The organism is Rossellomorea aquimaris (assembly GCF_020172085.1).
Taxonomy (GTDB): Bacteria; Bacillota; Bacilli; order Bacillales; family Bacillaceae_B; genus Rossellomorea; species Rossellomorea aquimaris_E.
Genome location: NZ_JAIVAT010000003.1, coordinates 1,263,649 through 1,321,319, shown reverse-complemented (window position 1 = coordinate 1,321,319; position 57,671 = coordinate 1,263,649). Strand labels below are relative to the sequence as shown.

The following is a 57,671-nucleotide window of genomic DNA, read 5'->3' as shown; positions in this document are numbered from 1 at the left end:
AGGGGCTACCTTCTTAACGGAGAGGCAGGGAGGATCAGATGTCGGCGCCAATGATACTAAGGCTGTTCATAATGGTGGATCTTATCAGCTTTGGGGAGAGAAATACTTCGCCTCCAATTCAGGTATGTGCGGAGTGACTATGGTGCTCGCCCGCATTGAAGGGTCAGGAAATGGAACAAAAGGACTCAGCTTATTCGCTGTTCCATGGAGAAATGAGGATGGTTCACTTAATGGGATTCACATCCGAAGGTTGAAGGATAAATTGGGTGTCCGGGCAGTCCCTTCGGCGGAAGTGGAGTTCAAAGGTGCTGAAGCTTATTTGGTCGGTGCACCAGATAAAGGCATCTATTATATGATGGAAGCCCTTAATCTTTCCCGTATCTGTAATGCTGTCGCCTCTATCGGTATCATGAGGAGAGCTTATCTTGAAGCAAGGAATTATGCCTTTCATCGCGAAGCATTCGGGCAGCCATTAGCTCACTTTCCGATGATCAAAGAATCCCTGACCCGCCTGGCTGCTAAACAGGAAGTGGAGACAAGTGCTGTGTTTCATCTGGTTCAATTATTTGATCGTGTGTCATCTGAACACATTCCCACTTCGGAAAAAGATGCTGTACTAAATCGATTACTCATAGCCATTTTGAAAAAAGAATCGGCAGAACAAGCCATACACTTTTCTCACGAAGCCATCGAAATGCACGGAGGGAATGGTTACATCGAGGATTTCATCCTTCCTCGGCTACTAAGGGATGCTCAGGTGTTAACGGTGTGGGAAGGGACAGCGAATATTTTAGGACTGGAAGTATTAAGATTGATGAATAAACATCAGGCTCATGAGTACTTCTTAGACCAAATGAAAGAAGAGCTGGACGTCTTGCCGATTGAACTCAGTGAGTTAACTGCCCCAGTGAGGGAAGGCATTGTCAAACTGGAGCAACTATTAACACGATTAATCAAAGCTGATGAGGATAAACAAACATATCATGCAAAAAGAATCGCAGACCTTATGGCCAAAATTTTCGAAAGTGTGATTGCTCTTAAAGATGCTCATACACTGGGAGGAGAAAGAAAACATAAGATCGCAGAAGTTTTCATCGAACAAACGTGGAAACAAACGGAATGGCTCGATGAAGAGATGAAATCCGTTCGGTATTTTGACGAGATTGTCGGAATGAATGTACGAATATAAAAAAGAAGTCCCTGGAGCATGGTTGCTTATCCAGGGACTTCTTTTATTTTTCACAACAACAAGGACAATCGCATTCCTTTTTGGTTTTACATGAACAACGTTTGCATGAGCATTCTTTGATTACCAAGAAAGGCACCTCCACACTGTATTAGGTTACTAATCATCATAACCAATGTGGGGGGTTCCATACGCTATACGTGATAATCAATGGAGATGCTAGAAAGCAAGATGTCCAATTGATTATTCAATTAAGCGAAGTATATCAACTCCCCTGAAGGGGGCTCTATTATCTAACTGCAATTCGATTTCCATCTGGTTGTGACAATGCTCCATCATTATGATGAATATAAGCAATAAAGGAATCAAGAGTTAATGGGCCACTCACGACATTCGTTCCTTTTTTAAATGCCGAAAAGCCGTCTCCACCTGTTGCAAGATAGTTCGTAATGGCAACCGAGTAGGTTTCGTCAGGATTAATCGGCGTTCCATCCTGATCAGTCACTGATACGATTTTTTCTCCAGGGGGAGCATCCTTTATCCAAGTGAAATGTAACCCTGAGGGCTGCAAGATCGTTTTGAAATTTCCAGTCCATTGCTGCTCCAGTACGTCTTTAATTTGTGAACCTGTTAGGTTCATCTTGACCAAATGGGTACCAAATGGAAGCATGGTATATAACTGGCCCCACCTCAATTCTCCTTCAGGTATGTCTGCACGGATACCCCCTGGGTTCATAAATCCAAAATCAGCATTCATCGCCTGACGATGAGAATCTGCAATGATACTGCCCAATGTTCTTTCTCCACCTTTATGTTTATGCTTTGTAAAAGCTTCTTCAGAATAACCGACCACTTGATTCAAAAGAGCGCTTTGTTCTTTTCCGTAATTCCTCACCATGTTCTGTATTTCTTTATCCGGCTCAATTCCATCATGGAAGGTTTGGACAATGGTTGCTTTCTTTTCAACAATATCTTTTGTTTCCGGATCAATTTTTAAATCAACATCTGAAAAGGCTGTACCATAAGAGTATGATTCTACGATCAGCTTTCCATCTACGATTGTGTTGGCATATTGGTGGTTGTGGCCACCGAAGATGACGTCGACTTCATCATCAATCAATGGAGCATAATCCACTAATTCGTTAGAAGGCAGGGTCCCGTCCTTTTCCGAAAAAGCTGATACATGGGCGAGAACAACAATCGATTGTACACCTTTTCCTTTTAATTCTTTGACTGTTTCATTAATTGATTCCACTTCATCCTTAAATTCAATACTTTCTATTCCTTCAGGTAAGACGATGTCCTTCGTTTCGGTGGTGACTATGCCTATGAAGCCAATGGGAATACCATTGACTTTCTTAATGACATAAGGGGGAAGTATCGGTTTCCCTGATTTTTTATCAATCACATTTGCTACGGTATAAGGAAATGTTGCTCCACTAAACTCTCCAGTTTTCTGGTGTTTTCCGCCATTAAGCAAGCGTTGCATCTCCTTTACCCCTTCGTCAAATTCATGGTTTCCGACTGTTCCAACATCGAATCCAATTTTATTCATGAACTCTACGGTAGGTTCGTCCTGTTTAAGTGAAGAAATGGGAGCACTGCCACCAACCATATCTCCTGCGTGAACGAGTAATGTTGAGTCATTTTCTTCTTTCATTTTCTTTACATAGGCAGCCAAATATTCCGCTCCGCCGACCTTTTTACCTTCTACAGTCCGATACGTCTCGAGCTGACCATGAAAATCATTCATACCTAAAAGCTGTACAGGAATCATTTGTTCGCCGTCACTGGAAGAAAATGATGATCCGATGAAGTAAATTGTCACAAGTAATACCATTAATATCCATTTCTGATAAGACATTGAATCCCCCCTGAGCTTTTATCCATTTCAAGGTAGCACAGTAATTTTAATGGTTATTTGAGGGGAAGTAAGGATTTTGTAAAGTTCATATTATTCAGGGGTAACACGATAAGAATTCCCAATTGATGGTATACAATTACAAATAATACAAAATAATATCCATTTGTTTACAATGTGAAAATAATAAGGTAATATATGTAATTGTAGGAACGAAAGAAATGGGGAGGAATTGTAGATGAAAAAATTGATGTTACCATTTGTTTTACTATCTATGAGTCTATTTATCGCAGCGTGCAGTAGCGATGAGAGTGGTACAGAAGAAAAAGAAACAAGCACTGAAACAACAGAGGAAAGTGCAAAGTCGGACGAGTTGGGTATGAAATCTGCTCTATTAGACTATCAAATGGAAATCATCGACACGGTGAATGCTAACGATTCAGCTATTTATGCATTTGAGACAGCGAAGGCAAAGGAAGAAGATAAGCCTTCTGCCGAAGAAATTGCCAAGCTTAAAACGGATGCTGAAGCAGCAGCTAAAAAGGTAGCGGAAGACGTCCATGCTCTTGAAGTACCTGCTGAATTAGATTCAAAGAAAGATGAGATCCAGGGAGCACTGGATGACCTGGCAACTTCATATGAAACGAGAGCTGCCAATCTTTCTGATGAAGCAAACGCAGAATACACTGAATCCGATGAACAATTTGCATCATTTGAAGAGAAAATGGCTGCCGTTTACGAAGAAGCAGGATTAAGCAAACCAAGTTTTTCAGCTGACATTGTAGATTAATTGGATGATAATAAAATCAAAAAACAGATTATAAATGATATAGAATTTAGATGATTGACTTTCAAGCCTAGAGGGCCGCAAATGCGGTCTTTTTTTTATGCATTCACAAAAGTTTGCTCGATGAAACTTTGTTATCCTCTTCATATTAAGATTGCTTAACTAAAGAAGGTTGCTATAGACCCACATGGTATGGGGTTGCTATGATATTCACGTACATAAATGGTATGGGGGATAGGATCATGAATCAAGAAAAGTATGATCAGTTAAAATTGGGAGAACGTGGTGCGGTGATCAGCATCGTCGCTTATATACTATTATCGTTGGTGAAGTACCTTATTGGATTATCTTCCCTTTCAGAGGCATTGCGTGCTGATGGGCTGAATAATGCGACAGATATTGTTGCTTCCGTAGCGGTTCTGATCGGACTGAGGTATTCACGTAAGCCTGCAGATGATGATCATCCGTATGGTCATTGGAAAGCTGAAAGCATTGCTTCTTTGGTTGCGTCCTTTATCATGATGGTCGTTGGTATTCAGGTGCTGTATCATGCCATACAATCGATCTTTGATGGGAAAACTCAGTCACCCGACCTTCTTTCAGCATGGATCGGAATTGTTGCCGCTTTTGTCATGTATCTTGTATACAGGTATAACAAAAAATTAGCTGAAAAAATCAATAGTCAATCACTCATGGCGGCAGCTAAGGATAACCTTTCAGATGCCTGGGTGAGCATAGGTACGGTGATTGGAATTATGGGTGCACAATTCTACCTTCCGTGGTTAGACCCCCTTACAGCAGTTCTTGTCGGCCTTTTAATCTGTAAAACCGCATGGAATATTTTCATTGAAGCCTCTCATTACCTGACGGACGGATTCGACGAACAGCTCATTCACTCTTACGAAAAAACGGTTCTGGATCTGCCCGGTGTCAAAGGGGTCAAAGATATACGCGCAAGAAAATATGGAAATAACACGGTTGTCGATGTCGTCATTTTGGTTAGATCTACTCTTGATATTAAACAAGCACACGATATATCCAGTGAGGTAGAGGATGAATTGATGGAGAAGCACTCGGTGTATGATGTGCATGTTCATGTGGAGCCGAATTAATATCATCAGAAATCGAAAGCTGATGTGAAATCAACAGCATTCATCTTTCTGTTTATCATATTTCTCACATAATAGGACCCGTTATGGGTCTTTTTATTTTTAAAATGATCTATGAGATGGGATGAAATAAACAGAATTTTTAAGGATTTGAATGATTCCAATGGATGATAATGGTAAAATAGAAAGAAGGAAAAGAGGAGGGAATGGGTTGATATTACATACAACAATTAAAGGCGATGGCCCCCCAGTGGTTTTCTTACATACTGGCTTACAGACAGGTTTGACAGATTTCCAGCATCAAAGTGATTATTTTCAGAAAAAATACTCTGTCATCCTTCCTGATTTAAGGGGACATGGACAATCTTTATCAGAAGATTTTTCTAACTTTTTCGAAGATTGCGCGGCTGATTTATTTGAAACATTGTCACAGCTAAGATTTAAACAAGTTCATATTATCGGTTGTTCATTAGGAGCCCTAGTGGGGGTAATATTCGCCAATCGATATCCAGACCATATTTTATCCCTGACCATTTCAGGTATCCTGACCGAAAAACCTGAAAACTGGAGTGATTCACACCAAGAGGAAGTAAAGAATCAAGCTATCCTCCTGGAAAACAAAGAGGCAACAGCTTACTTTGACGATATCCATTCATCGGAATGGAGAAAATTTATCGATCTCGCACGAAACGAGGATTGGTATCCTTTCAATGAAACTAGTAAAATACAACAATTTACCTTTCCAACCTTATTCTTGGTTGGGGAAAGTAATTCCTCAGAGACGGATGGTGCCGTTTCAGTAGCCAGACAGAATAACAATGTACACTGTGCCGTCATTCCCTTTGCGGGACATCTGGTTCATATTGAACAAAGTGAGATTTATAGGGTAATGTTGGATCAATTTTTAACCCAGGTGAATGATTGTAAAGAAGATTTACTGACATCCTGAATAGTTCACTTTGTTTTTTTTAGAAGCACAGCAAAATGAATCATATTGAAACTTTCTATCCATCTTTTCGTATAAATAAGAAAGGAGTGATGTACATGACAGGAATCTTATTCATATTATTTGTCCCGGTTTTTATTACCGTTGTCGCTCTTAATCTTAAAAGCTCTTCAAAACGTGACGGTAGAAATGACTATGGGGGCTATGTTGGTTCCTATGATGGGGGCCACGATCATGCAAGCTGCGATAATGGATTTTCCAGTAGTGACTGTGGGGGTGGAGGGGGCGAATAGGACACTTCCCCTGAACCTTTCCGAACGATAACATAGGAGGTGAACGTGATAAAACGGTACTTCATTCAAAATCGTAATCAGCAAATACATATATCAGAGTGGGGAAATCCACAGAATCCCGTGATGATTTGCCTTCACGGCTTGGGTAGTACGAGTCTTAGCTTTACTGAAATTGCATACGAATTAAAGGAAGAATTCAGAATCATCTCTATCGATGCTCCTGGTCATGGGAAAACAACTCCATTTGAACTTAGGGAAGAGTATGAAATGGAGAAAATGGCTGATTGGCTTGATGAAGTGATAAGCCTTCTAAAGGTTCAGTCTTTTTACTTTTTATCTCATTCTTGGGGAAGCCTTGTCTCCCTTTTTTATGCTGCCAAATACCCTGACAAAGTTCAAGACTGTATATTGATTGATGGAGGTTATCAGGGAAAACGCCATTCAAACCAAACCGTAGAAAAAGAAGTCGCATATTATGAACAAGACTTTGATCAGGTTTGGGAAACATGGGAAGAATTCCTCGCTTTAGTCAAAAGCGAAACGTTAAATTGGACCTCAAAGAAGTTGGAAGCCGCGAAAGACTTATCTCTCTACAAAAATCATCGATATTATTGGCACGCCCGTGGAAACACCGCCGCTCATATCATCCGGGCTATGCACAAAGATGAAGCAGAAGATATTTATGAGAAAGTGAGATGCCCTGTCTTATTATTAAGGGCTACTCTCCCAGAAAGCATGGAGCCAGAACGAATGAAAACGGCGAATATATTCAAGGAGAAGATCACGGGTGAAGTGAAAGACATTCCAGGAACAACCCATCTTCTTCATTGGGACAGGCCAGATCTTGTAGTATATGAAATAAGAGAGCGCTGGAAATAGAAATAGAGGAGGACGACGGTATATGATTTTACTGAACCCTATGACAGAAACCGAATATAGTGATTGGATATATGACTCAATCAAAGAGTATGCAGAAGAAAAAACAAAAGCGGGAAATTTCAAAAAGGAAACTTCAATGGATCAGGCAGAAGAGGAGTTTAATCAATTATTACCAATTGGAAGGGAAACGAAAGATCATCATTTGTTCACTTTACGCCATGAAGAAAGCAAGCAAGTTGTAGGGAACTTGTGGATCCATGTAAAGGAAGAACAGAAAGAAATCTTTATCTATGACATAAAGATCCTAGAGAACAAAAGAGGTTCTGGATACGGAAAGGAAGCTTTAAAAGCCCTTGACTCATTTGCAAGTGAGATGGGCATCTCGAAGATTTCTCTTCATGTTTTCGGTCACAATAAAATAGCGATTTCCTTGTATCAAAAATCAGGTTATGAAGTGACAAATGTCTTAATGTCCAAATCACTCTAGCAATAATGCAAAGGGCACCTGTTCATACGGTGCTCTCTTCTACGTCTAGGGGGTTGTCAAATGAAAGAATATCGTTATGAGGACAGTTTTTTCATTGTAGGAAATTCAGGCATCAACATTGTGGTTCTTATTCTATTTCTACTCATTCTATTCCTATTACTAAAGAAAAGAAGGAAGTGAACACCATGAGAACTGTCGTCAATGCTCAAATGGAAGATCTGGAGTCAATGGTCGCCATCGACCATCAAGTCATTGGGAATGATAGCAGACGTGGAGAAATCGAAAAAGCGATCAGGGAAAAACAATGCTTAGTCGTAAAAGATGGGAAGACTATGGGCTTCCTCCTATATTATACACATTTTTTCGGAAACACGTTCATTTCTCTCGTCATCATTTCTCCAGGAGAAAGAAGGAAGGGATATGCGTCTTCTCTTATGAGCCATCTTGAAAAAATTTCGCCTACAACGAAAATTTTTTCTTCTACTAATGAATCAAACATGGAGATGCATCGAGTCTTCCAGAAAAATGGATACATTCGAAGCGGGGTTATTGATAACATGGATCCAGGCGATCCGGAAGTGATTTATTTTAAACAAAACAATTCCCAAGATGCTGTCACCCTTTGATCATCTCTTTGTCGCATTGTTTTTTGTTATGGGTATCTTTTTAAAATTTTGTCCATGAAAAATTGGATGGATCAAAAGAGAAAGAAAGGAGTAAGATGATGACCATAGTTTTAGCTATTTTCCTTCTGATTTTTTCATTTGACTTTACGAAGTTCAGAAAGCAGAATCAAACGATGATTGAACAGAATGAAAGGATTATTTCACTACTTGAAGATATGAAAAATAGAGAATAAAAGAAAGGCTCGCGTGTTGCGAGCCTTTCTTTATTCAATAGAGATATAATCTTCATCTACGCTTTCTACACCTTGATCGAACGTCAGCTTTGTTTTGAACAGATACCGGACTCCTTCATTAAATGAAGGAATATTTTTTGGTATGCGATAGGTAAATGATAGTTTGTTACGTTCCTCCGCCTGGATGATATCAGATTTTAATACTGTATTGGTATCAATGAGTTTTTCATCCTTCCCATTCTTATCGATCATAACCAAATCACATTCAACTCGTCTCAGCTTTTGTTCAATGATGCCTCCTTCCAAAAAGAAGTAACCATGTAATAGCTCCCCTTGTTTAAAGGACGATTTAGGTAATACAAGATCAATTTTCGCTGAACCTATACCAAAGAGAGACATGTATTTACGCAGAATCATTAGGCATACTCCTTTTTGTTTGAAGTGTATTTTTCATCGATTTTCTTTTCGATTTTGTCCAATTCCTGTTGATTTCTTAAAATTTCTTGTTTGTTTTGTTCTATTAATTGAGAGAGGTTTGACTTACATTTATTCATTGTCCATTACTTCCTTTCAAAGTGAAGTGATAAAGAAAAGACCTTTACCAGTTATGGTAAAGGTCTTTATGGACATATATTAGCCTTCACCCAACTGGTAAAGGTCTCGCTAACAACTTGGTTGTCAATAAAGCCGAGAGTGTGCACTCTGTAATGACGACTTTATTGTTTAAGCTACTCCCCTTTAGGAGAATATTAAATTATGAAACCATCATACTTCACGTCTGTCCGGTTGTCAACGATTTTGACGTCAATCCCTTCAAGGATGTCTACTGCCAGATGAAAAGATTCCCCTCCATGCAGGATTTGATGGTAAGAAGAGAGAAGTAATTGGGAATGCATGCCATGGAAAGGAGATGTTCTCATGTATGAATTGAAAACAAAACAAAATGATAGCAGTGTCATCGAATTTATCGAGGGTGTTGAAAATCCTAAAAAACGCGAAGATGCCTACAGGCTTCTGGATATTTTCAGTGAAACTACCGGCTATGAAGCTAAGATGTGGGGACCGAGTATTATCGGATTCGGTTCTTATCATTATAAATATAAGACCGGTCATGAGGGGGATGCCCCATTAGTGGGCTTCTCACCGAGAAAAGCAAAAATTAGCCTTTATTTTGCAACAGGAGATCCCGACAGAGAAAAACTACTGAATTCATTTGGAAAGCATACATCAGGAAAAGCGTGTGTTTACATCAATAAAGTAGCCGATATAGATGAAACGGTATTAAAGCAATTGATTCTTCAGTCGGTAACCTTTTTACAAGAACTATATCCAAATAAGCAGTAATGTGAAATAAGGAATCAGTCTGGAAACGTGACTAATTCCTTATTTTTTTCATTCAGAAGCGTTTCATTTGTAATCTTAGTAAATATCTTATATTATTAATCTTGAATTAAGACTATTCTAGTTCGAGATAAATAATTTCGAATGATATTTCATCATGAACTGGAGTTGTACAATTTTACATTCAGAAAGGGAAGATTCAACATGACAAAAGTTTTATATATTACCGCTCATCCCCACGATGATACACAATCTTACAGCATGGCTGTAGGGAAGGCGTTTATAGATGCCTATAAAGAAGCAAATCCTGCACATGAGGTTGTAAATGTGGACTTATACAAAGAAAACATCCCTCATATCGATGCTGACGTTTTCAGCGGCTGGGGTAAATTGCAGACCGGTAAGGGATTTGAAGAGCTTTCACAGGATGAACAAGCAAAGGTAGGGCGACTTGGTGAACTATCCGATCAGTTTGTCGAAGCTGATAAATATATTTTTGTGACACCGTTTTGGAATTTCTCATTCCCTCCAGTAATGAAAGCCTATATTGATTCTGTTTCAGTTGCAGGTAAAGCCTTCAAATATACAGAGCAAGGTCCTGTCGGTCTTCTGACGGACAAAAAGGCTCTTCATATTCAAGCACGAGGCGGGATTTACTCTGAGGGGCCGGCTGCCGCGATGGAAATGGGACACCGTTACCTTGAAGTGATGATGCAATTCTACGGCGTTCCTTCGTTCGAAGGCTTATTCGTAGAGGGACATGCAGCCATGCCTGATAAAGCGGAAGAAATTAAAGAAAATGCCATTGCAAGAGCAAAGGATTTAGCACAAACATTCTAATCCAGAAAGAGTCAACATTCGTGTTGGCTCTATTTTTTTATGCTGTGAGATAAAGAGATTTGAAACTTTATCCATTTCTCACACGTAAAGAGATGAGGGAGGTGAAGATGTGAAAGATCAAATGTTTATAGATGTAGAAGTGGAGAAGGATGAGTCACTCTCCGACTTGTTACAAGAGATAGTTACTGAAAAAAGGGAGGAACTCGGTACACATTCAGTGTATGTTCATCAAGTCATCCCTACATACCCGAATGGTTTTACAATCATTCTTGAGATTCACCAATCCGTTTATTAAGGAAAGGGGAGACCCATCGTTTATTTCGATGGATACCTCCCCTAAAAATCCATTATCCATCAGTAGCAACCCTACTGAAACTCTCGTATTAGATCCCCTGCTGTCAATGCCTTCCAATGTAGATATAATAATACGATATATTCAATGTGAGAGAGATATATTAATCAAAAAATGACCCTGGTAGAATACCAGAGTCATCTCTCTATGGAACTTCTCCCTTTACTTATTTACCTTTTAATAAACATTTGTGTCCAATAATGACCGTACGATCCACCTTTCACATATCCCACTCCGATTTCAGTATACGTCGGGGAAAGGATATTTTTTCTGTGGCCTTCGCTATTCATCCACGCTTCGACTACTTCCGCAGGCGTTCTTTGTCCTGCAGCAATGTTTTCACCCGCCGCTTGATAAGAGATACCAAAATCCTGCATCATTTGGAAAGGGGAACCGTATGTCGGGGATGTGTGGCTGAAGTAATTCTTCTCGATCATGTCTTCAGACTTATAACGGGCGACACGGGATAATTCCCAATTCTCTTTCAATGGAGGTAAACCTACTTTAGAACGTTCGACGTTCACTAGTTTCACCACTTCATATGTGTAACTTTGAGCAGTGGCATTGACTCCTGGAATGTTCAAACTTTGACCAGGATAAATCATATTCGGATTACTGATTTGGGGATTTGCTGAAATTAACTCGGATACACCTACCTGATTTTTTACAGCAATTTTCCACATTGTATCTCCGTATGTAACCGTGTAAGTACCTGCAGCGGATACCTTGGAAGAACCGCCATAACCTATGACTAAAGTGACAGACAACAATAAGATAGATAAAAGTTTTAAAGTTTTCATAGTTCTATTGAAATATAATTCTGTGAATTTTAAAACAGGTAGTTGTTACCACCACGACAGAAAACCTATCAAATCGGCACATAGTAAATATTTCTAGGCTTTCAGGCGGTTACTTTATATCGATTTAAACATCCAATTTATGGTTGGTTTTTGATATAATGATAGTTATTAATGCTTAATTTTTAACCATTCACTCTAGTTTTGTTCCTGTTCACTAGATATGAAATTCATTTAAGGAGTGGAATGTATGTCCTGGTTAAATTGGCATGATCTTCTTGCACCTACAAATCCTTATGCTGCATTTTTATTTGGAATCATTGTCACGATTGTCATCGCGCTCAGCATATGGTTTGAAACAAAGAAAAGGCGCACAATTCTCATTGTTTTACTTTCCGGAGTCATGACTACCATCCTGGGAGTCGGGCTCCTGACAGTAATCGGATTTTATCAGGGAGGATGACCATAATATGAAATCTTTATTCCTAGTGATATTGGGTTCCATTTTGGGATGGGGAATTACAGGCTTTCTCACGAACGGATTTGAAACTGATTATCTTTTTATCCTGATCATAGGATTCGTGATCGGACACACCATCGGCCGACGAAATGAAAAAAGAGACTATAATGAATCACTTTAGTGATAAATTCAGTTCTTCTTATTCCTTCCGGCTTATACCCATTAATCGAAAAGGAAGTACGCTCTTATGAAACCTCTCTTACTTCAAAACTATGATGTATTCTTATTTGATTTAGATGATACATTGTTTGATCACTCAGGGGCTTATAAAAGAGGAGTTGATGAAACACTTCAGAATTTCCCCATTTTAGCAGAGATCAATCAGACTGAATTCTTTCATACATTTACAAAGCACAATCATCTATTATGGTCTAAATTTGCATTAAAGGAAATCAATTTTGAAGAATTTTCAATCATGAGGCTTAATAATACCTTGATGGATTTTAACATAACGGCCGACTCTGAACTTTTACACCAGATGGTTAAGGGCTTTCAAACTTCGTATTTACAACAAATCAGCCCCCAACATAAAACAATCCAGTTCTTATCTCGATTATCGAGGGAGATACAGGTAGGGATTGTCACGAATGGAACGGTCTTCAATGTTTACGATAAGATTGAGCGCCTTGCTTTAACGAATATTTTCCCGGAGTCATCGGTCATTGTTTCCGAAAGGATTGGTATATTCAAACCTCATAAAGGGATATTTCAACACTCCCTGGATCTCTTTAAAGTGGAAGCTTCGAGAACACTTTTTATTGGTGACAACTATTTTACTGATATCTCTGGGGCAAACTCCGTTGGAATGGAAACGTTATGGATTAATAGGCACGATTATGTAGCCCCGGGTGAGGTACAACCGGATATAACAGTAAAGGGATTGTTAGATATGGAAGGATTAATCTTTGGAAATGAAAAGAGGGAACCGTATGGTCAGACCACCGGCAATTGAGGCAGCCAAGCAATTTATCGAGGAACACTACTCCAGCTGTCAAGCCGCCATTCTCGCAGGTAGTGTCGTAAGAGGGGAAGAGACATCCACATCGGATCTTGATATCGTCGTCATCGATCATCAACTCCTCTCTGAATACCGTGAATCTCTTATTGTAAATGGATGGCCCATTGAAGTATTCGTGCATAATGAGAACACCATCCGACACTATTTTGAATCAGACTGCAAAAGAGCGCGTCCATCCTTACCGAGAATGGTTTCAGAAGGAATTCCCCTCGTGGATCATCCTCTCTTATCCCCACTCAAAAGTGAGGCGAGAGCCTTATTGAGGGACGGACCTCCAAACTGGTCGGCACAAACCATACAAATGAAGCGATATTTTCTTACGGACGCCCTCGATGATTTAATCGGATCGACAAATAGACCGGAAAGCATTTTCATCGCGGGTACAGTAGCAGAGGCACTTCATGAGTTTGTTCTGAGGACGAACGGACAATGGATCGGCTCTTCAAAATGGATTGTCCGTGCTTTAAACGAGTATGATCCGCACTTTGCCAATGAATTTGTAGAGGCGTTCGAACAATTCTATCGAAGCAATGACAAGCATGCAGTGGTGGGGTTGGTTGATTCTGTACTTGAAGCACATGGCGGTAGATTATTTCATGGATTTTCAATTGGTAAGAAATGAGTCTTAACGTCTTTCGCATATTAAAAAAGCCCTTCTGACGAGAGGGGCTTTCGTTTTATATTATTAAACTGATATCTCAAAATCATCATGATCGACGCTGTTCACACCGTCATCAAAGACAAGTCGTGTTACGAATTTATAAGAGACCGTCTCGCTAGAGGGTGGGAATGAATCAGAAAGTCTGCACGAAAAGTGAATGGTGCGTTGTTCGTTCGCTTTCATCGTTGATGAACTTAATATGGTATTCTGATGAAGAACAGAAGAACGATCAAACGTGTGATTATACTGCAAAAGGTCCGTCTCGATCCTTTTTAATTTCTGTTCGACCCGTCCGCCCTTAAGCTCATATTCTCCCTTGATAACATCCCCTGGGCGAAACTCCTTCTTGTTTAATACCAGATCAATCTTTGTTGCCCCGATACCGAACCTGCACATCAGTTTACTAAACATAACAGCCATTCAACCTCTCATTCATCTAGTTACCAATTCTACGCATAATGGAGAGCTTTGGTTTCATTTTTCTGCACCTATTCTTCGACTATATTCTAAAAGAAAGGTCCCCCTTTGTCTATATTCCTCCTTCGACAATTTTCGCATCACCTTCACGCTACTACTTCTTTGATTTCATCTCCCTTCCATCAGAAGAATCAACATCCAATAGAGTAAATTAAATGGAATTTGTTCCATATAGAGGTAGAATTATAGTCGATATTTCTATAAAATAGGACTAGAAGATTATCATAATTTGGTAAAATACGAGCTTAAAAGGGGTTATTATAATTGAAGGAAAAGAAGAAAAAGAAAAAAACCCATGTCCCATTGAGAATGAATCTGCTGTTTATATCGGTCTTTTTTCTATTTTCAATTCTGATTCTTCGACTTGGAATTGTGCAAATCGTGAAGGGAAACCATTATGAAGCAGAGGTCGCCAGAACAGAAAATGTGAAATCCCATAATGGAACACCTCCGAGAGGAAAGATCTATGACCGTTATCGAAATGTCATTGTGGACAACGTCCCTCTGAATGCCATTACGTACACGAGAACGCAAACGACAAAACCTAAAGATATGCTAAAGGTAGCTGAGACATTAGCTGGTCTGATCGAGATGGACACAGATAAAATTACCGATCGAGACCGTCAGGATTTCTGGCTCCTCACTCATCCCGACAAAGCTGAAAAGCTGGTGTCCAAGGAAGAAATAAAGAAGCTGGAAGATGATGAAGATCTGGCAGAGGATGACAGAAACAAAAAGATTTATAACATGCAGCTTGACAGGATCACCAAGAAGGATATTGAATCATTTACAGAAAAGGAAGAAGAAGTCCTGGCAATATTCCGTGAATTTAATACGGGATATGCACTCAGTCCGCAGATCATCAAGAATAAGGATGTATCAATGGAAGAGATGGCGAGGGTGAGTGAACGTTTAACTGAAATGCCCGGCGTAAATGTCACAACAGACTGGGAAAGGAAGTATGTGAATGATAGTACGCTGCGAACGATCTTGGGAAGAGTGTCCACATCACAACAAGGACTTCCGAGCGAACTTGTAAAAGAATATAAAGCTCAGGGATATGCCTTGAACGATCGGGTTGGAACGAGTTATTTCGAATCAGAGTATGAAAACGTATTAAAGGGACAAAAAGAAGAAATCGAATATATTACGAAAAATGGGAGTGTGCTTGATACGCAGCTCGTAAGCGAAGGTCATAGTGGAAAAGACGTCGTTTTGACCATCGACCTTCAGCTGCAGAAAGAGATTGAGAAAATTGTGGAGGAAGAGCTTAGTAAACAAGCCTCTCAATATTGGGAATCTCCATTCCTGGACCGTGCATTTGTCGTCATGATGGATCCCCACACAGGTGAAATCCTTTCCATGGTCGGAAAGAAGTATGGAAAAGATGCTGACGGAAAGACTGAATTACAGGATTATGCTTTAGGAACATACACTTCAGAATATGGGGTAGGATCGGCGGTTAAGGGTGCTACTGTGTTGACGGGGTATATGAGCGGGGCATTGAATGTTGGGGATGTGCTGTATGATGAACCCCTTAAGATTAAAAGCACTGAAACTAAGAAATCTTGGTTTAGTGGTTCTAGGTATCTGAGTGATATACAAGCACTCGAAATCTCATCCAATGTATACATGTTCAAAACAGCAATTAAAATCGCTGGTGGTGTATACAGAAGAGACCAACCAATTGATATGGATCCAAAAGCCTTTGATACGATGCGAAATTACTATAGTCAGTTTGGACTTGGTGTAAAGACTGGCATCGACTTGCCTGGTGAGGTAGAAGGATTAAAAGGGACAGAAAGAGAACCGGGTAAATTAATGGATTTCGCCATCGGGCAATACGATTTATATACACCCATGCAGCTTGTACAATATGCGTCTACAATCGCTAATGGAGGTTTCAGGATGGAGCCTCATTTAATGAAGGAAATCAGGGAGCCAAGCCAGGAGAGAGAAAAGGTCGGACCATTGATTTATGAAAATGAATCGAAAGTCTTAAATCGAATTGATGCAAGTGAAAGAGAAATTCTACAAGTTCAAAGAGGCTTTTACCAAGTTGCACACGGAAGTAATGGTACAGCAACCATTTTCAAAAGTGCACCATATAATGCTGCAGCAAAATCCGGTACTGCAGAAGCGTTTTACTACAGTCCAGAAGCAAAGAGACAGTATGACACATACAACACTACACTAATCGGGTATGCACCATACGACAACCCAGAAGTAGCTTTCTCAGTGGTACTGCCGTATTCACATCAAGATAAAGATCCATACGTGAACAAAAACATTGCCAAAAGAGCCATGGACAAATACTTCGAGCTCAAAAAACAATATGAAAAAGACGGCTATTTCAACTCCTCAACCGAAGAGAAAGTGCGGAATGCCGATCAACTTGAAAATCAAGAAGAAGAACAGGAAGCAACAGAATAATAATGAAAACGCAGCCTATTTGAAAAAAGGGCTGCGTTTTTTTGCGGAAATTACATTTTTTTGAAACTTTCATCAACGTTCACTCGTATATATAGGAAACAGACTAATTTCCAAAAGATGGGAGTGAAGCAGATGCTTTGGTGGATCATTGGTATTGCTGTTGGATTTGGTGTCATAAGCGGTCTAATTAGACGTAAGTTCTCACAAAATTCTTTCGAGGCGGGAAATCATCATGAACGGCAGCTTCAGGAAGAAGAGCGTGTGAAAGCGGGAAGCTGGTTCAGTGGCGGACAATGATGAAGAAATGTCAGGAGAAGCTTCCTGACATTTTTTTCATTGCACCGAAATAGTCATTCTGGCCAACTTTATTATGGTAAAATAAGTTAATATCCAGAACATATTCAAATTATAGGGGGAATATAGTGATTCAAACTGAGAAAGATATCGTGAACCTAGTGAAAAATGATCCTTCCATGATGCGTATCTTAGAGATTGCCAAAACATTAAATCTTCCGGATTGGTGGATCTGCGCTGGCTTTGTCAGATCAAAGGTGTGGGATACACTTCATGAGTATCCGAAGAGAACGGACTTACCGGATATCGATGTCGTATATTATGATCCCTTTAATATAGATGAACAATTTGAAAAACAAATGGAATCAACACTGAAGAATATCGCTCCGGAAGAACCTTGGTCCGTTAAAAATCAGGCAAGAATGCATATTCTAAATGGCGAGTCGCCTTATCGTTCCACTATCGACGCTGTAGCCCGTTTCCCAGAAACGTCCACCTCGATTGCATTGAAGCTGAATAACGAGAATGAGCTTATGATCGCATGCCCGTGGGGAATAGAGGATTTGATTACCTTAAAGATAAAGCCGACTCCCTTCTTTATCGAAAAAGAATCGTTAGCAGCCATTTATGAGAGTAGGCTAGAAAAAAAGAAGTGGAATCAAAAATGGCCAAGAGTGAGGGTCTATGGAATAAATGGTGAGCTACTGAATGGGAAAGAAAGCTGGAAATCCTTTTCTTGAAAGGAGAACGAATGAAAAAGATTCTTACATATGAGATCTTAATGATACTCGCGTTCACGATGCTATTTCTTATTACTGGAGCGACTTTCGGGTTACTATTCGTGGCAGGTATTGTACAAAGTGTTATATTGTACTTTGCATTCCACGGCTCTTATAAGAAATCAGGAAAGAAACATAATCAGATAGCCTATCGAACCATCTTCTCCGCGTTTCTTCTATTTAGTATATCCTTTGGCATCATTGAAGGAGTAATCATAAAAAATGCCGTTGAATCCCATCAAATAAAGGACCAAGATACGGATGCCGTCATCATTCTTGGTGCGGGATTGAATGGGTATGACCTGTCCAATACATTAAGAGAGAGGTTGGAGAAGGGATTAGAATTGCTTAAGACCCATGAAAATGTACCAGTCATCGTATCTGGTGGACAGGGTCCCGGTGAGGCTATACCCGAAGCAGAAGCAATGGGAGCCTATTTAATAGAGCGGGGTATTCAGAAAAATCGTATTTTATATGATACATCATCGACCACTACATATGAGAATTTACGAAACTCGAGGCTCATTCTTGAAAAAGAGGGATTACTTAATAAGAAGGTCGTCATCGTCACAAGCGATTACCACACCTACCGAGCCGAAAAAATCGGGGAAGAGCTGGCCCTGAACAGTACCGGACTTGGAAGTGAATCCCCTTTATACATAACAGCCAACTATTTCATTAGAGAATACTTCGCAATAGTCAAAATGATTTTAAATGGAGGGACGGACCTCGATCCGTAAGCCATTTTCACCGGCAATACCTTGATATTACACGTTTTATCGCTTAAATAGAAGCATTTTTTGAGGTCCGTCCCTCAAAAGGAAAAGGAGGAAGTTATGTCGATTAGGTTTTGGTCACAGTTAGGTGTTGGGGTAGGGGTATTGGTTTTTGCTACTTTGGTTTCTTGGTATGAGGGGAGTGCTCTACTCGATCAACCATGGGAGTGGAGGTATTCGACTCCAATCAGCGGTATGATTCATGGTGTAGTTGAAGGTCAAGCTGATATTGTCGGCCTTGATTTCTTTGTATACGCTGCGAAATTTTCACCATTTTTTCCAGGCATGATGATCATCAGTACAAGTTATCTGATCGTTCTGATCGGATTCAGGACATTTAATAGATCGGGTATTCGAATATTCTTCACCCTTACTGGAGTGGTGGAGATTGCACTCGGTCTCATCATTTCGACGTCTCCGACTGCAGGTGGAAATCTATTGTGTTGGTTATTCTTATCGATTGGACTGCTGTTGATCGTACTAGCTATTGTCCTTCATTTTCTACCATTTCGCATGAATGATCATTTCACACATCAATAGTCGTGAAGGTTCGTTGCATCCTTTTAATAAAACCGTAACGTTTAACTGTACGGTTTTATTAAAATAAAGTATACTACTCTAGAGGTGATATCTTGGGAAATTATATCGAATAGGCGAGCTATCCAAACTAAGCAACGTTTCAAAGCGGACCATTGATTATTACACGAAGATGGGATTACTGAAATGCGACCGCTCAAACAATAATTATCGATATTATCATGAAGAGACAGTAGACGACTTAAAGCTGATTGAACAGTGTCAGCAGATGAATATGACATTACATGAAATTAAAGATCGAATGATGTTACTGAAATCCAAGCAAGTGGACCGCTCCATTTTGGAAAAACAGGTCGAACATATACGAAATGAAATGAAGCATCTTCATAAGGAACTTCATGAAGTCCTTCAAGCCATGGATACTTTGGGGACAGAGGAACGCAAGCGCATGTTGAAGCAAGTCTCCCCACAGGCATTGACCTTGTTTCAAACCTTAATGGTATTTTCGGGTTAACCCAGCATAATAGATAAGCAACTACAGGAGAGTGACTTTTTTTTGGACGATATACCACTGAATTCATTAGTATTATTAGGAGCATTAGTTCTTTTATCTGCCTTTTTCTCATCGGCGGAAACGGCTTACTCCAGTGTGAACAAGATTAGACTAAAGAATTTCGTAAGTGAAGGAAGAAGAGGAAGCATTAAAGCGCATTATATTGCTGAGAACTTTGACAAAGCCCTGTCTACGATATTAGTTGGAAATAACATCGTAAACATTGCCGCTGCCAGTATTTCAGCCAAGCTTGCAACAGATATTTTCGGAGGAAACACGGGTCTTATCATCAGTACGTTTTTCATGACACTGTTAATTTTGATATTCGGGGAAATCCTTCCGAAATCACTGGCTAAGGAAAACGCTGAGTCCTATTCCCTGACCATATCTGGCGTGCTGTACTTCCTAATAAAAATCCTTACACCGATCAACTTCTTTTTTATCAAATTAAAGGAGCTCGTATCGAAGTTCTTCTCGAAAGATCATGAAATGCCGTCTGTCACGGAGGAAGAATTAAAAGTGATGCTTGATATTAGTGAAGAAGAAGGAGTCATTGATAAAGAAGAGAGGGAGTTGATTCACCGCTCCATGGACTTCGATGAAATCCTTGCAACCGAGGTCCTTACGCCCCGGATTGACGTTAAGGCTGTCGAAGTGAACCAGCCGATTGAAGAAATCAAAGAAATGTTCTTCGAAGAGCGCTTTTCACGTATACCGGTTTATGAGGATCATATAGACAATGTCATCGGAATTCTGTCGGAGAAAGAGTTCTTCACCCACTTGATCAAGTTCGGGGAGGTAAACATACGCGAATTGATCCGTGAACCGATGTTTATCTTTGAATCTGCCAAGATTTCCTCGCTCCTCACCAAGCTTCAAAAGAACAATGTCCATATGGCCGTTGTCGTCGATGAGTTTGGGGGAACGACGGGAATCATTACCCTTGAAGATATTCTTGAAGAAATCGTAGGGGAAATTTGGGATGAACAGGACGAAAAGACACATTCCATGAAGAAAATCAGTGATAAAGAATATCGTTTCGATTCTCAATATCAATTAGACGAATTCACAGAACTTCTTGATGTACCGGAGCCGGAAAGTTCTTATCATACCATTGGAGGCTGGGTGGTCGAAAGTTTCGAAGACCTTCCATCAGAAGGGGACAGCTTTGATTATGAGAATTTAAAGGTGAGTGTAGAAGAAGTGGATAACCGCCGCGTACGTACCATCAAAGTTGAGATATTGGAAGAAAGAACGAGTGATCTGGTTTAATAGGAATGCAATAACAGGCTTAAATGCCTGTTATTTTTTTACCACAGAAAGGAGAAGGAGCATGCTTCAAACAGAAACGAGGGACGCCCTTTTACAGGAACTCGATGCAGTCAATAAATGGGCGGAAGATCAAAAAGGATTGTGGTTCTGGGAGAAAATCGGACGAATTCCATTCTTGATCCTTGATCGAATCACGCCTCGAATGGTACATAAAAAGCTCGGGCAGGCACTGGATGAAATCGGGAGTTATATACAAAAAGGCGGCAGTCATCTGACAAGTGAGAAGGATGTGTTGAAGAAATTCACCAAGAAATCAGGATCTACCTCTCTAACAGCAAGGGATATCGCTGCTCTCCCCCTTTTTCATATGGATGAAGTGAGCGAAGAATTAGTGGGGATTAGAAAAAAAGTGGCGATGACACAGGGAGCCACAACTGGCATCGGCGGATTCCTGACATTAAGTATAGATATCCCATTCATTTTGGGAATATCACTTAAAACCTTACAGGAAATCGCTTTATGCTATGGATATGATCCGAATGATCAGGAGGAGCGGATATTCATCATTAAATGTCTCCAATTCGTTTCTTCTGATATTGTAGGTAAACAAGCGATTCTCTCAGAACTCGAAGACTTCGATGGAAGTGATACGAGAAAAAGAGAGCAAACTCTTTCCCAGATCCAAGGATGGAGGGAAGTAATGATCAGCTTCAGGGACAACTTCGGATGGAAAAAACTCTTCCAGATGATCCCTATAGCAGGAATCCTATTCGGATCCTTCATCAACAAATCCATGATCAAAGACATCGGGGAAACAGGGCGCATGCTTTATCGCAAAAGAAGGATCCTTGCAAAGTTGGAAGAGGGACGGACCTCGAATTAACCTGCTATTTGAATGAAAAATATAGTATTTATGCAGATACTTTCTCCCACATAGGTCAAATTTCGAGGTCCGTCCCTCTGCATAGAAATGGTGTGGAATGTATGTATACGTCGAAGGGGTATTGAAACGTCTGAACAGATTTCACGTGAGTCGGGCAGGTGGCTGCTCTTTTCCAGACGTTCATTTTTTATTGCAAACGAGGAAAAGTAAAAAGGGACCTCCGATTGGAAGTCCCTTTTTGTTTAGTTATTCATCGTCACTCTTATCTTTATTGAACCAAAGTGGGTCATCATTATCCACTTCACCGTTATAATTAATAAGCAGTTCTTCTCCAGCCTGAATGTCTTTATAGGCATAAAAGTCGAAAGTATGATTATCAAAATTAATTTCATAAACGGTATTCGGTGTGTATGAATGGTTGAACAACATCCCATATCCTAATAGAAGTGCTGTATGGTTGATGCCATATTCAAATACATAATCCGCGAGGAATGTTTTCTCAATATGCTCATGTTCCTCGTTAGGGTATGGGATGACCGGTGCTTCATGAACCAGCTCTCCTTTGGCTATATCTCTTTTTGCAAAAACTCCACGATTAAGATCGCCTTCACTGAGGGACGATATTTTCACTTCGATCATAATGCCACCTGCTTTCTGAATCCTTGACTTAGCTAAGCTTGACACGAATGGGATAGAAAAGCAACTCTAAATCTTTTGCTTGAAGTAAAAAGCCGGACATTTAGAAAAGATCACCCAAAAAGTCTTGAATGCTTCGTGCACTTCTTACAAGCCAGCTGGCTTTTTTAACCGATTCAGATGCATAAACATCCACTGTAAATGATGGTACCTTCTTATCGAAGATGTATTCTGTCTTTTCCTGTGTATCGACTACCAATTCCCCAATCTTTTCTCCTTTTTCAATTGGTGCCTGAAGGGAGCCATCTTCGTTGACTTTCTCTTTATCAAGAGTCAATGTAGTTTTCACTTTGTCTTCATCCTGCTTCAATACCCGAAGAGAAAGAGGTTTTTTAATTTTAATGGTTACTTCCTGGTCTTTGCCATTAGGAACCGGAAGTGTGTGTTCTTTATTCGTTTCCACATTATCCAAACCATAGGTTACAGTCTCAAATTGTTTGAAACCGTAGTCAAGGAGTTCTCGTGATTGAATAAATCGTTCTGCACTGCTTGGTTGATTGTACTCGTCCTTTGCGTCCAGAATGACTGATATATAACGGACACCGTTTCTTTCTGCCGTCCCGGTAAATGTAGAGCCGGCAAAGGGAGTGGTGCCTGTTTTCAATCCGTCGGCACCCTTGTAATGATAGGATTTCCCCTTTAATAGGCCATTTGTATTTTTCATGACCAATTCTTCACTGGTACCGGGCCTGAATACCTTTGAAGTAAGACTGGATGTTTCCAGTACTTCAGGGAAATCGTGAATAAGATAGTACGCCAGTGTGGCCATATCTTCCGCTGAAACCATATTCTCATCATTCACACCAGTTCCTTCGGGGTACATCCCCAGCATATCGTAATTGCTGAGTCCTGAAGAATTGACGAAATGATAATGTTCAAAGCCAAGTTCCTTTGCTTTGGCATTCATCATTTTAACAAATTTGCCCTCTGAACCTGCCACCACTTCTGAAAGGGCGATTGCTGCACCATTTCCGGATTTGATCACCATAGCATCATATAATTCTCTTACCGTATACTCTTCATCTGCCCTTAGGGGGACATTGCTCAACCCTGGGGCGTTGGCTAATTGATACACTTTATCGCTTACTTTATACGTTTGATCCCAGTCTATTTTTCCTTTTTCAATCGCTTCCAACACCAGGTATTCCGTCATCATTTTCGTCATGCTGGCAATACCGAGCGGCTCGTCTTCATGTTCGCTATAAACAATCTTTCCTGTATCTGCTTCTACTAAAATGGCAGCATCTGCATTGATTTCAAGCGTTGACTTTCCATGGGCCGTCTGCTGAAAGGGCGTCATGGCCATAAAGGATATCATCAAAACCGCCAGGCTTTGCTTCACCGTTTTCTTTTTCAAAATAGTACCTCCATAAACCAGTTTTACGCAACCAAATCATTCTACCATACAAACCCTTCAAACACCCACAATCCCCTGAACCTTTTCAAATCGTTCAAATTATTGTAAATAATTGTCGCACCCCTCCGAGGGACGGACCTCTATTGTGCCAATCCGGGTTTACCATAATATCAGGATCAAAGGTCCGTCCCCTAAAAATGGAAAATAATTCTTGTTTGTATTCTATCAATCTGGTAAAATCGGGTAAACTGTTGGGAGGGAATATGGATGATTAGGTATCCTTTTTTAAACAATCATTCTACTGTAGGAGTAACTGCACCTTCCTCGGGGGTTCGGGAAGAGTTGCATGATCTCCTGAATGAAGCGATTGTGCGGATGGAAAGGAGAGGGTATGAAGTAAGGTGTGGGAACACCGTTTGGACGCAGCATAAAGCTAAGTCTTCTCCACAGCAAGACCGGGCAGCTGAATTGAATGCAATGTTGCAGGACGAGTCGATCTCTCTCATCATACCGCCTTGGGGAGGAGAGCTGCTCATCGAAATCCTTGATTTAATTGATTATAACCAAATCCAACCGAAGTGGGTGCTTGGATATTCCGATATCAGTGTCCTACTACTTGCCTTGACTCTTAAGACAGGATTGGCCACCGCACACGGGACCAACCTTATCGACCTAAGAGGAGAATCTACCGATTCCACGACGGCAAAATGGGACTCTGTACTTACGACAGCAAAAGGAGCATCGATCACTCAATTTTCTTCACCGCATTATCAGAAAGAGTGGAAACATGAGCAACCTTCTCCACATGTATTTCATCTAACGGAGCCTACACAATGGAAAACCGTCGGAGACAGCACAGTGAAACTTGAGGGACGGTTACTAGGGGGATGCATTGATGTTAACAGGCACCTTATCGGTACACCGTACGGAGATGTTGCTTCTTTCAGAGAGAACCATATAGATGGTGAACCTATCATTTGGTACTTTGAAAACTGTGAGTTGAATACTGCTGATCTGCGCCGTACACTGGTTCAGATGAAAATGGCCGGATGGTTCGACCAGACTTTCGGACTTTTATTCGGAAGAAGTGCAGCCAATACGCCAGTGGGAGATTACTCAGTCGAAGATCTTTATCATGAACTTGCAGATGAGCTGCAACTTCCAGTGGTATATGACATCGACTGCGGTCATCAGCCACCACAGATGACGTTCATCAATGGAGCATTTGGGGAAATCGATGTGAATGAAGGAAAAGGGAAGGTAAAACAAACCTTTAAATAATCTAAAGAAAATGACTTTTCTGTGAATTGCATTCCACAAAATCACATGAAATTGAATAGAATTGTGATGAAAAAGAGTCGAATGAAGGATTTTTCCCCCGTTCTCTCGAAGGGAGAGTGTGGGAAAATGATTGACAAAGGAGTTTATTTAAAATGAAAGCAAATACCATGACCATACAGGGGAAGGGATTACATGTTGAAACTTATGGGTCGAGAGCCAATCCGGCACTGTTATATTTACACGGTGGACCAGGGGAGAGCTGTTATGACTTCTCATTTCATCAGCGTGATCGTCTAAGTAAGGACCTATTTCTTGTAACGATCGACCAGCGAGGTGTATGCCGTTCCGAAGCCATTATGGAGGGAGAATCCTTTGGATTTCAGGATCTCATTGAGGACTGTGAAGCACTGAGGATGGAGTTGGGAATTAAGCGATGGTCTATCCTTGGGCATTCTTTTGGCGGTTTTCTTGCCCTGGCTTATGTTTCACAGTATCCGAATTCAATCGAGAACGTCCTATTTGAATGCCCGACTTTTGACTTCACCCTGACTTCCAAGGGACTTCTCAAGAAAACGGCCTACCTGTTCGAAAAATACAACCAAACAGAACTGCAGGAACAAGCATTGCGTTTAATCGATGAAGACCTTTCTCCAAGAGAGTTTACTGAAATCTACATGAAGCTAAGTGACGAACTAGGTGAAAATCGAATGCAAATCTATACACATAATTTCGATAACCCTACAGACTATTATGTCACTTATTCCGAAGAAGAGTGGGATGCATTCTACGATCGCTCGGATTATCACTATCAACTACTCCGAGAGGAAGGCATCATTTTTTCCAGTTTGTTAGATAAGATTAAATCCATTAAATCACCCATGCTTCTTTTGACCGGGGAGTACGATCCAGTGACATGTGATGAGCATATCACCACATTCAAAAGGGATGCCCAAAATGGAGAGATCGTCCATTTCAAACAAAGTGGCCACACCCCTCATTATGAGGAAGCAGATCTCTTTCAAGAAGTTGTGAAGAATTTCATGAAAGTTAACAGTCCGACCAACCAACGATAAGGAGGAATGAACATGTTTACATATAAACTGAATGACAAACTTGAACTAAGATTACTCGATCTTCAGGACGCTGAACGGGTTTTCGAACTGACTGACGGTTCCAGATCCTACTTGCGAGAGTGGCTGCCTTGGGTGGATTACTCGAAAACAGTGGAAGATACAAAGGAGTTCATTAAGGGGACTCGATCTGGGTTTGCCAATAATAAAAGTTTGACGGCTGCAATCGTATATGAAGAGGAAATTGTGGGTGTAGCTGGTTTCAACGTACTGGATTGGTCAAATAAAGTTGCATACATCGGTTATTGGCTAGGTGAAGGATATCAAGGGAAGGGTATTATGACAACCGTTGCAAAAGGATTGACGAACTACGCCTTCGGCCATTATAAAATGAATAAAGTTGAAATTACCGCAGCTGAGCACAACCAACGGAGCCGCGCTATCCCGGAAAGGCTGGGATTTGTTGAAGAAGGAAAGCTGAGGCAAAGGGAATGGATTTATGATCACTATGTGGATCATGTCGTTTACGGAATGCTTGCCCAAGAGTGGAATGGTAAGTGAATAAACAATCGGTACAGCAGGAAGAAGAACTGATTTACTGGGTGGAAGACATCAAGGATAAAAACGGTAGCTCAGCTGCAGCACTATATATCATTAAGGATAATCAAGTCGTGATGGAGCATTATAGTGGCAGGCATTCTCATGAAGAGAATGCTCGCCACGTCCAGGCTGATTCCCGGTTCAATGTGGCTTCTGCCAGGAAAAGCTATTTAGGACTTGCCGCTGCCTATGCATTATATGATAGATACATCGAGAGCCTAGATGATCCTATTACCCGATATACGACCGATTTGGACTCAAAGCTATTCAAGGATACGACGATTCGTCACCTCTTAACCCATTCCCACGGACTTGATGTAGATGAACATGGTCATTGTTTCCGAGAGTTCAGGACTGGAACGTCTTGGGCTTATCGTAACATCGGCGTGGATATCATGACCAAATTGATAGCCAATCTTTACGGTAAAGGGTTCCCACAGCTACTGGAAGAACGGGTATTTTCTAAGCTAGGCTTGGAACAAACAGGCTGGGTAACAGAAAAAGATGAAAACCTTGTGAACATAATCGGAGAAGTAAACGAACCTCCGCTTTCAGGAATTGGGACAACAAATGATGGTACAGAAAAAAACCTTTTCGTCAGTCCGCGTGAATTTGCCCTTTGGGGTCTACTGCATCTGCAAAAGGGGAGGATAGACGGAGAACAGATTGTTCCCGCTGAGGTAATCGAACGATCCACCTCTATCCAGAATGGTCGCTACGCTGATTCTTCCCTCCCCGATAACGGCTTTTTCTGGTATGTTCAAGGGACTCCGAGAATGAAAAGTGAAATCGGGGACCGTGTGCCCCGTGGTTCCTATCAGATTCTAGGTGTCACCGGCCCAACACTTCTTATCATCCCATCTCTGAATGTTGTTGTGGCAAAGATGTATAATAAACGCTATAACTATGGAGGAAAGGATTATCTTTACTTTTTAAGAGAATTCAGTAACAAAGTATCGGATTTATTTTCTTCAGGCAAATAGGAAAAGCTGCTTAAACCCATTTGGGAGTAAATTTCCATATTTAAGGGTACACTATGACCTATTAATGTATCGTGCTATGGGGGGAGCCCATGTTTCATATTGTCGTTATCATACTGGTCGTATTAAGTTCCTTGAAATGGGGATCGTGGAATAGGTGGAGAGAATTTCTCCCAACCATCTATTACTTTAGTTTTTTCAATATGTTTTATCAGTATCTTAGCTATACAATGAAGTCTGTTTGGGAATTGGATGGTTTCTTTGTCAATATGTTTGTAACGGATACCCTATACACGATGGTGGCATATCCTTGTCTTGTCGTTCTGTTCTTAAGTCATTATCCTGAAGAATGGAGAATCAAGATTATCTATTATTTGAAATATATAGGTGTTGCCACTCTGACGGAATGGGCTGCCGGAAAGACGGATTCGATTGACTATTTTGAAGGATGGAATTTATGGTGGACGGTTCTTTTTTACTGTATCATGTTCCCGATGCTTCGTCTCCATCTTCTAAATCCTATCAGGGCATTGATAGTATCAGTATTTGTTGTAGCTTTCCTATTGATCAGCTTTGACTATCATGTTTGGTAAAAAAACGGTGAATCTCATGCTGGAGACCCACCGTTTTTTCAAGTAATTCAATATCATGCACTATTAAGAAATATAAATGCAGGGGAAACTAGAGAAATAAAAGCATCAACTCCTCATCGTGGTATTCCCCGTTATATTTCAATGCTCTTTTCTCCGTTCCATAAGGCTTGAAGCCACATGAAAGATATAAACCCCGTGCTGTATCGTTGGTTGTAACGACTGTAAGCAGGAGTTGTTCGATCCCTTCCGTTTCTTTAGCATGTTCAATTGCCGCTTCAATCAGTCTTCTCGCCAAACCTTGTCCACGGTACAAAGGAGAAACATACATAGCATAAATGGATGCTTTATGGTTCATCTTCATCGCTTCTTCACGCACCATCGTTACAGTTCCCACCAATTTCTCCCCTGTATAATAACCAAACGTAGAGATTCCTTGGGTTGTGAGCCGTTCTTTTGTCGTTTCAATTGGATTCTGCCGATTCACTGCTTCTTCATAGCTGCTGCCGAAGCTTGAAGGGCTTTGTTTGAGCATTTCCAGCCTAAGCTTCCAATAATCTTCTGCATGACTTTCATTCAGCAATGTCATTTCCATTATTTTCTGACCTTCTTTCCATTCCGTGATATGATATGGGAAACCAGTTGTTCTCTATTTACAAAGTTCAACACGCACAAAGAAAATACCTTTGACCATTTGCTGACTGGAGGAGCTCCGATGAAAAATTGCCTTGGCTGCCGCCTTGCAAACCAAAAAGAGAAAGTATTTATCATTTACAAAAATGAGCATATCACCTGTTTGTTGGATCATGTTCCACATCACGCAGGACATACATTGATACTGCCCAAGAAACATAGAGCAGAAGTGACAGATATCAATCCAGAGGAAAGTCTCTCCATCATGAAGGCATCACAACTCGTAACTAAAGCCATCCACGCCTTATATCAACCAAATGGAGTGACGATTTGTCAGAATGGAGGCATATTCAATGAGTTGACTCATTATCATATGCACATCATTCCACGAAATGAAGAAGCTGCCCGATTTGGTGAATTATTCTATGGAAACGCCGATATCATAGAGCCATCCGAGTCATTGCAAGAAACCTATGAAAAAATGAAATCTTACATTAATAGAATACTGGAATAGGAGAATTCGGAATGAACTTACACCATGCATTTCAAGATAAAGTAAAAAAATTTGCCCAACTTGCCATCAAGGTTGGTGTCAACATACAGAACGATCAACCGCTTTGGATCTCCGCACCAATCGGTACAGAGGACTTTGTGCGTATTGTTGTGAAGGAAGCCTATCTTGCAGGAGCAAGAAATGTACATGTTCAATGGTATGATGAAGAAATTATGAGAACCCATTATGAAATGGCACGGGATGATGTCTTTCATGAATATCCAAGCTGGCTTGCTGGTGCCCATGAATGGGTTGTGGACTTGAAAGGAGCGTTCCTGCAAATAGAGGCCAATGATCCGGACCTTCTGAAGGGAATAGATCCAGACCGTATCCTCCATTACGAGAAAGCGAGCGGTGATGCACTTGATCGATTCTATGAAGCAATCGAAAAGGACGAGATCAGCTGGTCCATTGTCGCCATCCCTTCACAAAAATGGGCCGATAAAGTATTTCCTGAGCTTCCTAAATCGGAAAGGGTTCCAACTCTTTGGGACCGGATCTTCTCTTCGGTCCGTATCGATCAACCTGACCCAGTTTCCGCATGGAAATCCCATATCCAAACGTTGTCCGATAAAGCGGCCCAACTCAATTCACTTGGACTCAAGACGCTATACTACCAGGATTCAGGGACGGACCTGTCCATCGAACTTCATGAAGATCATATATGGCTTACCGGTGCGAGCAGCACTCCGCAGGGACAACGTTTCATAGCCAATATGCCGACTGAAGAGGTTTATACCGTACCTGTGAAAACAGGGGTAAATGGAACGGTATCAAGCACCAAACCCCTTGCCTATAACGGGAATGTAATAGACGGATTCGTTCTCACTTTTGTCAATGGGGAAATCACGGAGGCCAGCGCTGAAACGGGCGAAGAAATCTTAAGGAAATTAATCGAGACTGATGAAGGCGCAGCCTACCTTGGAGAGGTGGCACTCGTCCCGCATCAGTCACCCATTTCAGACTCTGGTGTCTTATTCTACAACACCTTATTTGATGAAAATGCATCGAATCATTTAGCAATCGGTTCCTCTTACCCTACTTGTATAAGAGACGGTAACATTCTATCCGACGAGGAGCGTGAGGAAAAAGGACTCAATGAAAGTGTGGTGCATGAAGACTTCATGATTGGTTCTGCAACCATGAACATAGACGGTGTTTGCCATGATGGAAGAAAGATTCCTATTTTTCGTGATGGAAACTGGGCCATCTAATTTGGTAAGTATTAGGTAAAGAAAGGGAGATTTCATGATTTATGAGATGACCGTGCAAGTCCGGGTAAAGGATATGTCAAAAGGACAAGCGTGGTACAAGATCCTATTCAATCGTGAGCCGGATTTCATCCCTCACAAAGGATTTGCAGAATGGCAAATCCTCCCGGGTTGCTGGCTTCAAGTGGCAGAAGGGAATCCTTCTCCACAATCCGGACCCATTCGATTGGGTATTGAAAGTATTAGGAATGAAAGGGTGAGGTTAAAATCCCTTCTCAATATTGAACATTTTGAAATTCATGAAAGGGAAGAGGTACCTGTAAAGTGGGCAACATTTCAGGATCCTTGGGGCAATGGAATTGGTCTGTTCGAGTACCGTGACCGTTCCGTTATGAAGGAACAGATTGAATTGATCCTCGGCAAAGATGAACGAATGTTATAGTCATCATATATTTTCAAGAAAGAACGCACTTTTCGAGTGCGTTCTTTCTTATTACTTTGTAATCATTAAAATACATATTCTTCTTGACTGCAATCCAACTATTACCATAAAATGAATATACATTCACAAAAAAGCATAAAAAAGAATATAATTCATGAATGAAAATGAAAACTGATAAAGGAGGGATCTTATGTTTTCCGAGGAAAGACGGGAAAAGATTTTAGAAAAGGTAGAGAAGGTTGGTCGGGTATTAGCCAAAGACTTAGCAGAGGAATTCAATGTTTCCATCGATTCCATCCGAAGGGATCTATCGATCATGGAGGAAGACGGGTTAATCAAGCGGACCCATGGGGGAGCCATCCCCAACCCGAAAGTCAGAACAATGCCTCAGGCACCTGCCAAGCGTTACGGAGAGGGGACAAATGAGCAAAATGCCATTGCTAAAGCGGCAGCCCTTCATATTAAGGAAGATGAAACGGTATTTATTGGTGGGGCATCGATTCATTATGTCCTGCTGAAATATCTTCCTATACATATTCCATTCACAGTAGTGACCAATTCCGTGGAAATCGCCTATCATTTAAGGGAATTCTCTAATATCCAAACCTACCTCATGGGAGGCAAAGTAAAATCATCCGGTAACATTACAGATAGCTTGGCAAATGAATTTGCACGTCAATTCACCCTCGACTTAAGCTTTGCAACAGCAGGTGGAATTTCGGCTCGAGGATTGAGTACCGCAACACCGGAAGTGGCCATATTCCACCGGACAATCTTTGAGAACTCAAGGAAGGTCATCGCTCTGATGGAGCATACAAAATTGGGTGTTGAGCTCTTTACAGGCATGCACTCATTATCAAAGTTGGACCTGGTCATCACCGATGAGGAAGCATCCAAAGACAAAATCGCCATGATCCGTTCTCAAGGTGTAGAAACATTTATTGCGAAGAAAGACGAATAGGCCTTAGCCCTGTTTATTATGGACAGGGTTTTTTAAAATTAATAAAAATGGTTTAGGTGGATAAAAAAGGAGATAACTTGGATTTCACACCAAGCTATTCAAGATATTTTATGACATTTTCGCAAACCCTCCATCTCTACAAATTACATATTGTGGTAAAATCATACTATACATCCTTGAAACCATATGAAAGCAACTATGGTATAATTTCTCCTTGGAAAAACCCATATAAGAATTTGTAAGAAGGAGTGAAAGAAAGTGAGTTTTGAAGGTCAAAAGATACTTCCCGCGATACGCTCCATGAAGGACTTTGATAAAATGCTCGAAACCTCTTTCCAATACGGTGTGTTTCTCGACCTTCACGTCGGAATGCTGAAGAGTGTATTTGAATATGCCCGTAAAGAGAATCGTAAGATGTTTCTACACCTTGATCTTATTCACGGTTTAGCAAGTGATGAGTATGCGGCGGAATATGTCTGCCAGGAAATCAAGCCCTATGGCATCATTTCCACTAAAGGGAATGTCATTAAAAAAGCAAGGCAAAAAGGCGTCTTTGCCACGCAACGAATGTTTGTCATTGATTCCAGTGCCATGAATCGCAGCATTGAACTGATTCATAAAACGGATCCAGATTTCATTGAAGTCCTACCTGGTGTCGTTCCAAAGATCATTAAAGAGATCGGTGCAAAGACCGGCAAACCCATCTTTGCAGGGGGACTGATCGACACAGTGGAAGAAGTAGAGGCAGCACTTGATGCAGGGGCAACGGCGATCACTACTTCTGATCGTGTTCTTTGGAAACATTTTGACAGATAAAAAATCATGAAACCCCATTGACACCGCTTTCATCTTGGAGTAACATTGTTCACAAGTTAATACGTTGTGAAAGAGACGAAGAGACTCACGTGAAGTGCCTGTAAAGTATAGGCATATTCCGTGAGTCTTTTTGTTTTTGATACAACAGGTTCTGTTTATGGGATACTAAGCTTATACAAGAAGATTATGACCTGTGAATATAGGGTATACGAGCTAAAAAGCCTTACAAAAGGATGTGGGTCATTCTTGGACTTCGGAACAATATCATAAACATATTGTTTCATGTGTTGTTTTAAACAGAACCAAATACAGTCGAAACGAGGGATGATACATGAATGCATTTTTAGGAGAAGTGGTTGGAACGGCAATGCTGATTATCTTCGGTGCAGGGGTTTGTGCCAATGTAAACCTGAAGAAGTCATTTGCCTATAACGCCGGATGGATCGTGATCACATTTGGTTGGGGCTTAGGTGTTGCCATGAGCGTATATGCTGTCGGAAAGTTTAGCGGAGCTCACTTAAATCCCGCGGTCACGTTAGGACTTGCCTTCAACGGCGACTTTCCATGGAGTGACGTACCCAAGTATATCCTTGCTCAAATGATCGGAGCGATCATCGGGGCAGCGGTTACGTATTTACACTTTTTGCCTCACTGGCATGCAACGAAGGACCCTGGCGTTAAATTGGGCGTTTTCGCTACAGGACCAGCGATCCCACATTATTTTTCAAATTTATTAAGTGAAATCATTGGAACTTTTGTATTAGTAGTAGGATTATTGTCTATAGGGGCGAATACCTTTACAGACGGACTGAATCCATTTATCGTCGGATTCCTCATCATCGCAATCGGGATCTCACTTGGGGGTACAACAGGATATGCCATCAATCCAGCCCGTGATTTGGGACCGCGGATCGCACACTTTCTGCTTCCGATACCAGGTAAGGGGCCATCCAATTGGGGATACTCATGGATTCCGGTAGTTGGACCAGTCCTCGGCGGATCATTTGGTGGCGTATTTTATAAAGCGATCTTCATTGGGCAGGTCACAGCAAGCTTCTGGATCGTTCTGATCATCATATTAGCTGTGCTTGGACTAGCCTATGCGAGTGATAGAAAGACCAGCTTAGCGAAAAAAGTACATCAACTATCAACTGAAAATTAATCTATGGAGGGGTTATCAATGGAAAAGTACATTTTATCTTTGGATCAAGGAACAACAAGCTCAAGAGCCATCCTATTTAATAAAAAAGGGGAAATTGTTCACACGGCACAAAAAGAATTTACTCAATATTTTCCTAAACCCGGCTGGGTAGAGCACAGCGCAAATGAAATATGGGGATCCATTCTGGCCGTTATTGCAAGCGTTTTATCGGAATCAAGCGTTAAACCCGACCAAATTGAAGGAATCGGTATCACGAACCAACGAGAAACGACTGTTGTATGGGATAAAGAGACCGGTGACCCGGTTTACAATGCGATTGTATGGCAATCTCGACAAACAGCAGGAATCTGTGAGGAATTGAAATCACAAGGGTTAAACGACACGTTCCGGGATAAAACAGGGTTACTGATCGATGCCTATTTCTCCGGCACGAAGGTCAAATGGATACTGGATAACGTGGAAGGAGCTAAGGAAAAAGCAGAGGAGGGTAAACTACTCTTTGGAACGATAGACACCTGGTTAATCTGGAAAATGTCCGGTGGAACGGCTCATGTAACAGATTACTCCAATGCATCACGTACGCTTATGTATAATATCCATGACCTGAAATGGGATGAAGAACTACTTGATATTCTTGGTGTACCGGCAAGCATGCTTCCAGAGGTCCGTCCCTCTTCAGAAGTTTACGGGAAAACGGTTCCGTATCATTTCTTTGGCAGGGAGATTCCGATTGCGGGTGCTGCCGGGGATCAGCAGGCTGCGTTATTCGGACAGGCATGTTATGAGAAAGGAATGGCTAAGAACACGTACGGTACAGGATGCTTTATGCTCATGAATACAGGGGAAAAAGCCGTGAAATCTGAAAATGGATTATTGACGACACTTGCCTGGGGAATCGACGGGAAGGTCGAATACGCCCTGGAGGGAAGCATTTTTGTTGCGGGCTCAGCAATCCAGTGGCTGCGTGATGGCTTGCGTATGCTGAAAGATGCGAAAGATAGCCAGGACTATGCAGAGAGAGTGGACTCAACCGACGGCGTGTATGTCGTCCCTGCATTTGTAGGGCTTGGAACGCCTTATTGGGATAGTGATGTCCGAGGAGCTGTTTTCGGATTAACCCGCGGAACTTCTAAGGAGCATTTTGTAAGAGCCACTCTGGAGTCCCTTGCCTATCAAACAAAGGATGTGTTGACAGCGATGGAAGCGGATTCCGGGATTTCCCTTAAGAAACTTCGAGTTGATGGAGGCGCGGTCAAGAATGATTTCTTAATGCAATTCCAAAGCGATTTATTGTCCGTACCGGTTGAACGCCCTGTAGTCAATGAAACGACCGCACTTGGTGCTGCTTACTTGGCTGGACTTGCCGTCGGTTTCTGGAAAGATCGGGATGAAATCTCCAAGCAGTGGAATAAAGACAAACAATTCGAACCTGAAATGGACTCCGAAATTCAGGAAGAACTGTATGATGGATGGAAGAAAGCTGTAAAAGCAACTATGGCTTTTAAATAATAGAATACTATGATATAATGATTACAAGTTAATAAACGGTTAGAGACTAAGAGAGACCAAGCATGCATTATGGCACATTACGACCATAATGTTTGTTTCGGTCTCTTTTTTTATGGTTAAACAGTAAGATATAGACCATTTATTTCTATCATTGTTAGGAGGAACCCATTATGACATTTTCAAGTACTGCAAGAAAAGATGTGAAACATACATTGGCGACTACTCATTACGACCTGATTGTTATCGGGGGAGGGATTACAGGTGCAGGAATCGCGCTAGATGCATCAAAGCGTGGAATGAAGGTCGCCCTGGTCGAGATGCAGGATTTCGCAGCGGGAACATCCAGCCGTTCAACTAAACTGGTACATGGCGGATTACGCTATCTTAAACAATTCGAAGTGAAAATGGTGGCAGAAGTAGGAAAAGAACGTGAAATTGTATACGAAAACGGTCCTCATGTCACGACCCCGGAATGGATGCTGTTGCCCCTTCATAAAGGAGGAACATTCGGGAAATTCAGTACTTCCATCGGCTTAAAGGTATATGATTATCTTGCTGGAGTTAAGAAAGGCGAAAGACGGTCTATGTTGTCCGTATCAGAAACGTTAACGAAAGAGCCCCTCGTCAAAAAAGATGGCTTGAAGGGCGGTGGTTACTATGTCGAGTATCGCACCGATGACGCACGATTAACCATCGAGGTAATGAAAGAGGCCGTTGCTCATGGGGCGACCGTCATAAATTATATGAAATCCCAGCGTTTCCTTTATGATAATAAAAAAGTAGTTGGCATCGAAGCCGAAGACCTGGTAACAGGGGAAACGGTCGAAATCCGTGGATCGAAAATGGTCAATGCGGCAGGTCCATGGGTGGATGATGTCCGCGGGAAAGATTACAGTACGAATAACAAGCAGCTCCGCCTGACCAAGGGGGTTCACCTTGTCATTGATCAAAGTAAGTTCCCTCTCCAACAGGCAGTTTATTTTGATACACCCGATGGACGGATGGTATTCGCGATCCCACGTGATGGCAAAGCCTATGTAGGGACAACGGACACATTCTTTGACTCAGAGAAAGCATCCCCTCATATGACATCAGAAGACAGGGACTATATTCTAAATGCCATTCACTTTATGTTCCCAGATGTATCAGTCGGCAAAGAGGATGTAGAATCCAGTTGGGCAGGTGTGCGTCCGCTTATATTCGAAAAAGGAAAGGATCCTTCAGAAATATCAAGGAAGGATGAGGTATGGGAAGCGGAAAGTGGACTGATCACCATTGCAGGCGGTAAATTGACAGGTTACCGCAAAATGGGGGAAAACGTCGTGGACTTGGTCTCTTCTCGATTAAAAGAAGAGACCAAGCAGAAATTCCCGGCATCCTCGACAAAGCATATGCCGATTTCAGGAGGTCATGTAGGGGGCTCAAAGAACTTCCAATCCTTTATTGATCAAAAAGGAGGAGAAGCAGCACAATTCGGCTTATCAGAAGCAGAAGGAAGAAAGCTTGCCGGTATGTATGGATCCAACGTGGATCAGCTATTCAAGCTGGCTCATGCTTATAGTGGTACAACAGACGAAATGTCCGTGCCTCCTTATCTGTATGCACAGCTTATTTATGCGATACAGGAGGAAATGGCCGCCACACCGGTGGATTTCTTTATTCGACGTACAGGTGCTTTATTCTTTGATCGAGAATGGGTAGAGAAATGGAAGGAACCTGTCATCGAGATCATGTCCAAATTATTGAATTGGAATGACGAACAAAAGGGACGATACACGATTGAATTAGAGAATGAATTAAAAAATGCAGTGGTACCGATTGATTTACAGTCATGATGAAGGAAACGGCAGAGGTTCTGCCGTTTTTTTGCGTGCATTCAGTACTAAATCCTCCATAAATGGTAAAATAGGGATATAAGAGGCTTCTTTTAGGGACAGGAGGGATGTCTATTGGAAGAAAATAAAAAAATGCGGAGAAGAAGAGTGTTTATCTCCATCCTATTATCTTCACTTCTGGCAACATGCATCACGCTCTTTGTTGAAAAAGGAGATATGATCACCACCAAAAGCAATATCATCGAACATTTCCAGCAGTCAGAACCTATGAAGTCTTATAATGACTTGCAAGTAGTCTCAGAGAAAGAAGCCGGGGGACAGTACCTTCTTCTTTATACTTATAAAAATAAGTACAATGAAAAAGAAATCGGATTGGTTCATTATAGGAAAATGAAGCTTCTTCCCTTTTTCGAATTGGATCACTTTGATGATACCCTCCAAGCGACCGTAGGTACCGGTTTCTTGAATAATGGACAATTTATCGTTTACGGCAATCGAGAAGAGTTAGGCGCAGATTACTTTACCTACCGTCGGAATATTGAATTTAAACGAGTAAATTTGCGTGAGCCGACATTTTTCATCCAAATAGAGACATTTGAAAATCGATTTTTTGTTCCAAGACTGAATTTCTATTCGAATGATGGAAAAATCGTTGCTTCAACGAGAGCAAAATAAAATTATGCTTACAATTATATAAATATACGAAATGATGCTGAAATCGCTTAAAGTCTCCCATTCATTTCTTGAGACACCTACACATCACAGCTAATGGTAGTTGTAAGATTGCCGTTCAAGCTGTAAATTAAAACTAGAAATTGACACGACTCCTCGTCAAAGGCTGGCTTCAATGGGATGAAGCCGGCCTTTTTTTTGTTTTTCTAAAAAATCTAGAAAGTCCTGTCCGTGAAATTGATATACTCATAGAAAAGGGGGAGAGTCGACATGAATGAAAAAATAGCGGTTGTGACGGGATCCAATAGCGGTTTCGGATTATTATCAACAATAGAGCTTGCGCAGGCTGGCTTTAAAGTGATTGCCACAATGAGAGATCCTTCTAAAAGAGAAGCTTTAATTTCCCTTGCTAAGCAGGCAGGTGTGGAGCAATCCATCGATATTCAATCTTTGGATGTGACGTCTGAAGTATCTATAAAGAAGTTTTCGTCTTATCTTTCGCAAGTGGGGAGAGTGGACCTCTTAATGAATAATGCAGGCTATGCAGTAGGCGGTTTTGCAGAAGAGGTAAGCATCGAGGAATACCGAGAGCAATTTGAAACAAATGTATTCGGTGTTATGAGGATCACTCAGCTGGTACTCCCCTTTATGAGAAATCACGGGTATGGAAAGATCATAAATATGAGCAGCATTAGCGGAAAATTCGGATTCCCCGGATTAAGCCCTTATGTTTCTTCCAAGTTTGCTCTTGAAGGGTACAGTGAAAGTCTCCGACTAGAAGTAGAACCATTCGGCATTGACGTTTACCTCATTGAGCCTGGTTCTTATCGGACGAATATTTGGTCTTCAGGAAAAAAAATCACTTCTCGTTCGTTAGAGAAACATTCCCCTTATCATTTTTATATGAACAACATCCTTAAGGAAATGGACGCTGAGGTAGATTCACATGGGGATCCAAGTGAGGTATCTGCCCTTGTGAAAAAGCTTGCTCAGGGTAAAAAAAGGACATTCAGAAATCCCATCGGAAAAAAATTCGATTAACGCTACTCCTCAAAATGGTCCTTCCTTGGGGAATCATCGAAGACATCGTCCTCAAAAAACTACAGATGCGCAAATGAAGCATGAATCCTGCAGATGTCTGAAAATAAAGAATTTTAATGTGAAGAAGGAGAAATTTGTCAAAAGAGCGAATATGCTTTAAGGAGACTATGACATGAAACGAGGTGAATACATGTACGACTGGAAGGGGGCATCGGCTCTTTGTATGAATGAAGGGCGTTTATTGATGGTATTGCAGGGAAAAGAAAAAGAAGAGAAACGATGGTCGGTTCCTTCTGGTGGCCTTGAGAAAGGGGAAACCTTAATGGAATGCTGCAGGCGTGAAGTGTGGGAGGAAACCGGCTATGAGGTGGAAGTTGGAAAACACCTTTATACTAAATGGGGAAATGAAGGAAACATCACCACACAGATTCATTATTATGAAGCCCGGCTTATCGGAGGGGCTGCAACTCTTCAAGACCCTGATCAATTGATACATAAAATAGAATGGATTACACTATCCGAGTTAAAGAAACTACCCCTGTGCTTTCCTGAGGATGAATCCATCCTTGAAGCATATATGAGTCATAAGCAAAACGCACTATCCTCTTAAGGGAATAGTGATGTTTTAGCCCAATATACTATAGAATACAACACAAAAAGGAGAGAGTAGAATGGTAAAACGCACTGGAGAAGTGATCATGGGAATTATCGGTATTGTTCTATCCGCATTATTTTCCATTATCGGTATTGTCATGAACATGGGGATGAGCAGTCCAGACGTCATGTCCCAGATCGAAGAAGGAATGCAGAGTGACCCGAATCTGCAGGATTCAGGAATGACAGCGGGGGATATGAATACCATTATGGAAGCAGCTGAATCGATGGGTTCTTATCTGGTCATATTAGGCATCATAGCTTCCATCATCGGCATTATTGCTGTCTTAACCATTGTTAAAAATAGAAAACCGGTGCTATCTGGTATTCTGTTTATCATTGCCGCTCTTGTCATCGGTCTTGGAACAATCGGATTCGGATTTATCCCCGGTCTTTTGTTCTTGATTGCGGGCATCATGGCATTCGTTCGTAAACCAAAGAAGATAGATCCGGTTTACTAAATGATCAGAGCCCAGGGATACTCTTATCCGGGCTCTTATTTTAATAAAATAGGCTCGACCCCACCTTGCTTTCCACCTGGATTTATATTATCTTAAAAGAAGAGTATCCTAGAAAAAACAAGAGACACTGGCGGCAACCAGTGTCTCCTGCTACACAGCAAACTGCAAGGAAAGCAGTGGCCCAATAGAGAAAGGAATATAACTCTACCCTTCAAAGTTTAGGCGCTTCATGAGGGTGGGGTTATTTCTTTTTGTCATTTGAAATAACAATGGCAATGATGGAGACAATTAAAGAGCCAAAGGTAATCATCAGCGTTAACGCCTCGTACGTTGTCACTATAAGCACCACCTCCTTTACAAGGAAGTGGCCACTCCCACCCTACATTCACTGTATAGTGAAAAGTATATCACAATCACACTCCTTCCTTTATAGGCAAGAGGTAGGAAAAGCATTTCCCGATCAAAAAAAACAGACATTCATAGTTGGGATTCATCCAAAGAGACAAGATCATTTCAAACTTTCACCGAAATATGTTAGCATAGAAATGCTCATATGAAACGATTACATAACACCACGATATTCAAGGAGGAACATTGAATGAAACAACGTATAGAAATAGTGAAAAACTGGTTAAAAGAAGAAAATATTGATGCAGCATTTATCAATTCTACTGAAAACGTATTTTATTTAACAAACTTCCACACAGACCCACATGAGCGATTAATGGGACTATTTATTTTCCCGGAAGCCGAACCTTTTGTGATTTTGCCTGGAATGGAAGTGCGTCAAATAAAGGATGCAGGCTGGAGCAGCGAAGTGATAGGCTATTCTGATCATGAGAATCCATGGGATTTCATTCAAGAGGCCATTCAAAAGAAGAGCATCAAAGGGAACAAGGTAGCTTTCGAAAATGAAGTGGTGACCTATGGTCGCAGTCAAGAATTCCTGAACATCTTTGATGCACCCCAAATCGTAAATGCGGAAGACAAGTTAAACGAAATGCGCCTTGTGAAAGACGAGAAGGAAATCGAAATCATGCAACGTGCTGCAAAAATGGCGGACTTTGGGGTAGAAGTAGGTGTAAGTGCCCTCCAGGAAGGCATAACAGAAATGGAGGTCCTTGCAAAGATTGAGTACGAACTTAAGAAAAAAGGCATCCGTGAAATGTCGTTTTCTACAATGGTACTTTTCGGTGAAAAGGGTGGAGATCCACACGGAAATCCAGGGGACCGTCAATTGAAAGCTGGAGATCTTGTGTTGTTTGATCTTGGGGTCGTACTGGAAGGATATACTTCAGATATCACCCGAACCGTTGCCTATAAATCGGTATCGGATAAACAGAAGGAAATGTATAACACAGTCTTAAAGGCTGAGCTAGCTTCATTAGAGGCGAGTAAACCTGGCAATCGAATTGGTGACTTAGATCAAATCGCACGTGATATCATCACCGATGCAGGATACGGGGACTACTTCCCACACCGTATCGGACATGGATTGGGAATCAACGTCCACGAATTTCCTTCTATGAGCCATTTGAATGACGGCATTTTAAAAGAAGGAATGACATACACCATAGAGCCTGGTATCTACGTACCTGAAATCGGCGGTGTTAGAATTGAAGATGATGTGCTCATCACGAAAGATGGTTACACAACATTAACCAACTACCCTAAAGACCTTCAAATCATCGAATAGACACATAGGAAGGCTGACGTTTATGCGTTAGCCTTCTTTTTATGATGTCTTCCATTCATATCAAACTGAACAACAATTTCTAAATTCAATAGAACAAGAGTTCTTGAAAATGTTATAATTAAAGCATCATATACGGAACAGGAGAATGTTATGAAAGTCGTTATAGCTGAAAAACCCGATCAAGGGGCAACCCTTGCCAAACCGTTCCCACACAGGAAACGTCAAGGATACATCGAAATCCATCCAACCGCTATATTCCCTAAAGGGGCTTATATTACGTGGGCAGTAGGACATCTTTTTCAGCTTCAAGGCCCTGAAAAATATGAAAGCAAATGGAAGAAGTGGACACTCGATGATCTTCCCATCATCCCACATAGATTCCAGTATGAACTGCAGAGGGCCAAAGCCAAACAATTCTCCGTCATCAAAGAACTGCTGAATAAAAAGGAAGTGACAGAAATCATTCATGCCGGTGATGCGGGACGTGAAGGGGAATTGATCATCCGGAATATCGTCTCCATGTCCAGGGTACAGAAACCGATGAAGAGATTATGGATTTCTTCCTTGACCGAAAAGGCCATCACGCTTGGATTTGAGAGTTTAAGAGAAGAAACCGAGATGAGAAATCTTTATTATGAAGCCTATTCAAGGGCTTGTGCCGACTGGCTGGTAGGGATGAATGCTTCAAGAGTATACAGTATCCTCTTAAAACAGCAGGGGATGTCGGATGTTTTCTCTGCAGGCAGGGTCCAGACACCGACACTTGCGTTGATCGTGAGAAGGGATGAAGAAATTGATCGTTTTAGAAGTGAACCCTTCTGGGAAGTGAAGGCCGATTTTCAGGTTGGTGATTACACCTATGAAGGAATTTGGCAAAAGGACGGGGAGAGCCGAATACAATCACGTGAGCTTGCCGAAAAGATTGCTTCTTTTTGTCAAAACAAACCCGCTTCCGTAACGAACATGAACGTAGAGAGAAAAGAGTTCTCTCCCCCTTTACTATTCAATCTTTCAGCCTTGCAGGCAACCATCAATAAAATGTATAAGTTCTCTCCAAAGAAGACACTGGATGTGCTCCAGAAGCTCTATCAAAAAGGGATCGTCTCATACCCTAGGTCAGATTCCCAATATGTAACAAAAGGCGAAGCGGAAGCTTTTCCGGAAATCATGACTAAGCTTCAGGCATATAGCCCCTTCAATCAATGGATCCCCGCTCCGGAAGCAAGTCTATTGAACAATAAACGATACGTAAATGAAGCAAAGGTTTCCGATCACTATGCCATCATCCCAACGGAACAAGTAACTGACCCTGGCTCTTTACCAGAAGATGAGAGAAAGATTTATGATGTAGTCGTGAAGCGATTTATCGCTGCTCATCATGACAAAGCGATCATAAATTACACTACCATCACCACCATCGTGGATGATAGGGCTGAGTTCATTTCGAAAGGAAAGCAGATCATACAGGAGGGCTGGCGTAAAGTCCTTATGCAGCATGATAAAGAAGACGATCCTCTATTGCCACCAGTTGCCGAACAGGATAAAGGATTCGTGAAGAAGGTCATTACTAAAGAAGGAAAAACCCAGCCCCCAAAGCGATATACAGAAGGACAATTGATAACGTTAATGAAGACCGCGGGTAAACATATGGATAATGATGAACTGGAAAAAGTGCTGAAGCAAACAGAGGGACTGGGAACAGAAGCGACAAGGGCCGGGATCATCACGATGCTTAAGGACCGAAAGTACATTGATATCCAAAAAAATATTGTTTTCCCAACTGATAAAGCCAAAGTATTAATTCGTGCAATTGGGGAGAATTTGTTATCTTCAGCGGAAATGACGGCAAAATGGGAGCAGCGCTTGCAAGAAATAGGAAAAGGAAAAGCGTCTGCACCCGAATTTATGGAGCAAGTAAAAAAATTAAGTGATCGGCTTGTACAAAATGCCCTTAAAGAATCCCAGACCTGGAAGTTCGAGGATCTGGATACAGATTCCATCCAACGAAGGAAGGGAAAGAAAGGGAAACCTGCAACTAAAGCCAGTCTTGGCAGCTGCTTGAAATGTGATGGTAAGGTCATCGATAAAGGGAAATTCTATGGGTGTTCCAATTACCAAAAGACGAGGTGCAGCTTTACGATCTCCAAGACCATCTTATCAAAAAAAATCACCCAAAAAATCGTTAAACAAGTATTAAAAGAGGGGAAATCCGATCGAATAGACGGTTTCAAGAAAGGGGAAAAGGAATTTTCGGCTTACCTAAGCTGGGATACCCACCAGAAAAAAATCCAATTCCAATTTGATGTTAACTAACCCCTATGAGAAAGGGTGGCTTCATTTATTTGGAGCCGCTTTTTTTACCATTCAGTCTAGGAGAGAATATTGATTACAAGAAGTTTATTTTTCTCTAAAATGGATAAAACAAAAGAGTGATAGGAAATCAACGATTGAAAAAATGGAGGGTATACATTGAAAAAGATATTGATGGTGTTAACAAACGAAAGCAAAATCGACGACGAACACGAAACAGGTCTTTGGTTATCTGAGTTCGCTGAACCATATGAAGAATTTAGAAATCAAGGTTACAGTGTGGATGTGGCAAGTTTAAAAGGAGGTCGCATTCCACTGGATCCAAACAGTCTTGATGATGAACAGGTGGAAAGATGGAAAGGTGTCACGAAGGAACTCGATCAAACATTGGTCCTTTCCCAATTGAATGTGAATGAATATGCCGGTATCTTCTTACCGGGAGGTCACGGAACCATGTTTGACCTTCCTGAGAGTCCAGAGCTCAAGAAAGCGTTGACCCATTTCGCTGAAAATGATAAGGCGATCGGTTCTGTTTGTCACGGTCCGGCAGGATTTGTCGGAACGAAACTCTCAAATGGTAAATGGCTGGTTGAGGGAAAAAGTTTAACGGCATTCACGAACGAAGAAGAGCAACAAACAGGACTGGATTCACTGATGCCCTTTTTATTAGAAACAAAATTGAGAGAACAGGGAGCACAATTCGAAAAATCTGATGCATGGAGCAATCATGTGATCACCGATGGAAAATTCGTGACTGGTCAGAATCCACAATCCAGTCAGTCAGCCGCGGAAGCGTTCGTTAAAGTGCTGTAACAAATTGTTTCAGAAAGAGCATGGGTTCAAACCATGCTCTTTTTTTGTTCTCAAAATGATCATCAAATGTGATAAAATCGGGAGAAGAAAGAAGAGAAGGGGGAAGCATATGCAAGCTATCCGGATCATGATACAAATAGCTATTCTCTGTATTTTTTATGAAATCGGAAAGTGGTGTACATCCTTCTTTCACCTACCAATCCCCGGAAGCATCATCGGGATGATGCTTTTATTTTTATTATTATTGACGGGGGTCCTAAATGAAAGGATATTGATGGACGGCTCGGGATTTTTTCTAAGACACTTTTCCTTCTTTTTCCTCCCTTTATCGGTCAGTGCGATTGTCCTTGGACCGTATTTTATTGAAATGGGATGGAAGCTTGCCCTTATTCTGATCGTAAGTGGACTAGTTGGATTCGTAGTCACTTCTGTATCAGCAGAAATGCTCATCAATTGGAAGGAGAAAAGAACATATGACCGATCTCATTAGTTTCCTGCTCACAACAGGCATTACACTACTATATTTTTTTCTTGCTGTCCGAATCCATCAGCACTGGCCAAATCCGTTCACGATCCCGATCTTTCTAAGTACGGTTGCGATTATTATCACGTTATTGATCTTGGATATTCCGTACAAGGAATATGCACATGACACTTCACTTATCACCTATTTACTTGGTCCGGCGACAGTATCCCTTGCGTATCCCCTTTATCAGCATCGATTATTGCTCATGAGAAACATTCAACCCATCCTTTTAGGCATTCTGTTCGGAAGTGGCATGTCCATGCTGGTGTCTTATTACATCAGCATCCGTTTAGGTATCCCGACTGACTGGAGCCGATCATTACTATTAAAAACCATCACCACTCCAGTGGCAGTTGAAATTGGGAGGGAGATTGGTGCGAAAATCGAAGTCATCCCCACGGTAGTCATCGTCACAGGTATGATAGGTGCCATGATTATCCCTACAATCCTGAAGGTGATCGGCATTAAACACCCGATTGCTAAAGGCCTTCCATTCGGTGTCATCTCCCATGGAGTGGGTACAGCCCAAGCCATAAAAGAAGGAGAGAGAGAAGGAGCTGTCAGCGGCGCCGCCATGGCATTGACTGCCACCATCATGTCTTTTCTCATTCCTATCCTATTTCTTTTGGTTTGAAAAAAGGGTGAAGGGAGAAGCTATAAAGGAGCGCACACCTAATGAACAAAGGAGAGGCCAGCCGTGAAATCATTCGTTATGAAAATCCGAAAAGGGATATGGGTCGTTCCCGCTCTTTACAGTTCAGCTTCGTTGGCGCTGGCCATCACCACTGTATCACTGGATACATACTGGATACATAAAATTGAACCATTCCTCCCGGTCATGATGTTGACGAGCATTGACCTGGCTCAAACAGTATTGAGTGCAATCGCATCGTCCCTACTAACGATGACCACCTTTACATTTTCTACTGTGATGGTTGTGCTGACGACATACTCATCTCAGTTCTCACCAAGAACCCTACAAAATTTCGTGAAGGATAAAACGACAATGAGAGGCCTGGGGATTTTTCTGGGCGGCTTTATCTACTCCATCATTTCTCTCTTATTTATGAGGCAGAGCCTTGAAGAGCATCTGGTATCATCTGCTTTTATCGGGGTTCTTTACGCCATTGTCTGTCTGGCTTTTTTTGCCTACTTCATTCACCACATTGCGACTTCCATTCAGATCAGCCGCTTAATCGAGCGCTTGGAAGAAGAAGCGTTAAAGGTGATTGACTATTATCAGGAAATCCAAAAAGATCAAGAGATTCATCCATACAAAACCATCCCGGTTCAATACGATAGAGTGAGGGAATATACATCTCATAAAACTGGATTTATCCAATATATAGACTTTTCAACATTGGTGAATCACGCTTCTCAGGAGGATGTTCTTATCAATTTTGAAAAAGGTATAGGTGATTTTGTAAAAGAAGGAGAAACTCTCTTCTCCATCCATAGCCATCAACAGCATGAAAAAGATTTAAGCCCCTATCTATTCATTGGCAGAGAACGAATGGGTGAATATGACCTTGCCTATTCCTTACAAAAGATAGTGGAAATAGCCCTGAGAGCCATTTCTCCCGGCATAAATGATCCCAACACAGCAAGGGATTCAATAAAATATTTAGGACTGATCCTAAGTGAAACTCACCGGATCCAGGACGGGGTCCTTACGTTGCATGATGATGACCGGCATCCCCGGGTCATGGTGACTTTATTTTCATTCAATCACATTCTCTATAACACGTATTATCAGATTGTTCATTATGGGAAAGGCGATATTTCTGTGATCCTATCTATCATGGACTCACTTATTATGATAGACCAAAGTGGAAATATGGACCGGAAACATATTGTTTACGATTTTCATAAATATGTACTGCATGGAATGGATATGGATCAAATGCAGGAGTGGGATTTGTACTATTTAAACGAAAAGATCAAAAGACTGACACCTGAACAATGATGGATGATTGAACACCAGCTCCTTTCATGAGAGGCTTTCCCTTTAAAAATGCAGGATGTTTCTGTATAGTAAGGGAAGGAAATTCAAATAGAGAAGGAAGATATTATGATTGTCAAAACGGATAAAGACTTACAAGCATTAAAAGAAATCGGGCGTATTGTTGCCATGATCCGCGATGAGCTGCGAACTCACACAAAACCTGGCGTTACCACTAAGGAATTGGACGATAGGGCTGGCAAATTGTTTGAAGAGCATGATGCCATCTCAGGACCAAAAGGGGAATATGACTTTCCCGGGTTTACATGCATCAGCGTAAATGAAGAAGTTGCCCACGGCATCCCTGGAGAAAGGGTTATTAATGAAGGGGACCTTGTCAATATAGACGTATCTGGATCTAAGAATGGCTATTATGCAGATACAGGCATTTCATTCGTTGTCGGCGAAAGCGATCCGAAGCTTACAGATTTGTGTGATGCTGCGCTGAAATCATTCGAGGCAGGACTCAAAAAGGCGAGAGCCGGTTCGAAACAGAACGGAATAGGAAAAGCCGTAAATAATGAGGCGAGAAAAAATGGTTACACTGTGATCATGAATTTAACCGGTCACGGGGTTGGTCGCTCGCTGCACGAGAAACCGGACCACATCCTGAATTACTTCGATCCTTGGGATAACGCTTTATTAAAAGAAGGAACAGTTATCGCATTTGAACCATTTGTCTCCACAAAAGCCCAAAACGTAGTCGAAAAAGGAGACGGATGGACATACATCACCCCGGACAACAGCTTCGTTGCCCAAATTGAACATACCATCATCATCACCAAAGATGAACCAATCATCCTAACAAAGTAAAGAAGAGAGGGACGGACCTTGATTCCGGGAGATATTCCTGGAATCGCAGGTCCGTCCCTCCTTTTGTACATGTTTTGTATAAGTGATAGTATAAGCATAATGTAAGTGGTTCGTCGCACTTTCGAATTCCCCGTCAAACTGCATGTAGAGATTCTCATTCATACATTCCATAGAATCAAACAATAGAGAGTTTTGAATACTTTGTAAACAAAATGATTGTATTAGGAAAAAAGTTGGGGTAAAGTATACTTATTGTAGTTGTACAAAAATTATACAATTAGCCCAAAAAATAACATTTATATCGGAGGCACCTCAAAATGGCTGTATTATTCTCAAAAAAACCAAAGAATGAACCTGTGCTCGTTCGCGAATCAAATGTCATTGTATTGAAAGATAAAAAATTGAATGAAAGACTACATTATATGCAGTTTCAAGAACACCACCTTCAAGAATTAAATGAGATCCTTCCCGTATACGACCAACTATCAGACACCTTCCTCGAAACTGTACTTGATCACTTGTACAAGCATCCAAGTTTAGTCGAGATTGCCGTGAACCATTCAAGCAGGGAACGATTAAAGGCCGTTTTCCATGACTATTTCAGGTCCTTATTTTCTGGTGAACTGAATGATGAGTATTTTTCCATGAGAGAACGGATGGGCAAAACTCATAACCGAAATGGAGTGACGATTGATTGGTTTATTTCGACTTACACCACGATCCAGCATCTATTAATTCCAAAGATTGTTGAATTATATCAAAATGACCCCTCTAAGCTTGCATCTGTTCTTGTTGCAATAGATCACGGTATTCATTTAGATGCGAGTATCGTATCTGAATATTACATACAGAGTAGAATGGACGAACTTGAAAAGCTGCATCTGGAAAACCAGGAACTTCAATTAGAAATGCTGAACATGAATACAGAACTCGGATCATCCTTAAGTCAAACGGAACAAAGCCTGAATGAGACAGCGACAAAAGCTGAAAGAATCCGGGCAGAATCAGAAAACACCGAAAAAAGCAGCAAAAACCTCCTTCAACTTTCTAAAATGAATAAAGATCAAACGGATCATATGATTGAGAGCTTCGGGATCATCACAGAACAAATCAATACCTTACTGAAAGAAATTAAAGGGGTTAAGGATATAGCCGAGCAGATTACACCGCTCTCTAACTCCATTCAGCAAATAGCTGAGCAAACAAATCTTCTTGCATTAAATGCATCCATTGAAGCTGCAAGGGCAGGAAATGAAGGTAGAGGATTTGCAGTGGTGGCATCAGAGGTAAGAAAACTGGCGGAAGATTCGAAGGAACTGAGTAATTCCATCCATCAGCTCGTCAATGAAAGCAACAAGCAAATCGGCATTGTGTCAAATCGCGTCCGTAACATGACTGAGTTGACAGAGAACTCACGTCAGGAGATTGGGAATGTCCAAAGTGGAATCATGACGGTCCAGATGGAAATGGAAAACTATATGGACATGTTCAAACGGAACCAATCAGAATTACATCACATAGTAGAAGCAATTAAGAAAATAAATCATACGACAGATGAATTGGTACAATTCGCTTCCACCATCATTCAAAAAATGAACACATAAAAAAAGAAAGGGCAAAGGGGATTAAATCCCTTATGCCCTTTCTTTTACTATTATACAATCTTGGTTTTACCGCATTCCTGGCACTTACGAAAAAACTTTCCATCCAGCACCCTGGATTTAAAAATGTTGTTCCCACATTCGCAACGACCACTATGTTCGTCAGGATCATCCTTATAAAGGACGATATTCTCTTCTTGTTCTTCCTTCATTGTCTTCCCCCATTAACATCATACTTCTTTCTATAGTATAGAGGGAATGCGCTAACTTGTTAAGGAAAAATCGTCAAAGGGTGCCAATTATTGCGATAGCCACACTGCGAGACCGTGCCTTAACGTAGGCATTTCTTTCATTTTTTTGAGCCATCAAATATGCAGTGAAAGTCCATAAATTCACTTTTAATCCAAAATATTCTTTTACTTTATCCATAGTCTTCCTCTATATGATAGTTCATCCAGGAAAACACTTTCTATTACAGAAGTGAAATATTCTTGACGCACGATGTTAATTTTCCTGTTATTGAATTGAGATTTTACTATGTTAGTATTTTCCCTGTTAGCAAAAATAAATAAACCGCTAGCTACATAAGGAGGAATTTTTCTATGAAACTTAAAAAATCGATTATTTCTGTGGCTGCATTTACAACACTTGCAGTGTCTGGTGGAGCTAGCGCTTCAGCACAGAACATAGAAGTAAAAAAAGGCGACACATTATGGGGACTTGCACAGGAATACGGAACATCAGTTGATCAACTCATGACATGGAATAACCTAGGTTCGCACGTTATATATCCTGACCAGGAACTCCAGGTTTCTTCTAAGGAATACTATACAGTAAAAAAAGGTGACACACTTTGGGGAATCTCTTCCCTTTATGGAATTTCAGTTGACAGTCTTGTGGGATGGAATGCCCTTGATAGCGACCTAATTATTCCAGGACAAGAACTAATCATCAATCTAGACGATAAATCAACTTCAGCTGCTGCAAATACTTCTGAAAAAGCAGAAGCCCCTGCTAAGAATCAAGAAGCAGAAGTAGCTCCAGAAGCTGAAGCGCCAACTAAAGAAGCAGAACCAGCTCAAGCTGAACCTGCCGCTGAACAAACAGCAGTAAAAGAAATTACGGTAGAAGCCACTGCGTATACTGCAAATTGTGATGGCTGTTCAGGTACAACGGCTACCGGCGTGAATTTAAAAGAAAATCCTGATGCAAAAGTGATCGCAGTAGATCCGGATGTTATTCCACTAGGATCTAAAGTGTATGTTGAAGGGTATGGTTACGCGACTGCAGAAGATACAGGCGGAGCCATTCAAGGTAACCGTATTGACGTGTTCCTTCCTTCAAAAGATCAAGCACTTGATTTCGGAAGAAAAACAGTAAATGTAAAAATCCTTGAAACAAAATAATAGAGTAAAACCACTGAGAAATTATTCTCAGTGGTTTTTTTACGCTCATCATTGAAATCCTTCATCCGGTAATCTTCTAATACATGAAACCATATCTTTCTATACTACTCACAGAAACCAAACAATATTTCCCTCCATATGAAATACATAGAATTCTTTTAAAAGAGTCGACAGAATTAATGAAATATTACATGCTTGTCATCTAATTGTTATTGGTTTATAAACAGTTTGTTATGTGCCTGAGGTAAGTCTATGTTACTATTTCAACTGTTGGTTTCTTAACCAATCACAAAAGGAGGAATTTAACAAGATGAAAAAAGTATTATTTTCCATTTTTTCCTTCACAGTTTTTCTTACAATCGGACTTGCCTCTGCATCAGCGGAAAGCAATGATACTGACATAAATGATTATCATAATATAGAAGAAGGCGATATCCTGTGGGAAATCGCCAATCGATATCATGTTTCCATCGATGAGGTGGGCACACGCAAGCAATTGTTAGAAGAAGGGTATTCTGTGAATGAGGAATCTCAGACTGAGCAAGCTGTAAAATCTGCAAAGACTACGGAGAAGAAGGACGATAACGTTGTTAAAGAACTAGATATCAAAGCAACGGCTTATACAGCACATTGTGAGGGTTGTATCGGTATTACGAAAACAGGGGTCGATTTAATTGAAAACCCTGATGCGAGAGTGATTGCAGTAGATCCAAGCGTCATACCTCTCGGATCTAAGGTTTATATAGAAGGGTACGGTTTTGCCCGTGCGGAAGATACAGGCGGAGCAATTAAAGGGAACCGCATCGACATCTATATGGAAAAAGAAAAGGATGCCCTTCAGTATGGGGTAAGAGATGTAAAGGTCAAAATTATAAAAGAGTAAGTAATGATAAGGGCGCCACTGTCGGCGTCCTTTTTCATATGCTCTTTTTTACTCCTATAGTATGAACTCCATTGCTTATTTCCCCTCTGTGCTTTTACTCTTTCTGGCAGCTGGAGCGACGGATTTCAGTTCTATTTCTTCACCCATTTGTTGTTTAGCCAATTTTTTTGATGCCTCATGCTGTGTTTGTTTATGATTTTTCATCGGATTACCTCCTAAGTAGATGTCATCATTATTTTCTCCCAAAGAGTATTGAATAATAGATAAAAATGACACCAAGATTTCCAATTCATCTACCCCATCCTTTCAAGTATCAGCGACATTATTTCTTTGAGATCAACCTATATAAGTCAAGGCGAGAAAATACCATGAAAGAAGAGGGGATATCTCTATTACACCATATGAGTAAAGCGATTCCATTTCCAATTAGTATCAGATGAAGAAACAGAAAGAGAGGGATAATGCGATGAAAAAGAAAAGGAATGAAATTCAAAAAATGACAAAGACTAATAAAAATAATGATAGTTTTCACTTGCAAAAGTAAACTTCTTTCTGATAGGGTAACAAATGTTGGTTTTATAAGAGAGTGACTAGGGAATAGGTAATAAGTAATCATTCCCTCATCCTCAGAATGCACATTTTCCCATCGGCATTAACTGAGACTCTTTCAACATGAGGGGGCATTTGCAGTAGGTGTACATATTGCTTGAATAAACACCTCGAATCCCACTGTAGTACCCTTCATTAAGAAATGAGCTAAAAAAACCTTAGAATTTGGAAAGGAGAATTTTATGAAGAGAATATCCAATGTTTTCTGGATTACCGTATTACTGGTTGTTGCTGCCGTCGGGTATGGAGCAATCGCACCAAAATCGTTTGAAACCGTAACAGCTAATATGCAGACTTTCATTACTTCGACTTTTGGTTGGTATTATCTTATTTTAGTTACAGTAATTGTGATCTTCTGTGTGTTCTTAATCTTTAGTCCCATGGGAACGATTCGATTAGGAAAACCGGATGAAAAGCCTGAGTATACAAAAGGAACATGGTTCGCCATGTTATTTAGTGCAGGTATGGGAATTGGTTTAGTATTCTGGGGGGCAGCGGAACCGCTGTCTCACTATATGGCTCCTCCAATGGCAGAAGGGGGAACTGACCAGGCAATTAAAGAATCGATGCGTTATACATTCTTTCACTGGGGCATTCACGCATGGGGGATTTATGCTATCGTTGCATTAGCACTTGCTTATTATAAATTCCGTAAAGATGAACCGGGATTAATCTCCGCTACGTTGAAGCCTATTTTTGGAGACAAAGTGAATGGACCACTGGGAACGGTCATCGATGTCCTTGCCGTATTCGCCACGGTCGTAGGGGTTGCAACAACGTTAGGATTCGGAGCAGCACAAATTAATGGCGGGCTTTCCTACCTGCTTGATATTCCAAACAACTTCACCGTCCAGGCCATCATTATCGGTGTGGTAACCGTCTTGTTTATGATTTCAGCATGGTCAGGATTAAGTAAAGGAATTAAATACTTATCCAATACGAATATGGTACTTGCCATTGCCCTTCTCGTATTAGTGTTCTTCATCGGACCTACGTTACTGATCTTGAATATGTTCACGGATACGATTGGTGCTTATATTCAAAACATCGCCGCAATGAGCTTCAGGATTGCGCCATTAAACGAAGAGCATCGTTCATGGATCAATGGATGGACCATTTTCTACTGGGCTTGGTGGATTTCCTGGTCACCATTCGTCGGTATCTTCATCGCACGTGTTTCAAGAGGAAGGACCATTCGCGAATTCTTGATCGGGGTATTACTTCTACCTGCTCTTGTCAGCTTCATTTGGTTCGCTACTTTCGGTACTTCTGCCATTGAAGTGCAACAAGCCGGTACAGCTCTTTCGGATCTTAATACAGAAGAAGTTCTGTTCGCCGTCTTTAACGGATTTGAATGGTCAACAATCCTTTCTGTCATAGCCATCACGCTGATTGGAACATTCTTTATCACATCTGCTGACTCAGCTACCTTTGTGTTAGGGATGCAAACCACTTACGGTTCGTTAACACCACCAAACTATGTTAAATTAACATGGGGACTTGCACAGTCTACCGTGGCATTGATTTTACTATATAGCGGTGGGTTACAGGCTTTACAGAATGCATTGATCGTCGCAGCATTGCCGTTCTCAGTGATAATGGCACTCATGATGATTTCTCTGTACAAGTCACTAAATCAGGAGAAAAAGGAATTAGGTTTATACATTAAGCCTAAGCCTAGAAAAACGAAAGAACCTAAAGAACAAATGTAAACGACTTAAAACGCCTGGAAGCTTCCAGGCGTTTTCTTTATGCTGAACTGGACGTTTTCATCATTTTTGACATCTTTCATATAGGAAGAACCCTTTATTCATCGCAATCAGTCATGTTCGCAAAATCTTGGCGGAGGATGTTTGATGAATTTCATTAACCTACATTTTGTCCACTACATACATTAATATCGTAGTAAGATAACTGGAGGTGACTGATGATGTATGGATATGGATACCCTGGATATGGATATGGCTGCGGTGGTGGCTACGCTGGTGGTTTCGCGTTAATCGTAGTTTTATTCATCCTTTTAATTATCGTTGGAGCAGCGTTTGTTTGTTAACATTAAATAGATAATGGTTAGGTGCTTCCGAATGGCTGATGATAAATCGCTGTTCGGGGGCATTTTTTTGTCCTTTATGGATTGTCAGCGATTGAATATCATATTAGAATACAAGGAGTATAAATTCCCTTGTAAAGGATCGACCCCATGCCTAAAACACGAAAAAAACGGCCAAAAAACAAGAAAACTTCATCACCTTTAAAGATCATACTCATCCCCTTCGTCATTTTAGCGCTTTATTATGCTGTCAACATTGGGGATCAATCATATAACCTTTCTTCGATTGGAAAAGAAGAAATTCCCGCCCAGTATATCCCTATCTATAAAGCCGCTCAGGAAAAATACGGTGTACCTTGGTATTTACTGGCCGCTCATCATCGAGTTGAGACGAAATTCTCCACAATGAAGACGCTTGTTTCTCCAGCGGGAGCTGAAGGACACATGCAATTCATGCCTTGTACCTTTGTAGGCTGGTCACACCCTAGCTGCTCAGGACTTGGGGAGGGAAACATCCCCTCAGATCAAAAGACAGACCCCGCTATTATTAAGAAATATGGAGGATACGGGGTGGATGCAAACGGGGATGGAAAAGCGGATCCTTTCCAAATAGAAGATGCCATATTCAGTGCCGCTAACTATCTGGCACGAAATGGGGCGGCTGATGGAAATATCGAACAAGCGGTATTTGCCTATAATCACAGTGAACAATATGTAGAAGACGTTTTGTATTATGCTGATCGATTCGTGGAAGAGGATAAGAAAACAACAGGAAAGCCTATGTAATAGATGAACCAGATCAAAAGAACCGTTGCTTTGTGAACGGTTCTTTTTTTGATTACCTATACACGCATTCAATAAATTGATATGATAAGGTTCTTGATTTTTAAAGTATGACAAAGGTGATTACGATGAAAATAATGAACATGATAGATGAGTGGAAAACTGCTCTTGATATGGAAATTCTACAGTTGAAAAAACGAGAAAATTCAGGTGTCCCTATTGAAGAAGGTAGATGCATACGAAAAGAGGAAGGTGCTTATATCTATTGGTTCACCTTTCACTATCAAGCTTTGCTACCCGAGGGGGGAAGCGTCATCTTTAAGCGTAAGCAATCCTTGATCCAAGGCGTGGTGATTAGTTCAGAGGAGCGTGAGTGCATACTTGAGTTCGATCAGTTTCTGGGAGATACGATTACCTATGGACAGATTCTTCATGAACCCTGGGACATCCTTGAAAAGCTCATGGAACGATTGGATGAGGCCAAGGAACGTCATGGGAAAACAGAGCGAATTCACCAGGTTATGTTTCCTGAAAAAAACAAAAAACAGTTTGAATATAAATCACCACTGCACGAAGCATATGTCAGAAGCAAGTATAACCCCGTCACATATCTGTGGGGACCTCCGGGTACAGGAAAGACCTATACCCTTGCCCGAGTGGCGGCTTATCATTATTCAGAGGGAAAAAAAGTGCTCCTTCTTTCCCATAGTAATGCTGCAGTGGATGTATTAATAGAAGAAATGCATCATTTTCTAAGCAGCCATGACAGGTGGATACCTGGAGAAGTCATAAGATACGGAGCAAGCAGAAAACGTATAAATGAAGATGTCACAGATTTGAATGTTCTTCAATTATTGGAACAACAGGACCCATCCCTTTCCGAGGAAAAAGGAAAGGTTGAAATCTATAGAAAAAGGCTGAAAAAAAAGTTATCCAAAACCTATTCTGCATATGATTCAGAAAGGTTGTCACAACTTGAAGTACATTACCAAAAAATCAAAGAAACCTTTAAGAGGAGAGAAGGGGATCTGGTCTCAGAGGCTAAAGTGATCGGGACAACTCTATCGAAAGCAGCTATCGATAAGCTCCTTTATGAACAGGAATTCGACCTAATCATTGTGGATGAAGCAAGTATGGCATATGTTCCCCAAGTTGCATTCGCTGCGTCGCTTGGGAACAGGATCATCATCTGTGGGGACTTCAAACAGCTGCCACCCATTTCAACTTCTTTTCACAGCATGGCAGTCAAATGGTTAAAGGAAGACATCTTTCATTCATCAGGTGTGGCGGATGCCGTAGAGAGAGGGGAGGATCATCCCCAACTATTATTGCTTCCGGAACAGAGACGCATGCACCCGAGTATTTCATCATTCTCCAACCATTATATTTATCATTCAAGAGTGGGAGATCATCCTTCCGTAGAAGCGATTCGTTCTTGCATCACCGAAAAAAAACCCTTTCCTTCATATGGTGCCGTATTATTTTCACTCATAGAAGGGACGGAGTGGGCAGAAACTCAAAAAGGATCAAGATGGAATGTGTTATCGAGTCTGGTATCTATTCAGCTGATTATTCAGGCAATGGGGGATGGGTTGCCTTCAATTGGTGTGGTGACACCGTATCGAGCTCAGGCAAAATGGTATAATCTGTTGCTGGATGAATTGGTAAGGAGTGGGCGGGCTTCTGAGGATCTATATGCATCTACTGTTCACGGC

The 57,671-nt window shown here is 41.1% G+C and carries 66 protein-coding genes and 1 pseudogene (2 of these 67 only partly in view); 55 read left to right on the top strand and 12 right to left on the bottom strand.

Annotated features, from left to right (window positions below):
* Positions 1-1,189, top strand: the 3' portion of a protein-coding gene (locus tag LCL96_RS07645) for an acyl-CoA dehydrogenase family protein (protein WP_224940806.1). The gene continues 494 nt to the left of window position 1, outside the view; the window shows 1,189 of its 1,683 coding nt (coding positions 495-1,683); its start codon lies beyond the left edge, outside the window; it ends in the stop codon at positions 1,187-1,189.
* A 286-nt stretch (positions 1,190-1,475) separates the two neighbouring features.
* Here LCL96_RS07645 and LCL96_RS07640 read toward each other — a convergent pair whose 3' ends face one another.
* Entirely contained in the window at positions 1,476-3,050 is a 1,575-nt protein-coding gene (locus tag LCL96_RS07640) for a bifunctional metallophosphatase/5'-nucleotidase (RefSeq protein WP_224940805.1), read from the bottom strand.
* Between the two features lie 235 nt (positions 3,051-3,285).
* Here LCL96_RS07640 and LCL96_RS07635 point away from each other — a divergent pair, with 235 nt between their 5' ends.
* The 8 genes from LCL96_RS07635 (at position 3,286) to LCL96_RS07600 (ending at position 8,407) form a co-directional block, all read left to right on the top strand.
* Positions 3,286-3,837, top strand: coding sequence for a hypothetical protein (locus LCL96_RS07635; RefSeq protein WP_224940804.1), 552 nt, complete (start codon positions 3,286-3,288; stop codon positions 3,835-3,837).
* 239 nt (positions 3,838-4,076) lie between these two features.
* Positions 4,077-4,946, top strand: a complete 870-nt coding sequence (locus LCL96_RS07630; RefSeq protein WP_224940803.1) for a cation diffusion facilitator family transporter — start codon at positions 4,077-4,079, stop codon at positions 4,944-4,946.
* Positions 4,947-5,154: 208 nt separating this feature from the next.
* Positions 5,155-5,892: an alpha/beta fold hydrolase gene (locus tag LCL96_RS07625; RefSeq protein WP_224940802.1), complete on the top strand. Its 738-nt coding sequence runs from the start codon at positions 5,155-5,157 to the stop codon at positions 5,890-5,892.
* Between the two features lie 95 nt (positions 5,893-5,987).
* A complete protein-coding gene (locus tag LCL96_RS07620) occupies positions 5,988-6,182 on the top strand; it encodes a hypothetical protein (RefSeq protein ID WP_224940801.1) in 195 nt (64 codons plus the stop codon).
* 48 nt (positions 6,183-6,230) lie between these two features.
* Complete coding sequence (locus tag LCL96_RS07615) at positions 6,231-7,061, top strand: alpha/beta fold hydrolase (RefSeq protein ID WP_224941336.1); 831 nt, start codon at positions 6,231-6,233, stop codon at positions 7,059-7,061.
* Positions 7,062-7,083: 22 nt separating this feature from the next.
* Positions 7,084-7,548: a GNAT family N-acetyltransferase gene (locus LCL96_RS07610; protein WP_224940800.1), complete on the top strand. Its 465-nt coding sequence runs from the start codon at positions 7,084-7,086 to the stop codon at positions 7,546-7,548.
* Between the two features lie 185 nt (positions 7,549-7,733).
* Positions 7,734-8,174 (top strand): GNAT family N-acetyltransferase, encoded by a 441-nt coding sequence (locus LCL96_RS07605; protein ID WP_224940799.1) that lies wholly within the window; start codon positions 7,734-7,736, stop codon positions 8,172-8,174.
* A 95-nt stretch (positions 8,175-8,269) separates the two neighbouring features.
* The gene (locus tag LCL96_RS07600; protein ID WP_224940798.1) at positions 8,270-8,407 is read left to right on the top strand and encodes a hypothetical protein; all 138 of its coding nucleotides are present in this window, start codon (positions 8,270-8,272) and stop codon (positions 8,405-8,407) included.
* Positions 8,408-8,437: 30 nt separating this feature from the next.
* On the opposite strand, the gene LCL96_RS07595 is transcribed toward LCL96_RS07600, so the two are convergent.
* Together LCL96_RS07595 and LCL96_RS07590 are read right to left on the bottom strand one after the other, a co-directional pair.
* Entirely contained in the window at positions 8,438-8,824 is a 387-nt protein-coding gene (locus tag LCL96_RS07595; RefSeq protein WP_224940797.1) for a sporulation protein, read from the bottom strand.
* Positions 8,824-8,961, bottom strand: coding sequence for an FbpB family small basic protein (locus tag LCL96_RS07590; RefSeq protein ID WP_224940796.1), 138 nt, complete (start codon positions 8,959-8,961; stop codon positions 8,824-8,826). The genes LCL96_RS07595 and LCL96_RS07590 overlap by 1 nt, the downstream gene beginning before the upstream one ends.
* A 364-nt stretch (positions 8,962-9,325) precedes the next feature.
* Between LCL96_RS07590 and LCL96_RS07585 the strand changes: the two genes are divergently transcribed.
* The 3 genes from LCL96_RS07585 to LCL96_RS07575 all read left to right on the top strand — a co-directional run bounded on the left by LCL96_RS07585 (position 9,326) and on the right by LCL96_RS07575 (position 10,883).
* Positions 9,326-9,751, top strand: a complete 426-nt coding sequence (locus LCL96_RS07585) for a DUF1801 domain-containing protein (protein ID WP_224940795.1) — start codon at positions 9,326-9,328, stop codon at positions 9,749-9,751.
* 201 nt (positions 9,752-9,952) lie between these two features.
* Complete coding sequence (locus LCL96_RS07580) at positions 9,953-10,588, top strand: FMN-dependent NADH-azoreductase (RefSeq protein WP_224940794.1); 636 nt, start codon at positions 9,953-9,955, stop codon at positions 10,586-10,588.
* A gap of 109 nt (positions 10,589-10,697) precedes the next feature.
* Positions 10,698-10,883, top strand: coding sequence for a hypothetical protein (locus LCL96_RS07575; RefSeq protein WP_224940793.1), 186 nt, complete (start codon positions 10,698-10,700; stop codon positions 10,881-10,883).
* A gap of 227 nt (positions 10,884-11,110) precedes the next feature.
* Here LCL96_RS07575 and safA read toward each other — a convergent pair whose 3' ends face one another.
* A complete protein-coding gene (safA, locus tag LCL96_RS07570; RefSeq protein WP_224940792.1) occupies positions 11,111-11,740 on the bottom strand; it encodes a SafA/ExsA family spore coat assembly protein in 630 nt (209 codons plus the stop codon).
* A gap of 247 nt (positions 11,741-11,987) precedes the next feature.
* Between safA and LCL96_RS07565 the strand changes: the two genes are divergently transcribed.
* The 4 genes from LCL96_RS07565 (at position 11,988) to LCL96_RS07550 (ending at position 13,897) form a co-directional block, all read left to right on the top strand.
* Complete coding sequence (locus LCL96_RS07565; RefSeq protein ID WP_224940791.1) at positions 11,988-12,200, top strand: hypothetical protein; 213 nt, start codon at positions 11,988-11,990, stop codon at positions 12,198-12,200.
* Positions 12,201-12,207: 7 nt separating this feature from the next.
* The gene (locus tag LCL96_RS07560; RefSeq protein ID WP_224940790.1) at positions 12,208-12,378 is read left to right on the top strand and encodes a tRNA U-34 5-methylaminomethyl-2-thiouridine biosynthesis protein; all 171 of its coding nucleotides are present in this window, start codon (positions 12,208-12,210) and stop codon (positions 12,376-12,378) included.
* A gap of 66 nt (positions 12,379-12,444) precedes the next feature.
* Positions 12,445-13,209, top strand: a complete 765-nt coding sequence (locus tag LCL96_RS07555) for an HAD family hydrolase (RefSeq protein ID WP_224940789.1) — start codon at positions 12,445-12,447, stop codon at positions 13,207-13,209.
* Positions 13,187-13,897, top strand: coding sequence for a nucleotidyltransferase domain-containing protein (locus LCL96_RS07550; protein ID WP_224940788.1), 711 nt, complete (start codon positions 13,187-13,189; stop codon positions 13,895-13,897). Before LCL96_RS07555 ends, LCL96_RS07550 begins: the two co-directional genes overlap by 23 nt.
* 63 nt (positions 13,898-13,960) lie before the next feature.
* Here the strand turns inward: LCL96_RS07550 and LCL96_RS07545 are convergent, their stop codons facing one another.
* Positions 13,961-14,356 carry a sporulation protein gene (locus tag LCL96_RS07545; protein ID WP_224940787.1) on the bottom strand — a complete coding sequence of 132 codons (396 nt, stop codon included), beginning with the start codon at positions 14,354-14,356 and terminating at the stop codon, positions 13,961-13,963.
* A gap of 366 nt (positions 14,357-14,722) precedes the next feature.
* Here LCL96_RS07545 and LCL96_RS07540 point away from each other — a divergent pair, with 366 nt between their 5' ends.
* The 8 genes from LCL96_RS07540 to LCL96_RS07505 all read left to right on the top strand — a co-directional run bounded on the left by LCL96_RS07540 (position 14,723) and on the right by LCL96_RS07505 (position 21,940).
* The gene (locus LCL96_RS07540; RefSeq protein WP_224941335.1) at positions 14,723-16,846 is read left to right on the top strand and encodes a peptidoglycan D,D-transpeptidase FtsI family protein; all 2,124 of its coding nucleotides are present in this window, start codon (positions 14,723-14,725) and stop codon (positions 16,844-16,846) included.
* 132 nt (positions 16,847-16,978) lie between these two features.
* Positions 16,979-17,143: a hypothetical protein gene (locus LCL96_RS07535; protein ID WP_224940786.1), complete on the top strand. Its 165-nt coding sequence runs from the start codon at positions 16,979-16,981 to the stop codon at positions 17,141-17,143.
* Between the two features lie 122 nt (positions 17,144-17,265).
* On the top strand, positions 17,266-17,880 hold the full coding sequence (locus LCL96_RS07530) for a nucleotidyltransferase family protein (protein WP_224941334.1): 615 nt from the start codon (positions 17,266-17,268) through the stop codon (positions 17,878-17,880).
* Positions 17,881-17,891: 11 nt separating this feature from the next.
* The gene (locus tag LCL96_RS07525) at positions 17,892-18,659 is read left to right on the top strand and encodes a YdcF family protein (RefSeq protein WP_224940785.1); all 768 of its coding nucleotides are present in this window, start codon (positions 17,892-17,894) and stop codon (positions 18,657-18,659) included.
* 96 nt (positions 18,660-18,755) lie between these two features.
* Entirely contained in the window at positions 18,756-19,235 is a 480-nt protein-coding gene (locus LCL96_RS07520; RefSeq protein WP_224940784.1) for a YjdJ family protein, read from the top strand.
* 109 nt (positions 19,236-19,344) lie between these two features.
* Positions 19,345-19,746 (top strand): MerR family transcriptional regulator, encoded by a 402-nt coding sequence (locus LCL96_RS07515; protein ID WP_224941333.1) that lies wholly within the window; start codon positions 19,345-19,347, stop codon positions 19,744-19,746.
* A gap of 42 nt (positions 19,747-19,788) precedes the next feature.
* The gene (locus LCL96_RS07510) at positions 19,789-21,057 is read left to right on the top strand and encodes a hemolysin family protein (RefSeq protein WP_224940783.1); all 1,269 of its coding nucleotides are present in this window, start codon (positions 19,789-19,791) and stop codon (positions 21,055-21,057) included.
* A 61-nt stretch (positions 21,058-21,118) separates the two neighbouring features.
* Positions 21,119-21,940, top strand: coding sequence for an EcsC family protein (locus LCL96_RS07505; RefSeq protein ID WP_224940782.1), 822 nt, complete (start codon positions 21,119-21,121; stop codon positions 21,938-21,940).
* Between the two features lie 246 nt (positions 21,941-22,186).
* Here the strand turns inward: LCL96_RS07505 and LCL96_RS07500 are convergent, their stop codons facing one another.
* Both LCL96_RS07500 and LCL96_RS07495 read right to left on the bottom strand, forming a co-directional pair.
* On the bottom strand, positions 22,187-22,579 hold the full coding sequence (locus tag LCL96_RS07500; protein ID WP_224940781.1) for an SET domain-containing protein: 393 nt from the start codon (positions 22,577-22,579) through the stop codon (positions 22,187-22,189).
* A 100-nt stretch (positions 22,580-22,679) separates the two neighbouring features.
* Positions 22,680-23,993: a D-alanyl-D-alanine carboxypeptidase family protein gene (locus LCL96_RS07495; RefSeq protein WP_224940780.1), complete on the bottom strand. Its 1,314-nt coding sequence runs from the start codon at positions 23,991-23,993 to the stop codon at positions 22,680-22,682.
* A 267-nt stretch (positions 23,994-24,260) separates the two neighbouring features.
* On the opposite strand from LCL96_RS07495, the gene LCL96_RS07490 reads away from it, so the two are divergent.
* From LCL96_RS07490 to LCL96_RS07470, 5 genes are all read left to right on the top strand, one after another.
* On the top strand, positions 24,261-25,274 hold the full coding sequence (locus LCL96_RS07490) for a S66 peptidase family protein (RefSeq protein WP_224940779.1): 1,014 nt from the start codon (positions 24,261-24,263) through the stop codon (positions 25,272-25,274).
* A gap of 152 nt (positions 25,275-25,426) precedes the next feature.
* Positions 25,427-26,347, top strand: a complete 921-nt coding sequence (locus LCL96_RS07485; protein ID WP_224940778.1) for an alpha/beta fold hydrolase — start codon at positions 25,427-25,429, stop codon at positions 26,345-26,347.
* A 12-nt stretch (positions 26,348-26,359) separates the two neighbouring features.
* Positions 26,360-26,905 (top strand): GNAT family N-acetyltransferase, encoded by a 546-nt coding sequence (locus LCL96_RS07480; RefSeq protein ID WP_224940777.1) that lies wholly within the window; start codon positions 26,360-26,362, stop codon positions 26,903-26,905.
* Positions 26,902-27,927 (top strand): serine hydrolase domain-containing protein, encoded by a 1,026-nt coding sequence (locus tag LCL96_RS07475; protein ID WP_224940776.1) that lies wholly within the window; start codon positions 26,902-26,904, stop codon positions 27,925-27,927. The genes LCL96_RS07480 and LCL96_RS07475 overlap by 4 nt, the downstream gene beginning before the upstream one ends.
* Before the next feature lie 89 nt (positions 27,928-28,016).
* Complete coding sequence (locus tag LCL96_RS07470) at positions 28,017-28,517, top strand: CBO0543 family protein (protein ID WP_224940775.1); 501 nt, start codon at positions 28,017-28,019, stop codon at positions 28,515-28,517.
* Positions 28,518-28,605: 88 nt separating this feature from the next.
* On the opposite strand, the gene LCL96_RS07465 is transcribed toward LCL96_RS07470, so the two are convergent.
* The gene (locus tag LCL96_RS07465; protein WP_224940774.1) at positions 28,606-29,109 is read right to left on the bottom strand and encodes a GNAT family N-acetyltransferase; all 504 of its coding nucleotides are present in this window, start codon (positions 29,107-29,109) and stop codon (positions 28,606-28,608) included.
* A gap of 120 nt (positions 29,110-29,229) precedes the next feature.
* Between LCL96_RS07465 and LCL96_RS07460 the strand changes: the two genes are divergently transcribed.
* From LCL96_RS07460 to LCL96_RS07405, 12 genes and pseudogenes are all read left to right on the top strand, one after another.
* Positions 29,230-29,661: an HIT family protein gene (locus LCL96_RS07460; protein ID WP_224940773.1), complete on the top strand. Its 432-nt coding sequence runs from the start codon at positions 29,230-29,232 to the stop codon at positions 29,659-29,661.
* A gap of 11 nt (positions 29,662-29,672) precedes the next feature.
* Entirely contained in the window at positions 29,673-30,914 is a 1,242-nt protein-coding gene (locus LCL96_RS07455) for an aminopeptidase (protein WP_224940772.1), read from the top strand.
* Positions 30,915-30,948: 34 nt separating this feature from the next.
* Complete coding sequence (locus LCL96_RS07450) at positions 30,949-31,353, top strand: VOC family protein (protein ID WP_224940771.1); 405 nt, start codon at positions 30,949-30,951, stop codon at positions 31,351-31,353.
* A 190-nt stretch (positions 31,354-31,543) separates the two neighbouring features.
* On the top strand, positions 31,544-32,314 hold the full coding sequence (locus tag LCL96_RS07445; protein WP_224940770.1) for a DeoR/GlpR family DNA-binding transcription regulator: 771 nt from the start codon (positions 31,544-31,546) through the stop codon (positions 32,312-32,314).
* A 258-nt stretch (positions 32,315-32,572) separates the two neighbouring features.
* Entirely contained in the window at positions 32,573-33,130 is a 558-nt protein-coding gene (locus tag LCL96_RS07440; protein WP_224940769.1) for a glycerol-3-phosphate responsive antiterminator, read from the top strand.
* Between the two features lie 331 nt (positions 33,131-33,461).
* Complete coding sequence (locus LCL96_RS07435; RefSeq protein ID WP_224940768.1) at positions 33,462-34,292, top strand: MIP/aquaporin family protein; 831 nt, start codon at positions 33,462-33,464, stop codon at positions 34,290-34,292.
* An 18-nt stretch (positions 34,293-34,310) separates the two neighbouring features.
* On the top strand, positions 34,311-35,801 hold the full coding sequence (gene glpK, locus LCL96_RS07430; RefSeq protein ID WP_224940767.1) for a glycerol kinase GlpK: 1,491 nt from the start codon (positions 34,311-34,313) through the stop codon (positions 35,799-35,801).
* A gap of 170 nt (positions 35,802-35,971) precedes the next feature.
* Entirely contained in the window at positions 35,972-37,636 is a 1,665-nt protein-coding gene (locus LCL96_RS07425) for a glycerol-3-phosphate dehydrogenase/oxidase (protein ID WP_224940766.1), read from the top strand.
* 114 nt (positions 37,637-37,750) lie between these two features.
* On the top strand, positions 37,751-38,311 hold the full coding sequence (locus tag LCL96_RS07420) for a hypothetical protein (RefSeq protein ID WP_224940765.1): 561 nt from the start codon (positions 37,751-37,753) through the stop codon (positions 38,309-38,311).
* Between the two features lie 267 nt (positions 38,312-38,578).
* Positions 38,579-39,426: pseudogene (locus LCL96_RS07415) on the top strand (oxidoreductase).
* A 113-nt stretch (positions 39,427-39,539) separates the two neighbouring features.
* On the top strand, positions 39,540-39,959 hold the full coding sequence (locus LCL96_RS07410; RefSeq protein ID WP_224941332.1) for an NUDIX domain-containing protein: 420 nt from the start codon (positions 39,540-39,542) through the stop codon (positions 39,957-39,959).
* A gap of 61 nt (positions 39,960-40,020) precedes the next feature.
* Positions 40,021-40,464: a DUF4064 domain-containing protein gene (locus tag LCL96_RS07405; protein ID WP_224940764.1), complete on the top strand. Its 444-nt coding sequence runs from the start codon at positions 40,021-40,023 to the stop codon at positions 40,462-40,464.
* 241 nt (positions 40,465-40,705) lie between these two features.
* On the opposite strand, the gene LCL96_RS07400 is transcribed toward LCL96_RS07405, so the two are convergent.
* Positions 40,706-40,801, bottom strand: a complete 96-nt coding sequence (locus LCL96_RS07400; RefSeq protein WP_224940763.1) for a putative holin-like toxin — start codon at positions 40,799-40,801, stop codon at positions 40,706-40,708.
* A gap of 261 nt (positions 40,802-41,062) precedes the next feature.
* Between LCL96_RS07400 and LCL96_RS07395 the strand changes: the two genes are divergently transcribed.
* The 8 genes from LCL96_RS07395 (at position 41,063) to LCL96_RS07360 (ending at position 50,228) form a co-directional block, all read left to right on the top strand.
* Positions 41,063-42,160, top strand: coding sequence for a M24 family metallopeptidase (locus tag LCL96_RS07395; protein WP_224940762.1), 1,098 nt, complete (start codon positions 41,063-41,065; stop codon positions 42,158-42,160).
* A gap of 150 nt (positions 42,161-42,310) precedes the next feature.
* Complete coding sequence (locus LCL96_RS07390) at positions 42,311-44,473, top strand: DNA topoisomerase III (RefSeq protein WP_224940761.1); 2,163 nt, start codon at positions 42,311-42,313, stop codon at positions 44,471-44,473.
* Positions 44,474-44,629: 156 nt separating this feature from the next.
* Positions 44,630-45,283: a type 1 glutamine amidotransferase domain-containing protein gene (locus LCL96_RS07385; protein ID WP_318246405.1), complete on the top strand. Its 654-nt coding sequence runs from the start codon at positions 44,630-44,632 to the stop codon at positions 45,281-45,283.
* A 109-nt stretch (positions 45,284-45,392) separates the two neighbouring features.
* Complete coding sequence (locus LCL96_RS07380; RefSeq protein ID WP_224940760.1) at positions 45,393-45,773, top strand: CidA/LrgA family protein; 381 nt, start codon at positions 45,393-45,395, stop codon at positions 45,771-45,773.
* A complete protein-coding gene (locus tag LCL96_RS07375; protein WP_224940759.1) occupies positions 45,757-46,443 on the top strand; it encodes an LrgB family protein in 687 nt (228 codons plus the stop codon). Before LCL96_RS07380 ends, LCL96_RS07375 begins: the two co-directional genes overlap by 17 nt.
* A 63-nt stretch (positions 46,444-46,506) precedes the next feature.
* Positions 46,507-47,775, top strand: coding sequence for a DUF2254 domain-containing protein (locus LCL96_RS07370; protein ID WP_224940758.1), 1,269 nt, complete (start codon positions 46,507-46,509; stop codon positions 47,773-47,775).
* A gap of 105 nt (positions 47,776-47,880) precedes the next feature.
* Positions 47,881-48,624 carry a type I methionyl aminopeptidase gene (map, locus tag LCL96_RS07365; RefSeq protein WP_224940757.1) on the top strand — a complete coding sequence of 248 codons (744 nt, stop codon included), beginning with the start codon at positions 47,881-47,883 and terminating at the stop codon, positions 48,622-48,624.
* Between the two features lie 317 nt (positions 48,625-48,941).
* A complete protein-coding gene (locus tag LCL96_RS07360; RefSeq protein ID WP_224940756.1) occupies positions 48,942-50,228 on the top strand; it encodes a globin-coupled sensor protein in 1,287 nt (428 codons plus the stop codon).
* 50 nt (positions 50,229-50,278) lie between these two features.
* On the opposite strand, the gene LCL96_RS07355 is transcribed toward LCL96_RS07360, so the two are convergent.
* On the bottom strand, positions 50,279-50,437 hold the full coding sequence (locus tag LCL96_RS07355; protein WP_224940755.1) for a hypothetical protein: 159 nt from the start codon (positions 50,435-50,437) through the stop codon (positions 50,279-50,281).
* A gap of 73 nt (positions 50,438-50,510) precedes the next feature.
* Complete coding sequence (locus LCL96_RS07350; RefSeq protein WP_224940754.1) at positions 50,511-50,654, bottom strand: hypothetical protein; 144 nt, start codon at positions 50,652-50,654, stop codon at positions 50,511-50,513.
* Between the two features lie 173 nt (positions 50,655-50,827).
* Between LCL96_RS07350 and LCL96_RS07345 the strand changes: the two genes are divergently transcribed.
* Together LCL96_RS07345 and LCL96_RS23595 are read left to right on the top strand one after the other, a co-directional pair.
* On the top strand, positions 50,828-51,631 hold the full coding sequence (locus LCL96_RS07345; RefSeq protein ID WP_224940753.1) for a 3D domain-containing protein: 804 nt from the start codon (positions 50,828-50,830) through the stop codon (positions 51,629-51,631).
* A 310-nt stretch (positions 51,632-51,941) separates the two neighbouring features.
* Positions 51,942-52,514, top strand: coding sequence for a 3D domain-containing protein (locus LCL96_RS23595; RefSeq protein ID WP_318246404.1), 573 nt, complete (start codon positions 51,942-51,944; stop codon positions 52,512-52,514).
* A gap of 75 nt (positions 52,515-52,589) precedes the next feature.
* Here the strand turns inward: LCL96_RS23595 and LCL96_RS23420 are convergent, their stop codons facing one another.
* Entirely contained in the window at positions 52,590-52,718 is a 129-nt protein-coding gene (locus LCL96_RS23420; RefSeq protein WP_263628068.1) for a hypothetical protein, read from the bottom strand.
* 587 nt (positions 52,719-53,305) lie between these two features.
* On the opposite strand from LCL96_RS23420, the gene LCL96_RS07335 reads away from it, so the two are divergent.
* The 4 genes from LCL96_RS07335 to LCL96_RS07320 form a co-directional block, all read left to right on the top strand.
* Positions 53,306-54,835, top strand: coding sequence for a BCCT family transporter (locus LCL96_RS07335; RefSeq protein ID WP_224940752.1), 1,530 nt, complete (start codon positions 53,306-53,308; stop codon positions 54,833-54,835).
* A 218-nt stretch (positions 54,836-55,053) separates the two neighbouring features.
* Positions 55,054-55,176: a YjcZ family sporulation protein gene (locus tag LCL96_RS07330; protein ID WP_172655644.1), complete on the top strand. Its 123-nt coding sequence runs from the start codon at positions 55,054-55,056 to the stop codon at positions 55,174-55,176.
* Positions 55,177-55,323: 147 nt separating this feature from the next.
* A complete protein-coding gene (locus tag LCL96_RS07325) occupies positions 55,324-55,959 on the top strand; it encodes a lytic transglycosylase domain-containing protein (protein WP_224940751.1) in 636 nt (211 codons plus the stop codon).
* A 125-nt stretch (positions 55,960-56,084) separates the two neighbouring features.
* Positions 56,085-57,671, top strand: partial view of an AAA domain-containing protein gene (locus LCL96_RS07320; protein ID WP_224940750.1) — the 5' portion only. The gene runs 633 nt beyond the window's last position; the window shows 1,587 of its 2,220 coding nt (coding positions 1-1,587); it begins with the start codon at positions 56,085-56,087; its stop codon lies beyond the right edge, outside the window.

Coding starts and splice junctions, on each gene's coding strand:
- LCL96_RS07640 (WP_224940805.1), bottom strand. CDS start 3,050: ATGTCTTATCAGAAATGGATATTAATGGTATTACTTGTGACAATTTAC.
- LCL96_RS07635 (WP_224940804.1), top strand. CDS start 3,286: ATGAAAAAATTGATGTTACCATTTGTTTTACTATCTATGAGTCTATTT.
- LCL96_RS07630 (WP_224940803.1), top strand. CDS start 4,077: ATGAATCAAGAAAAGTATGATCAGTTAAAATTGGGAGAACGTGGTGCG.
- LCL96_RS07620 (WP_224940801.1), top strand. CDS start 5,988: ATGACAGGAATCTTATTCATATTATTTGTCCCGGTTTTTATTACCGTT.
- LCL96_RS07610 (WP_224940800.1), top strand. CDS start 7,084: ATGATTTTACTGAACCCTATGACAGAAACCGAATATAGTGATTGGATA.
- LCL96_RS07605 (WP_224940799.1), top strand. CDS start 7,734: ATGAGAACTGTCGTCAATGCTCAAATGGAAGATCTGGAGTCAATGGTC.
- LCL96_RS07600 (WP_224940798.1), top strand. CDS start 8,270: ATGATGACCATAGTTTTAGCTATTTTCCTTCTGATTTTTTCATTTGAC.
- LCL96_RS07595 (WP_224940797.1), bottom strand. CDS start 8,824: ATGATTCTGCGTAAATACATGTCTCTCTTTGGTATAGGTTCAGCGAAA.
- LCL96_RS07590 (WP_224940796.1), bottom strand. CDS start 8,961: ATGAATAAATGTAAGTCAAACCTCTCTCAATTAATAGAACAAAACAAA.
- LCL96_RS07585 (WP_224940795.1), top strand. CDS start 9,326: ATGTATGAATTGAAAACAAAACAAAATGATAGCAGTGTCATCGAATTT.
- LCL96_RS07580 (WP_224940794.1), top strand. CDS start 9,953: ATGACAAAAGTTTTATATATTACCGCTCATCCCCACGATGATACACAA.
- safA (WP_224940792.1), bottom strand. CDS start 11,740: ATGAAAACTTTAAAACTTTTATCTATCTTATTGTTGTCTGTCACTTTA.
- LCL96_RS07565 (WP_224940791.1), top strand. CDS start 11,988: ATGTCCTGGTTAAATTGGCATGATCTTCTTGCACCTACAAATCCTTAT.
- LCL96_RS07560 (WP_224940790.1), top strand. CDS start 12,208: ATGAAATCTTTATTCCTAGTGATATTGGGTTCCATTTTGGGATGGGGA.
- LCL96_RS07555 (WP_224940789.1), top strand. CDS start 12,445: ATGAAACCTCTCTTACTTCAAAACTATGATGTATTCTTATTTGATTTA.
- LCL96_RS07550 (WP_224940788.1), top strand. CDS start 13,187: ATGGTCAGACCACCGGCAATTGAGGCAGCCAAGCAATTTATCGAGGAA.
- LCL96_RS07545 (WP_224940787.1), bottom strand. CDS start 14,356: ATGGCTGTTATGTTTAGTAAACTGATGTGCAGGTTCGGTATCGGGGCA.
- LCL96_RS07540 (WP_224941335.1), top strand. CDS start 14,723: ATGAATCTGCTGTTTATATCGGTCTTTTTTCTATTTTCAATTCTGATT.
- LCL96_RS07535 (WP_224940786.1), top strand. CDS start 16,979: ATGCTTTGGTGGATCATTGGTATTGCTGTTGGATTTGGTGTCATAAGC.
- LCL96_RS07525 (WP_224940785.1), top strand. CDS start 17,892: ATGAAAAAGATTCTTACATATGAGATCTTAATGATACTCGCGTTCACG.
- LCL96_RS07520 (WP_224940784.1), top strand. CDS start 18,756: ATGTCGATTAGGTTTTGGTCACAGTTAGGTGTTGGGGTAGGGGTATTG.
- LCL96_RS07505 (WP_224940782.1), top strand. CDS start 21,119: ATGCTTCAAACAGAAACGAGGGACGCCCTTTTACAGGAACTCGATGCA.
- LCL96_RS07500 (WP_224940781.1), bottom strand. CDS start 22,579: ATGATCGAAGTGAAAATATCGTCCCTCAGTGAAGGCGATCTTAATCGT.
- LCL96_RS07490 (WP_224940779.1), top strand. CDS start 24,261: ATGATTAGGTATCCTTTTTTAAACAATCATTCTACTGTAGGAGTAACT.
- LCL96_RS07485 (WP_224940778.1), top strand. CDS start 25,427: ATGAAAGCAAATACCATGACCATACAGGGGAAGGGATTACATGTTGAA.
- LCL96_RS07480 (WP_224940777.1), top strand. CDS start 26,360: ATGTTTACATATAAACTGAATGACAAACTTGAACTAAGATTACTCGAT.
- LCL96_RS07470 (WP_224940775.1), top strand. CDS start 28,017: ATGTTTCATATTGTCGTTATCATACTGGTCGTATTAAGTTCCTTGAAA.
- LCL96_RS07465 (WP_224940774.1), bottom strand. CDS start 29,109: ATGGAAATGACATTGCTGAATGAAAGTCATGCAGAAGATTATTGGAAG.
- LCL96_RS07460 (WP_224940773.1), top strand. CDS start 29,230: ATGAAAAATTGCCTTGGCTGCCGCCTTGCAAACCAAAAAGAGAAAGTA.
- LCL96_RS07455 (WP_224940772.1), top strand. CDS start 29,673: ATGAACTTACACCATGCATTTCAAGATAAAGTAAAAAAATTTGCCCAA.
- LCL96_RS07450 (WP_224940771.1), top strand. CDS start 30,949: ATGATTTATGAGATGACCGTGCAAGTCCGGGTAAAGGATATGTCAAAA.
- LCL96_RS07445 (WP_224940770.1), top strand. CDS start 31,544: ATGTTTTCCGAGGAAAGACGGGAAAAGATTTTAGAAAAGGTAGAGAAG.
- LCL96_RS07435 (WP_224940768.1), top strand. CDS start 33,462: ATGAATGCATTTTTAGGAGAAGTGGTTGGAACGGCAATGCTGATTATC.
- glpK (WP_224940767.1), top strand. CDS start 34,311: ATGGAAAAGTACATTTTATCTTTGGATCAAGGAACAACAAGCTCAAGA.
- LCL96_RS07425 (WP_224940766.1), top strand. CDS start 35,972: ATGACATTTTCAAGTACTGCAAGAAAAGATGTGAAACATACATTGGCG.
- LCL96_RS07410 (WP_224941332.1), top strand. CDS start 39,540: ATGTACGACTGGAAGGGGGCATCGGCTCTTTGTATGAATGAAGGGCGT.
- LCL96_RS07405 (WP_224940764.1), top strand. CDS start 40,021: ATGGTAAAACGCACTGGAGAAGTGATCATGGGAATTATCGGTATTGTT.
- LCL96_RS07395 (WP_224940762.1), top strand. CDS start 41,063: ATGAAACAACGTATAGAAATAGTGAAAAACTGGTTAAAAGAAGAAAAT.
- LCL96_RS07390 (WP_224940761.1), top strand. CDS start 42,311: ATGAAAGTCGTTATAGCTGAAAAACCCGATCAAGGGGCAACCCTTGCC.
- LCL96_RS07380 (WP_224940760.1), top strand. CDS start 45,393: ATGCAAGCTATCCGGATCATGATACAAATAGCTATTCTCTGTATTTTT.
- LCL96_RS07375 (WP_224940759.1), top strand. CDS start 45,757: ATGACCGATCTCATTAGTTTCCTGCTCACAACAGGCATTACACTACTA.
- map (WP_224940757.1), top strand. CDS start 47,881: ATGATTGTCAAAACGGATAAAGACTTACAAGCATTAAAAGAAATCGGG.
- LCL96_RS07360 (WP_224940756.1), top strand. CDS start 48,942: ATGGCTGTATTATTCTCAAAAAAACCAAAGAATGAACCTGTGCTCGTT.
- LCL96_RS07355 (WP_224940755.1), bottom strand. CDS start 50,437: ATGAAGGAAGAACAAGAAGAGAATATCGTCCTTTATAAGGATGATCCT.
- LCL96_RS07350 (WP_224940754.1), bottom strand. CDS start 50,654: ATGGATAAAGTAAAAGAATATTTTGGATTAAAAGTGAATTTATGGACT.
- LCL96_RS07345 (WP_224940753.1), top strand. CDS start 50,828: ATGAAACTTAAAAAATCGATTATTTCTGTGGCTGCATTTACAACACTT.
- LCL96_RS23595 (WP_318246404.1), top strand. CDS start 51,942: ATGAAAAAAGTATTATTTTCCATTTTTTCCTTCACAGTTTTTCTTACA.
- LCL96_RS23420 (WP_263628068.1), bottom strand. CDS start 52,718: ATGAAAAATCATAAACAAACACAGCATGAGGCATCAAAAAAATTGGCT.
- LCL96_RS07335 (WP_224940752.1), top strand. CDS start 53,306: ATGAAGAGAATATCCAATGTTTTCTGGATTACCGTATTACTGGTTGTT.
- LCL96_RS07330 (WP_172655644.1), top strand. CDS start 55,054: ATGTATGGATATGGATACCCTGGATATGGATATGGCTGCGGTGGTGGC.
- LCL96_RS07325 (WP_224940751.1), top strand. CDS start 55,324: ATGCCTAAAACACGAAAAAAACGGCCAAAAAACAAGAAAACTTCATCA.